This window comes from Mycolicibacterium sphagni, assembly GCF_002250655.1.
Taxonomy (GTDB): domain Bacteria; phylum Actinomycetota; class Actinomycetes; order Mycobacteriales; family Mycobacteriaceae; genus Mycobacterium; species Mycobacterium sphagni.
In genome coordinates this window covers 173,014-229,064 of record NZ_NOZR01000008.1, presented here as the reverse complement: position 1 = coordinate 229,064, position 56,051 = coordinate 173,014, and the positions used below count along the sequence as shown (strand labels likewise).

Below are 56,051 nucleotides of genomic sequence, written 5' to 3'. Positions count from 1 at the left end.
GCTGCTGGGCCAGCTGCCGCTGAGCGCGGGCAGCGCCACCATCGAGGGCAAGCCGATCGAAGCGGGCAGCGAGCGGATCGGCTATGTACCTCAGCATCGGTCAGTCGACCGCGGGCTTAGCCTGCGGGGCCGTGACCTCGTCCGCCTGGGCGTCGACGGCCACCACTGGGGTATCGGGCCGATGACCCGGAAAGAACGGCACCACCGGAGCGAGGTCGTCGAGCAGGCGCTGGCTCAAGTGCGGGCCAACAAACTGGCCAAGGTCCCGGTCGGGGTGATGTCGGGCGGCGAGCTGCAACGAGTGCGCATCGCCCAAGCACTCGCGAGCGATCCGGTGCTGCTGCTATGCGACGAACCACTGCTGAACCTCGATCCGGCCAGCGCCCGCCTGGTCGCCCAGCTCATCGACCGGCGCCGTCAATCCGGCACTGCGGTGATGTTCGTGACCCATGAGATCAACCCGGTGGTGCCCTACGTCGACCGGGTGCTCTACCTGGTCAACGGCCGATTCCGGATCGGCACCGTCGCCGAGGTGATGACCTCGGAAACCCTGTCCGAGCTCTACCAGGCCGATATTCAGGTGGTGCAGGTCGGCGACCGCTACGTGGTGGTCGGCGAGCACCTCGATCACTCGGGCCACACCCATGGGCACACCCATGAATGACCGATTCGCCGATCTGTTAAATCATCTGTTCTCGTTTCACATCACCGCAGACCTGTTGGGCCGCGGCTTCGTGCAGCAGGCGCTGGTCGCCGCAGCGCTACTGGCCCTGGTCGCCGGGCTGATCGGGCCGTTCATCGTGATGCGTCAGATGTCGTTCGCCGTGCACGGTTCCAGTGAGCTGTCGCTGACCGGCGCGGCGTTCGCACTGCTTGCCGGCTTCAACGTCGGTATGGGTGCGCTGGTCGGGAGTGCGCTGGCCGCCATCCTGTTCGGCATTCTCGGTCAGCGGGCCCGTGAACGAGACTCGGCGATCGGCGTCGTGCTCGCGTTCGGGCTGGGCCTGGCGGTGCTGTTCATCCACCTGTATCCGGGCCGTGCCGGCACCAGCTTCGCCCTGCTGACCGGTCAGATCGTCGGCGTCGGCTACTCCGGGCTGGCACTGCTGATCGCCGTGACGGTCTTGGTGGTGGGCGTGCTGACCGTCAGCTATCGGCCGCTGCTGTTCGCCACCGCCGACCCGGAAGTGGCTGCCGCACGGGGTGTTCCGGTGCGGGTGCTGGGCATCGTGTTCGCGGCGCTGGTCGGTGTGGTGGCCGCACAGGGTGTGCAGATCGTCGGCGCGCTGCTGGTCATGTCGCTGCTCATCACCCCTGCTGCCGCGGCCGCCAGGGTGTTCAGCTCACCAGCGGCGGTCATCGCGGCGTCGGTGGTGTTCGCCGAGCTGTCCGCGGTACTGGGCATCGTGTTCTCGCTGGCGCCCGGAGTGCCGGTCTCGGTTTTCGTCACGACAATCTCGTTCGTCATCTATCTGATGTGCTGGGCGATCAGCCGACGCCATGTGGACCCTGCCGCAGCCTAGGCATCGCTCGCTCCTCCCCCGCCTCGTCCCTCGCCGGCATCGTCGACTCGCTTAGGCTTGGCTCGTGGCCTCGGTGGACTTGAACGCGGATCTGGGCGAAGGCTTCGGTGTATGGGAACTCGGCGACGACGCCGCCATGCTCGACATCATCACCAGCGCCAACCTGGCCTGCGGTTTCCACGCCGGCGACCCGATCGGGCTGACGCGAAGCAGTCGCGCCGCCGCCGAACGGGGGGTGCGCATCGGCGCCCAGGTGAGCTACCGCGACCTCGCCGGGTTCGGGCGCCGCTTCATCGACGTCGCACCGGCCGAACTGACCGCCGAGGTGATCTATCAGATCGGCGCACTGCAGGCACTGGCCCGAGTCGCCGGATCCGACGTCAGCTACGTCAAACCCCATGGTGCGCTGTACAACACGATCGTCAGCCACCGAGAGCAGGCACGCGCGGTCGCCGAGGCGGTGCACGCCGTCGATCCCGGCCTGCCGGTGCTGAACCTGGCCGGTTCGGTGTTCTTCGAAGAGGCACAGCGGCTGGGATTGCGCACCGTCGCAGAGGCATTCGCCGACCGGGCCTACCATCCGGACGGCACATTGGTGTCCCGTCGCGAAGAAGGAGCGGTGTTGCACGACCCCGACCAGATCGCCGAACGGGTGGCCCTGATGGTGCAGACCGGCCAGGTATTGGCCGTGGGCGGAACGACCATCGACATTCAGTTGGAATCGGTTTGCGTACACGGTGATTCGCCGGGTGCGGTGCAGATAGCCACCGCAGTCAGGGAGCGCCTGCTGCGCGAAGGTGTGACGCTGGCGGCGTTCGTCTGATGCGACTCAAACTCGGCAGACCTGATATCGCCAACTACCGCGAACTTTTCGACGTGCCCGGCGCCGATCCGGATGCCGCCCTGTCGGTCACCTGGCTTGGGGTGTCGACACTGCTGGTCGACGACGGCGCGACCGCCCTGCTGACCGACGGGTTCTTCTCCCGGCCCGGACTGCTGGACGTGGCGCTGCGCCGGCTGACTCCGTCGGACTCCCGCATCGACTACTGCCTGACCCGCGCCAAGATCAACCGGCTGGCCGCGGTGCTGCCAGTACACACCCATTTCGACCACGCCATGGACTCCGGGATCGTCGCCGCGCGCACCGGTGCCCGGCTGATCGGCGGTGAGTCAGCCGCCAATATTGCTCGTGGACAAGGGCTCTCGGCCGACCAGATCGTTGTCACCACCTCGGGGCAAGATCTGGAACTGGGTCCGTTCACGTTGACGCTGATCGAGTCGCACCACTGTCCCCCGGACCGTTTTCCCGGACCGATCACCGCGCCGGTCGCGCCGCCCGCCAGAGCCTCGGCATTCCGTTGCGGTGAGGCCTGGTCCACGCTGATCCACCACGCACCGAGCGGCCGGCGGTTGCTGATCCAGGGTAGTGCGGGCTTCCTGCCCGGCGCCCTCGACGGCCGCCGGGCCGACGTCGCCTACCTGGGAGTCGGCCAGCTCGGCGTGCAGCCACAGGACTACATCGAGCACTACTGGGAGCAGACGGTGGCCGCGGTCGGTGCGCGCACGGTGGTGCTCATCCACTGGGACGACTTCTTCCGGCCGCTGACCGAGCCGATGATTGCGCTGCCGTATGCGGGTGACGACCTCCACGTGTCGATGCGTGTGCTGTCGAGGCTGGCGCAGCGCGACGGGGTCGGCTTGCACCTGCCGACGGTGTGGCAACGCGCCGATCCATGGATCTGATCGCCTCGTGCTGATCGTTGCCCTGGTCGCGCTCGCGGTCGTACTGGTCTTCGCCATCGTGCGTCCTGCGGGCTGGTCGGAGGCGGTGGTGGCGGTACCCGCTGCCGCCGTGGTCATCGCGGTCGGCGCGGTGTCGACGGCGGACGCGAGTGCCGAGGCCGGCCGGATGCTCCCGGTGGTCGGTTTCCTGGCCGCCGTCCTGGTCCTGGCCAAACTGTGCGATGACGAGGGGCTGTTCCAGGCCGCAGGAGCGTGGATGGCGCGCGGCAGTAGCGGCGAGCCGCGGCGGCTGCTGGGTCAGGTGTTCCTGATCGCGGCGGCGACGACGGCGATCCTGAGTCTGGACGCGACCGTCGTGTTGCTGACGCCGGTGGTGCTGGCCACGGTGCGGACGATGCGGGTGCCGGCACGTCCGCATCTTTATGCCACTGCGCACCTGTCGAACTCGGCGTCACTGCTGCTGCCGGTGTCCAACCTGACCAACCTGCTGGCGTTCAGTGCCGCCGGGCTGTCGTTCACCCGGTTCAGTGCACTGATGGCCGCCCCGTGGGTAGCGGCGGTGGCGGTCGAATATCTGCTGTTGCGACTGCTCTTCCGGCGCGACCTGGCTAACGTGCACGCCGAGAACCCGACGCCGACGGCGCAGCGCCCGGTGTTCGTGCTCGTCGTGCTGGGCTTGACCCTGGTCGGCTTCGCGGCGACCTCGTTCGCCGGCCTGTCCCCGGCTTGGGCGGCGCTGGCCGGCGCCGTGGTGCTCGGTGTGCGGTCGCTGGCCCAGCGGCGCAGCACAATCGGCGGGATCGTGCACGCGCTGCACATACCGTTTCTGGTGTTCGTGCTGGCGCTGGCCGTGGTGGTCAAGGCCGTGATGGTCAACGGTCTGAACCATGCCGCCGCGGACCTCCTGCCCGCCGGTGGCAGTCTGGTCGCACTGCTCGGGATCGCCGCGGTGGCCGCGGTGCTGTCCAACGTCGTCAACAACCTGCCCGCCGTTCTGGTACTGCTCCCCCTGGTCGCCGCCGGCGGCCCGGCCGCAGTGCTGGCCGTGCTGATCGGCGTGAACATCGGGCCGAACCTGACCTACGTCGGATCGCTGTCCAATCTTTTGTGGCGCAAGTTATTACACGATCACGATGAGCCGACCAGCGTGCGCGAGTTCACCGCGCTGGGCGCGCTGACGGTCCCGGCCTGCCTCGTGGTGGCTGTGGTGGCGTTGTGGGCCGGCGTGCGTCTGATCGGCGTCTAACAGCCCGATCAGCGGCGACGCTGGCGGGCGATCTCGGCCAACACCACACCCGCAGCCACCGACGCGTTCAGCGACTCGGTCGGCCCGGCCATCGGAATCGACAGCACCGCATCGCAATTCTGGCGCACCAGTCGCGAGAGTCCCTTGCCTTCCGAACCGACGACGACCACCAACGGGCCGGACGCGTCGAACTCGTCGATCGTCGTGTCGCCCTCGGCGTCGAGTCCGACCACCTGCAGGCCGGCATCGGCCCACTCCTTGAGCGTGCGGTTCAGGTTCGTCGCACGTGCCACGCGCACCCGGGCAGCCGCACCGGCGCTGGTGCGCCACGCGACAGCCGTCACCGACGCCGAACGACGCTGCGGGATCAGCACACCGTGGCCGGCGAACGCCGCCACGGACCGGATGATCGCACCCAGATTGCGCGGGTCGGAGATGTTGTCCAACGCGACCAGCAAAGCCGGCTCGATGTCGGACGTCGCCGACGCCAGCAGATCGTCGGGGTGGGCGTAGTCGTACGGCGGCACCTGCAGGGCGATACCCTGGTGTAAACCGTTGGCGCTCAACCGGTCCAGGTCGGTGCGCGGCACCTCGAGAATCGCAATGCCGCGGTCGGCGGCCAGCGTGACTGACTCTGCCATCCGCTCGTCGGCCTCGGCGCCCAGGGCGACGTACAACGCCGTGGCCGGGGCGTGCGCGCGCAGGCACTCCAGCACGGGGTTGCGGCCCAGGACCATTTCGGTCTCGTCGGTGGGTTTGGTGGGTTTACGCGTGTGCTTGGCCGCGGCGGCGGCACGTCTGGCCGCCGGATGGCCGGGGCGCATATACGCCGGCGGGGTGGCGCCGCGCCCTTCCACGCCTCGCCTGCGCTGACCACCTGAGCCGACAGTCGGCCCCTTCTTGGTGCCTTCTTTGCGAATCGCACCACGGCGCTTGGAATTTCCTGCCATCTACTTACTGCCTTCGTCGCGTAGCGCCCACTGCGGTCCGTCGGCGGTGTCGGTGACCTCGATGCCGGCTTCCTTGAGCCGGTCGCGGATTTCGTCGGCCAGGGCCCAGTCCCGGGTCTGGCGGGCCTGGTCGCGACGGTTCAGCTCGGCGCGTACCAACACGTCCACGGCACCCAGTGCCGCCGACGTCTCGTCGCGCGTCTCCCAGCGCTCGTCGAGCGGGTCGCAGCCAAGAATGCCCATCATGGAACGGATGTCGCGAGCCTTTGCCAGCGCGGTCTCGTGGTCACCGGAGTCAAGGGCCCGGTTTCCTTCCGCGCGCGCGGCGTGCACCTCGGCCAGCGCGGCGGGCACGGCCAGGTCGTCATCGAGCGCGGCGGCGAACTTCTCGGTCCAGGTGCCTGGCACGACGGCCCCGACCCGGGTGCGTACCCGGTGGAGGAACTCCTCGATTCCGGTGTAAGCCTTCACCGCGTCCTGCAGTGCGTTCTCGGAGAACTCCAGCATCGACCGGTAATGCGCGCTGCCCAGGTAGTAGCGCAGCTCGGCGGGCCGAACTCGTTGCAGCACAGCAGGTATCGACAGAACATTGCCCAGCGACTTGCTCATCTTCTCCCCGCCCATGGTGACCCAGCCGTTGTGCAGCCAGTACTGGGCGAAGCTGTCGCCGGCGGCGCGGGCCTGGGCGATCTCGTTCTCGTGATGGGGAAAGACCAAATCCATTCCACCGCAGTGGATATCGAATTCAGCGCCGAGGTACTCGTGGGCCATCGCCACACACTCGGAATGCCAGCCGGGCCTGCCGTGCCCCCACGGCGTCGGCCAGGACGGCTCGCCGGGTTTGGCGCCCTTCCACAGGGTGAAGTCACGCTGGTCGCGCTTGCCCGAGCCGGCTCCTTCGCCCTGATGGACATCGTCGATCTTGTGTCCGGAGAGCTTGCCGTAATCGGGGAAGCTCAGCACGTCGAAGTAGACGTCGCCGGCTCCGGTGTAGGCGTGGCCGTTGTCGACCAGACGCTCGATGAGCTCGACGATCTGGGTGATGTGCCCGGTAGCGCGTGGCTCCGCCGACGGCGGCAGCACGCCGAGTGCGTCATAGGCAGCACTGAACGCCCGCTCGTGGGTGGCCGCCCATTCCCACCACGGCCGGCCGGCGTCGGCGGCCTTGGTGAGGATCTTGTCGTCGATGTCAGTGACATTGCGGATGAACGCCACATCGAAACCCTTGGCCATCAGCCAGCGCCGCAGCACGTCGAAGGCCACGCCGCTGCGAACGTGGCCGATATGCGGCAGACCCTGCACGGTCGCCCCGCACAGGTAGATGGATGCGTGGCCGGGACGCAGCGGTACGAAATCCCGCACGGCACCGGCATAGGTGTCGTGGAGTCGCAGGCCGCTTGAGGTCACGACGCGCCAGCTTACCGGCCTATTCAGCGTTATTCGGCACCGAGGCTGATCCGGCCACTACCAACGCAGTGGCGATCGCCGCCATTCCCTCGCCCCGGCCGGTGAGCCCGAGACCGTCGGTAGTCGTCGCCGAGACCGACACCGGCGCGCCCAGCAGCTCCGAGAGCACCCGCTGGGCCTCCTCCCGGCGCGGGCCCACCTTCGGACGGTTGGCGATGACCTGGACGGTCGCGTTGCCCACGCGGTAATCCGCGGCGGCGAGCAGATCGCGGACGTGGGCCAACATCTGTGCACCGGTTGCGCCGCGCCACTGTGGCTGGTCCACCCCGAATACCGTGCCGAGGTCTCCCAGACCGGCCGCAGAGAGCAGTGCGTCGCACACGGCGTGCACGGCGACGTCACCGTCGGAGTGTCCGGAACAGCCGTCCGCGCCGTCGAACAACAGGCCCAGCAGCCAGCACGGCCGGCCGGCCTCGATCGGATGGACGTCGGTACCGAGCCCGACGCGGGGAATCGTCATGCGCCCAGCACGGCCCGCGCCAGCTGGAGATCCAGAGGGGTGGTGACCTTGAAGGCCATGGTGTCGCCGGCGACGGTGTAGACCGGGGTGCCAAGGTATTCCACCAAGGACGCGTCGTCGGTAACGGTTGCCCCAGCGGCACGTTCGTAGGCGCGGCGCAGCAGGGCTGTTTCGAATCCTTGCGGAGTCTGCACGGCACGCAGCCCGGATCGTTCCGGGGTGCCCAGCACGACGCCGTTGGCGTCGACGGCTTTGACCGTGTCGGTGACGGGCAGCACCGGGATCACCGCGCGCAGCCCGTCGCGCAGGGCGGCGACTACGCGCTGTATCTGGTCCACCGGGGTCAACGGCCGCGCGGCGTCGTGTACCAGGACGAATTCGGCTTCCCCGATCGCGGCCAACGCGCGGCGGACGGTTTCGGGACGTTCCGGGCCGCCCTCGACGACCGTGGCACGGCCGTCGAGCAGCAATGTGGTTTCGTCGACCCGATCAGCGGGTGCGGCGACGATCACCCGATCCACGACGCCGGAGGCTAGCAAGCCGTCGACGGCACGTTCGAGCATGGTGCAGCCACCGAGATCAACAAATGCTTTCGGGATACCCGCGCCCAGCCGTTCACCGGAACCAGCGGCCGTGACGACCGCGACCGTGTCCGACACCGAACCGCCTCAGGGCAGTCAGGAAGCGGCGGCCAGAGCCTCGTCGAGGATGATCGTGGCCTTCTCGTCGTCGGTGTTCTCAGCCAGAGCCAGCTCACCCACGAGGATCTGCCGAGCCTTGGCCAGCATGCGCTTCTCGCCCGCCGACAGACCGCGCTCCTGATCACGGCGCCACAGGTCACGAACGACCTCGGCGACCTTGTTGACGTCACCGGACGCCAGCTTCTCGAGGTTGGCCTTGTAGCGGCGCGACCAGTTGGTCGGCTCTTCGGTGTGCGGGGCGCGCAGCACCTGGAACACCTTGTCCAGGCCCTCCTGCCCGACAACGTCACGGACGCCGACATATTCGGCGTTTTCCGCTGGAACTCGAACGGTCAGGTCTCCCTGGGCGACCTTCAAGACGAGGTATTCCTTCTGTTCGCCTTTGATGGTCCGGGTTTCGATCGCTTCGATCAATGCAGCACCGTGGTGTGGATAGACAACGGTGTCTCCGACCTTGAAAATCATCAGTTTCGAGCCCCTTTCACAAACCAATGTTAGCACGGCGGCCAACAGCGTGCGGAACAACGATGCAGGTCAGGGGCACCGTGGGTGAAGAGAGGGGGTTGACAGGGTGACGAAACCGTGCAACACGGGCGCCCGGCACGACCCCCAGCACACCCCCGTCTGACCAGCGTCGCAGCGCTCGGCCACCACGCCGGGAACCCTCAGCTACCGCCGCGCCGCGCTACCTACTACTGTGCATAGTCGAACCGCGGCGGCGCGACAGTGCCGTCCACACAGGCCGAGCAGGAGGCTGTTGTGAACCGCTTGACGAATCGCCTCGTGGCCGCATCCGCTGGCCTGGCCGCCTGCAGTTTGATTCTGACGGGCTGCGGGGCGGGCCAGATCTCGCAGACCGCCGACCAGCAGTCGGCCGTCAACGGCGCCACTGCGAATGTCGCCAACATCGCCCTGCGCAACATTCACCTGCAGGCAGTGCAGACCGGCGACGCACTGAAGCCCGGCCGCACCATCGACCTGATCTTCGTGGCGGCAAACATCTCGCCGGACACCAATGACAAGCTGGTCAGCGTCAGCACCGATGTGGGCACGGTCGTGCTCACCGGCGACACCGCCATCCCGGCGGGCAGTTCGCTGATCGTCGGAAGTGCCGACGGCCAGGCCGAAGCCACCCCGATGGGCAGTGCTGAGCCGACGAAGGCCCAAGTCACGCTCAGCCAGCCGATCACCAACGGACTGACGTACAAGTTCACATTCGCCTTCGACAAGGCCGGCCAGGGCACCGTCGAGGTGCCGATCTCGGCCGGCGGCGCGCCGCGGCAGGACGGCGACCCCGTCGGCGGCCCGCACGAGTGAGCTGACACGAACCGCGTAATGCGGGGTTCTGTCATACCCACCGGATAGCGTCACGGCGTGGCCAAGGCGCGTTCGCAGTACCGATGCTCGGAATGTCGCCACACCATGGCCAAGTGGGTCGGTCGCTGCCCGGAATGCGGGACTTGGGGCACCCTCGACGAGGTGGCCGCGGCCGCCGGCGCCGCGAGCACATTGCACCGCGCAGTGGTGCCGTCCTCACCCGCGGTGCCGATCAGTTCCATCAATCCCGACCGCACGCGCCACTTCCCCACCGGGGTCGACGAGCTCGACCGGGTGCTTGGTGGCGGCGTGGTACCCGGCTCGGTCAGCCTGCTGGCCGGTGATCCCGGAGTCGGCAAGTCGACCCTGTTGCTCGAGGTCGTGCACCGGTGGGCGCAATCGGGGCGGCGCGCGCTGTATGTATCCGGCGAGGAGTCGGCCGGCCAGGTCCGGATGCGCGCGGAACGCACCGGCTGCACCCACGACGAGGTCTTTCTAGCTGCCGAGTCCGACGTGAACACCGTGCTCGGCCACATCGAGGCGGTGCAGCCCAGTCTCGTGGTGGTCGACTCCGTGCAGACGATGACGGCCGGCGACACCGACGGCGTGGTCGGCGGGGTCACCCAGGTGCGGGCGGTGACGACGGCGCTTACCGCGGCGGCCAAGTCCGGCAGCGTGGCGCTGGTGCTGGTCGGGCATGTCACCAAGGACGGCGCGATCGCCGGTCCGCGCTCGCTGGAACATCTGGTGGATGTGGTCTTGCACTTCGAGGGCGATCGCAACTCGGCCCTGCGCATGGTTCGCGGCGTCAAGAACCGATTCGGCGCCTCCGATGAGGTCGGTTGTTTCCTGTTGCACGACAACGGAATTGAAGGTGTTTCCGATCCGTCAGGGTTGTTCCTCGACGATCGTCCCAACCCAGTGCCCGGCACCGCGGTCACGGTGGCGCTCGACGGCAAGCGCCCGCTGATTGGCGAGGTTCAGGCACTGTTGGCCTACCGCCCGGAGAACGCACCGCAGCGGCGCGCTGTCAGCGGGGTGGACAGTTCACGCGCGGCGATGATCGCTGCAGTGCTCGAGCGCCGCGCGAGCCTGAAGGTGAGTGCCACCGATATCTACCTGTCCACGGTCGGCGGGATGCGGTTGATGGATCCCTCCTCTGACCTGGCGGTGGCAATGGCGATGGCCTCGGCGTATGCCGATCTGCCCCTGCCAAGCACCACCGTGGTGATCGGCGAGGTCGGCCTGGCCGGTGATCTGCGGCGGGTCACCGGCATGGACCGTCGGCTGGCCGAGGCGGCTCGGCTTGGCTTCACCGAGGCCCTGGTTCCGGTCGGCTGCGCCACCGTGCCGAAGGGCTTCCGGGCCATTGAATCGGCCACCATCGGGGACGCGCTGCGCTCGATGCTGTCGATCGCAAAACGGCCGCACGACAAGGTCGTTACGCCGCTTCGGCGGGAGGGGTCGAGTAACGACCTCGGCGACGTGGACAATAAGTGGCTGTGAGCACTGCCAACCGTTCGAACGGCTCGGCACAGCCGTCCGTTGCCACGCTGCGCGAGACCATCGGGCGGCTGGCGCCGGGGACTGCCCTGCGCGACGGCTTGGAGCGCATCCTGCGTGGTCGGACGGGTGCGCTGATACTGCTGGGTTACGACGAACGGGTCGAGTCGATCTGCGACGGCGGGTTTTCACTGGACGTGCGGTTCGCCCCGACTCGACTGCGCGAGCTCTCCAAGATGGACGGCGCTGTGGTGCTGTCCACCGACGGCAGCAGGATCGTACGGGCCAACGTGCAACTGGTGCCGGACCCGACGATTCCCACCGACGAGTCCGGTACCCGCCACCGGTCCGCCGAGCGCGCCGCCATCCAGACCGGCTATCCGGTGATCTCGGTCAGCCACTCGATGAACATCGTCACCGTCTACGTCTCCGGGGAACGCCACGTCGTCGCGGATTCGGCCACCATCCTGTCGCGCGCCAATCAGGCGATCGCGACGCTAGAGCGCTACAAAGCCCGACTCGACGAGGTGTCCCGCCAGCTTTCAACCGCCGAGATCGAGGACTTCGTCACCCTGCGTGATGTCATGACGGTGGTGCAGCGACTGGAGATGGTGCGCCGCATCGGGCTCGAAATCGACTACGACGCAGTCGAACTCGGCACCGACGGCCGGCAGTTGCGGCTACAGCTCGAGGAGCTGCTTGGTGGTAACGACACCGCCCGCGAGCTGATCATGCGCGACTATCACGCCAACCCCGACCCGCCGTCCAAAGCTCAGGTGGCTTCGACGCTGGCTGAATTGGATTCGCTGTCGGACACCGAGCTGCTCGACTTCACCGCGTTGTCGCGGGTCTTCGGATACCCCTCGACGTCCGAGGCGCAGGATTCCGCACTCAGCGCACGCGGCTATCGGGCCATGGCGGGTATCCCGCGCCTGCAGTTCGCCCACGTCGATCTGCTGGTTCGGCGGTTCGGCTCGCTGCAGGGTCTGCTGGCGGCCAGCGCCACCGACCTGCAGTCCGTGGAGGGGATCGGCGCCATGTGGGCGCGCCACGTCCGCGAGGGTTTGTCCCAGCTGGCCGAGTCGACGATCGCCGATCGGTTGGTCTAGAAACGTTGAAACCGCACTGAGAGCGGTCTCAACGTCAACGTCAGTGGTTTAGCCCGCGGGTGCTGGCGCCGGTGGCGGCGCCTCGCCTGGAGCGCCGGCCGGCGGCTGCTCACCGGCAGGCGGCGTGGCACCGGGTGGCGGCGCGTCAGCCAGGATGAACGGCACCGTGGCCGACCGGAGATTGCCGAGCTGGACAACCAGGTTGTACGTACCGGGGCCGATCGGCTGGCGCGGCAGCGGACACTGCGGTGCGGAGCCCATGCCGGTCCAGGTGACCTCGGTGGTCACCTGCTCGCCCGGGTTGAACGTCTTGACCAGCGTCTCGTTGGAGGGCGCGCAGTCCAGGTTCGACCACAGCCGGTTTCCGTCCAGCGAGTAGACGTAGGCGGCCAGCACGGCTGCGCCGACGTCACGCTTGCAGGCGACCAGGCCGATGTTGGTGACGACCATGGTGAACTTCGGCTGGTCACCGATTGCGTACTGCGGCTGGTTGGTGATGCCCTTGACCGCCAGATTGGAATCCGGGCAGTCGTCACCCTCCTTGAGCACCGGCGGCGGCACGACGGCCGCGGTGGGCGTCGGCGCCACCGAAACCGGGCCCGCGGCCGGCAGCGGCGGTGCAACGACAGGAGTCTTGTTGTCCGGCTGCGGTGTCTGCGGTTGAGCCGCAGTAGTGGTCTTGACGGTGCTCTTCGTGTCGGAGCCACCGCTGAAGATCACGAAGGCCACGCCGACGACGATCGCCGCAACTACCGCGACGATGCCGATCGCAAGGCCACGGCGTCGCCAATAGATTTGCGTGGGGAGAGGTCCACGCGGTTCGAGATCCAGCACGTTCTCACGGTAAGCCCAGGTCACCGCGAGTTGTTCGACCCCGCTCGGCGTGTCGCCTTGTTCGCTAGCTGTAAAAGTGGTTATTCGCCGATATCGCCGAGGTGTTCACGCAGCACAACCTTGCCGTCCGCGAGGTGATAGGTCAGCCCGACGATGGCCAGAGTGCCCGCTGTGATCCGCTCCGAAATAAGGGTCGACCGAGCCAACAGCTGCGTACCGGTCTCGATCACATGGCGGGCCTCGAACTCGTCGACGCGGGTCAGCCCGTCGCGACGGCCCAACAGGATCGACGGCGTGACGCGCTCCACAAGATCGCGGATGTAGCCGCCGGGCACCACGCCATCATCGAGGGCCGACAAGGTGGCCTTCACCGCGCCGCAACTGTCGTGGCCGAGTACTGCGATCAGCGGCACGTTGAGCACGCCGACCGCGTATTCGATGGAGCCGAGCACAGCGGAGTCGATGACGTGCCCCGCGGTGCGCACCACGAACATGTCACCGAGGCCCTGATCGAAGATGATCTCCGCGGCGACGCGGCTGTCGGCGCAACCGAAGACGACGGCGGTCGGGCGCTGTGCGTCGGCCAGCCTCGCGCGGTCTTCGATGCTCTGGCTGGGATGGTCAGGCTGGCCGGCGACGAATCGCTCGTTACCCTCTTTGAGTGCCTTCCAAGCGGTTACGGGGCTGGTGTTCGGCATGGCCCATATTCTGCACTGCCGCCCGCTGCAGGATGCAATGACCATCGATTCCGCTGAAGTCGTCGCCTGGTACTCCCACGCCCGGCGCGACCTTCCCTGGCGCGGACCCGACGTGACGGCGTGGCAGATCCTGGTCAGCGAGTTCATGCTGCAACAGACCCCGGTGGCCCGGGTGGCGCCGATCTGGCTCGAGTGGGTGGCCCGCTGGCCCACGCCGTCGGCTACGGCGGCCGCCAGTGCCGCCGATGTGCTTCGGGCCTGGGGCAAGCTCGGCTATCCGCGGCGGGCCAAGCGGTTGCACGAGTGCGCTATCGCGATCGCGGCCGAGCACGGCGACCGGGTGCCCGACGACGTCGAGGTGCTACTCACCCTGCCCGGGATCGGCGCGTACACCGCACGCGCGGTGGCCTGCTTCGCCTATCAGCAGAGCGTGCCCGTGGTGGACACCAACGTGCGCCGGGTGGTGGCGCGTGCGGTGCACGGGCTGGCCGACGCGGGCAATCCGTCGGCGACGCGTGACCTCGCCGATGTGGCCGCACTGCTGCCCAATGATGCGACAGCTCCGGTGTTTTCGGCCGGGCTGATGGAACTGGGCGCCACGGTGTGCACGGCGCGATCGCCCAAGTGCGGCATCTGCCCACTGAGGGTGTGCGCGTGGCGCGCGGCCGGCTACCCGCCCGGCACCGGTGCGCCGCGGCCGACGCAGCGCTACGCGGGCACCGACCGGCAGGTGCGCGGCCGGCTGCTCGACGTGCTGAGGGCCAGCTCGGCTCCGGTCGTGCGCGAGCATCTCGATGTGGTGTGGCTGACCGACACCGCACAGCGCGATCGCGCGCTGGACTCGCTGCTGGTGGACGGTCTGGTGGAGCAGACGGCGGACGGCCGGTTCGCGCTGGCAGGCGAAGGCGACGATGCGGCCCCCGCACCCCAAGGAGGAGCCAAGCAAAAAACAGACGAAGGCGGCTAGGCAGAGCGGGTAAAGCGGCGCCGGTAGTCAGACGGGGTGACACCGACGATGCGCCGAAAGTGATGGCGCAGGAGGGTAGCGGTGCCGAAACCGGCCCGCTCGGCGATGCGGTCGACGTCGAGATCGGTCTCCTCGAGCATGCGACGCGCGTAGAGCACCCGTTGATCGGTAACCCACTGCATCGGGGTGGTGCCGGCCTCTTCAACGAAACGCCGGGCGAAGGTGCGCGCCGACATGTTGGCGCGCCTGGCCATACTTGCCACCGAGTGCGGTTTGTCGAGATTGGACAGTATCCAATCTAGTTGCGGGGCAAAGCCTTCCGAACATCGAGTGGGTATGGGTTGCTCGATGTACTGGCGCTGGCCGCCGTCCCGCTGAGGCGGCACGACCATTCGTCGGGCGATGATGTTGGTGACCGCACTGCCCAGTTCACGACGGACCAGGTGCAGGCTGGCGTCGATGCCCGCGGCGGTGCCTGCACTGGTCACCAGATCACCGTCGTCGACGAACAGCACGTTGCGGTCGATGATGGCGGTCGGATAGCGCAGGGCGAGTTCGTCGGCGTGCATCCAATGAGTGGTGCAGCGCCGGCCGTCGAGCAGTCCCGCCTCCCCTGCGACGAACGCGCCCGAACACACGGTGAGGATCGTCGACCCGGCGGCGTGAGCGGCGCGCAGGGCTTCCAGCGCCTCAGGCGGGTACGCCTCGACCGGGCCGGTGACCGCGGAGACCGCCACCACGTCGGCCCCGGTCAAGGCGTCGAGACCGTGGTCGGGCACCAGCTGGGCGCCGACGCTGGTACGCAACGGCTTACCCGCGTGTGGACCGCACACCTTGAAGTCGAAGTTGGGCACACCGTCTCCGGACCGGTCGATGCCGAATACTTCGCAGATCACGCCGAACTCGAACACCGCGACGCCGTCGAGCACCAGCGCCGAGACACTCTTCAATGGCATGGCAGGATTTTATCTCACAAGGTCAGTGCTGCCACTGTTGGCTGGATCTTTTCTGACGAATCATTACTGCCATGAGTGCGTTGACCAACTTCTTCACCAAACTGCGACTGCACGCCGATCAATTCCGGGTGAGCGCACCGATGGTCGGTCCACTCTTCGACGACGCCGATCAACGCCGAATCAGCCACGACCTGGACGCCGTCCGCACGCGCTTCGAACAGCACCCGGCGTGGCCGTCGTCAGGCGCCCTCGGGGAGCGCCGCTAGGAACGACTCGACAGCGTCCCGGTATCGATCCGGGGCGTCATCGTGCACGAGATGGCCCGCTCCCGGCACATGCACGTACGTGGCGGCCGCACCGGCCATCTCCGCCATCCGGCGCATCTGCCCCGCCGGTGCCACGGAGTCACCCGCTTCGATCAACAACACGGGGGCGCGCACGGCCTGCCACTGCTGCCAATAGTCGCGAGTGCCCCACTGCCCGGCAATCTCGATCCATCGAGCCGGCTGGCCGTGCAGGCGCCAGCCGGTCGCGGTCCGGTCGAACGCCTCCAAAAAGTAGCGGCCTGCAACCGGCCCGAATTCTTCGTAAACCTCTTCTGCAGTGGAGTATTCGATCGGCAGCGCATGTACCCACGGCTCCCACGGTCCGGTGGTTCGGCCGACGAAGTCCGGTGCCATGTCCTCCACCACCAGCGCGCTCACCAGATCGGCCCGCTGCGCGGCCAGACACCACGAGTGCAACCCGCCCATCGAGTGCCCGACCAGCACTGCCGGGCGGCCGAGCTGCACGACGGCATCACCGAGGTCTGCGACGAACCGCTCGGTGCTCACGGGTGCGGGATCCACGACCTCGCGGCCGCGATGCCAGGGGGCGTCGTAGGTGTACACCGCGCCGAACCGGGTCAGCCATGGCACTTGCCGCGACCACGTGGTGCCACGGCCCATGAGGCCGTGAACCAACACCAGCGGCCGCCCGGCGCCGCCCCTGTGCGTCAGCGATTCGGTGCTCACCGCTTCATCTTGCGCGGTCGTCCACCGCCCTCGGTGGGCGCGGTAGCCTTGCGCCATGTCCGTGGTGAAGATCAACGCAATCGAGATTCCACCGGGTGCCGGCCCCGAATTGGAGAAGCGGTTCGCCAACCGCGCTCACGCCGTCGACAACCAGCCCGGATTCCTCGGGTTCCAACTACTACGGCCGGTCAAGGGCGAGGACCGCTACTTCGTGGTGACCACGTGGGAGTCCGAGGAGGCCTTCCAGGCATGGGCCAGCGGACCGGCCATCCACGCACACGCCGGTGAGCGTGCCAACCCGGTGGCCAAGGGTGCCGATCTGCTGGAGTTCGAGGTTGTGTTGGACGTTGCCGGGACCGGCGCGAAGGCGTAGCGCACGCCGGGTGCGTCGAAGCGTGGTGGCCCTGGCCACCGTGATCGCCTCCGCCGCTACCCTGGCAACCAGCTGCTCACCGGCACCCACGCCACCGGCCAACGCCGGCGCGGGTGTGCGTATCGACCTCAACACTCCCACGGGGGTGCGGGCCAAACAGGTCATGGACATGCTGAACTCGGACTGGCCCATCGGCCTGGACAACGTCAAGACCCTGGCCACCACCGAGATGGTGGACCCGGTGGCGCACAGCATGGACTCGCTGTGGTGGGACCGTCCCTACACGCTGGCCGGAGTGGACATCGGCGCCAACGTGGCCACCCTGCACCTGCTGACGTCCTACGGCGCACGCCAGGACATCGACCTGCGCATCGGGGATGACACGTTCGTCAGCCGGTTCGCCGTCACCACCGAGAAACCGAAGATCGACTCCTGGCAGGACGTCGACACCGCATTGAGCCGCACGGGTGCCCGATATTCGTGGCAGGTGTCCAAGGTCAATGACGGCCGCTGCGAGAAGGTCGCGGGCACCAACACATCCGAATCCCTGCCGCTGGCTTCGATTTTCAAGACCTATGTGCTGTACGCGGTCGAAAGTGCCATCACGGCAGGCACGTTGAACTGGGACGACAAACTCACCATCACCGCCGAGGGCAAGAAACTCGGTACCTCAGGCTTTGACAAGCTGCCACCCGGCTCGCAGATCACGGTGCGTCAGGCGGCGGGCAAGATGATCTCCACGAGCGACAATATGGCCACCGATCTGCTGATCGGGCGCCTCGGAACCCACGCCATCGAAGAGGCGCTGGTCGCCGCGGGCCATCACGACCCGGCGAGCATGACTCCGTTCCCCACTATGCGGGAACTGTTCGCCATCGGCTGGGGCAATCCCGATGTGCGTCAGGAGTGGAAGACCGCCGCAATGCCGCAGGACCGCGCAAACCTGTTGCAACAAGCTGATTCCCGGCCCTACGACCCGGACCCGTATCGCTCCCACGCGCCCGGTTCGGCCTACGGGGCCGAGTGGTATGGCAACGCCGAGGACATCTGCCGCGTGCATGCCGGCCTGCAGCACAACGCCGTTGGCCGAGCATCCCAGGTCAAGGATGTCATGTCCGAAACCGCGGGCATCGACCTCGACCCGGCTGAGTGGCCCTATATCGCCGCCAAGGCAGGCAACTTACCCGGAGATATGACGTTCAGCTGGTATGCCGTCGACCGCACCGGTCAGGCATGGGTGGTCAGCTTCCAGTTCAACTGGCCCCGCTTCCACAGCGCTAACGCCGGCGGCTGGGCCATGACGATCATCAAGCAGGTCTTCGGATTACTGCCCCGGTACCGCTGATCGGCTCGAATCGCGCTAGCGTCAAATCGCTTTCGTCCATTCGACACTGAGTTCGTCTCGCTCGCCGAATCTGACCAAGTGAGACCCGATCACATCTTGAAGTCGGGCCAGCTCATCAGCCGGTGCGCTGAGATGCAGATCCAGCACCCCGTCCCCTGCCGCGACGGTGGCTCGACCGGCCCCGAGATCGATCCAGCCGCTTTCTGCGTCGGCCGACCATTCCCCTCCATTACGCCGCCCGAGATGGGCGACCAGTTGCTTGCCATAACGCGCGGGCCGATCGGTGGCCACGGCGGCGTGTGCTTCAGAAGTCATATCGGATTGCCTTCCACCTAGTCAGTCACAACAATTGTGTTTTCACAATTATTATTCCATAACTATCGAATGGGCTGCTGCACTAATACCGATCGCAGCGTCCACACCATCCCCTGAAGTGCAGGCGGGTGTGGCCGGCAAGCGCAACATCGATGCGCCAGAACGACTTCGGCAGAGCATCCACCGCGTTGAGAATGACCGCGCGGATCGCCGAGCAGCTCGGCAGTCTGGCGGGCTCGAGACTCCGGCCGGGTCAGCACCGTATCGGCGGCACCGACGTCGAGCCCGTCGAGCTGCCGGCGACCCGGCGCGTTCGGATCCTCGTCGACCGGAAATCGCCCGGCTGCCATGGCATCGGTCATGGCATGCGACACCAGGGTCAGCCGGACGACCTCACTCACGCCGCCTATGGATCGCTCCGCAAGCGTCGCTCACGCAGGGATGGGCTCCCGCTCCTTGGCGTCGAGCAGCCGGGACAGCATGGCCGCGCCGAACAGACCGATCGTCGTCCAGACAATCACCTGGGTGCCCAACGCATACAACCGGAACTCGTACAGATCGACCGCGGGGAAGCCCGGGAACACGATCATCCCGGCATCGTTGACCATTGGGCCCGGGGTCTCGTTGATGGTCGGCAGGATGAGCATCACTATCATGACGGCGACGATGTATGCCCCGCCTGCGGCCAGCGTCGCATTCCAGGCACCCAGCTTCGGTGTGAGCTGGAACGCGAGATAGACCGAGGCGACCATCAACAACGCTGACAGCGCCACCATCAGCAGGTAGAGCAGAGCACGCTGCTTGATGGTTTCTTCCAGGCTGGTTGCCGGCGGGTTGGGCGGGTACTTGAGCGCGGGCACCACCCACAGCGAGATGAGCATGGCCCCCGCGGTCAGCACCGCCAGCTTGCGGGCGGACACGTTGGTGATTCGGCTGTATGCCACGCAGAACACCACGGCGAACAATGCACCAAGTGCCACGCTGAAGAGAAGCACGCCCAGTCCCATACCGATGTTGGACTGCACTGCGCGGGTGAACAGCTCCCCACCTTCGGCATGGGTGTGCCCATGACCGGACGCCGTCTCCATGGCCTCATGTGCGGCGGCGGTGCCGTCCTCGAAATCGATGGACCGGCCCACGATCGGTTCGATGAAGATCTTCGACCAGATGAATCCGAGCACACCTGCAAGGGCGCCGGCCAGAATGCCGCGCCAGATTATTGACTTTTCCATTTGCTTGAGTGAGTCGAGTCAGTGGCAGGGAAAGCCGAGCAGATGGCGGGCGTCATGTACGAATTCGTGGATGTACATGTTGTTGCCGAACACCGAAGTGGCGCCCTGGTCGACGCCGACGAAGTACAGGACCAAGAGCGCAAAAAACGCGGTCAACGAGAGCCAGACGACGGCCTTGGTGGCCGAAAGGTCGACGGCGCGAGAGCGATCCGACCGTGTTTGCGGAGTAGACATTGGAGTCCTTTCAGGGAGCTGCGCGTCCCACCAATGAACTTTTGACGGGCTTCGGGTCTGACTTTCAACAGTGGCGCGACCGTTCTGGAGTTTCACCAGATTCCTCGACTCGTCTCTTACACCGGAGATCCTATACGTAAGCCAATTAGCTGGCGCCGTAACCCAACTGTTGGGCGGTGTACTTGGCGGCGTCGGTGAGCGGGACCGCCTGCACCGCAGTGCCGTACGCGCAGATCTCAGTCCAGACGTCGCCGAGTTCGGTGGTGTCGAAACGCATTCCGACGATCGCGTTGCCGCCGCGATTACGGGCCTCGGCCATCAACCGGTTCATGGCCTCGTTGCGGCTCTCCGCGAGGTTCTTGGTCATGCCCTGCAGCTCGCCGCCGAACATGCTCTTGAAGCCCGCGCCCATTTGGGAGAACGCATTGCGCGATCGCACGGTGAGGCCGAACACCTCACCGCATACTCGCTGGATCTCCCAGCCCGGAATGTCGTTGGTGGTAACCACAAGCATGAGCAGAGATTAGCGGTCGCCACCGTGCGATTCGATGCAGTCACGCAGTATTCATCGCGCATACGAAAAGGCCCCCGACATTGTCGGGGGCCTTTTCGCTGCTTTGCTATTCGCTGGCGGTGCCTGCGTTGGCCAGGTCCGCCTCGATGGTGTCCGGCTTGGGCCCACCGACGAAGGTGAACTTCGCGTCCTCGCCGGCGCCTTCGCCGTCCCAGTTCTCGACGTCGACCGTGACCAGCTGACCAGGGCCGACCTCGTCGAAGAGGATCTTCTCGCTCAGGGCGTCCTCGATCTCGCGCTGGATGGTCCGGCGCAGCGGCCTGGCACCCAGCACCGGGTCGAAGCCGCGCTTGGCCAGCAGCGCCTTCGCCTGGTCCGTCAGCTCCATCTCCATGTCCTTGGTCTTGAGCTGCTTGGACACCCGGCCCACCATGAGATCGACCATCTGGATGATCTCGTCCCTGGTGAGCTGGTGGAAGACGATGATGTCGTCGATGCGGTTGAGGAACTCCGGACGGAAGTGCTTCTTCAGCTCGTCGTTGACCTTCTGCTTCATCCGCTCGTAGTTGTTGTCGCCGCCGCCCTGGGTGAAGCCAAGACCGACCGCCTTGGAAATGTCGGACGTACCCAGGTTCGAGGTGAAGATCAGCACGGTGTTCTTGAAGTCGACCGTGCGGCCCTGGCCGTCGGTGAGACGGCCGTCCTCGAGGACCTGCAACAGGGTGTTGTAGATCTCCTGGTGGGCCTTCTCGATCTCGTCGAACAGCACGACCGAGAACGGCTTGCGCCGCACCTTCTCGGTGAGCTGGCCGCCCTCCTCATAGCCGACATATCCGGGCGGAGCACCGAAGAGCCGCGACGCGGTGAACCGATCGTGGAACTCGCCCATGTCGATCTGGATCAGAGCGTCGTCGTCGCCGAACAGGAACTCCGCCAGCGCCTTGGACAGCTCGGTCTTACCGACACCGGACGGGCCGGCGAAGATGAACGAACCCGACGGGCGCTTGGGATCTTTCAGGCCCGCACGGGTACGGCGGATGGCCTTCGAGACAGCGCGGACGGCATCCTCTTGCCCGATGATCCGCTTGTGCAGCTCGTCCTCCATGCGCAGCAGCCGAGTGGTCTCCTCCTCGGTCAGCTTGAACACCGGAATGCCGGTCCAGTTGCCCAGGACCTCAGCGATCTGCTCATCATCGACCTCGGCCACGACATCGAGATCGCCTGAGCGCCACTGCTTTTCACGCTCAGCACGCTGAGCGACCAGCTGCTTCTCACGGTCCCGCAGATTGGCGGCCTTCTCGAAGTCCTGCGCGTCGATCGCGGACTCCTTCTCCCGGCGCGCGTCGGCGATCTTCTCGTCGAACTCACGCAGGTCTGGCGGAGCGGTCATCCGGCGGATCCGCATCCGGGCGCCCGCCTCGTCGATCAGGTCGATCGCCTTGTCCGGCAGGAACCGGTCGTTGATGTATCGGTCAGCCAGAGTGGCCGCCGCGACCATCGCCGCATCGGTGATCGACACCCGGTGGTGCGCCTCGTACCGGTCGCGCAGACCCTTGAGGATCTCGATGGTGTGCGCCACCGTCGGCTCACCGACCTGGACCGGCTGGAACCGGCGCTCCAGGGCGGCATCCTTCTCGATGTACTTGCGGTACTCGTCGAGGGTGGTCGCGCCGATGGTCTGCAGCTCGCCACGAGCCAGCTTGGGCTTGAGGATCGACGCCGCGTCGATGGCGCCCTCGGCGGCACCCGCACCGACGAGCGTGTGCAGCTCGTCGATGAACAGGATGATGTCGCCGCGGGTGTTGATCTCCTTGAGCACCTTCTTGAGGCGTTCCTCGAAATCACCGCGGTAGCGGCTGCCCGCCACCAGCGAACCGAGGTCCAAGGTGTAGAGCTGCTTGTCCTTCAGCGTCTCGGGGACCTCACCGTGCACGATGGCCTGGGCCAGGCCCTCGACCACGGCGGTCTTTCCGACGCCGGGCTCACCGATCAGCACCGGGTTGTTCTTGGTGCGCCGGCTCAGCACCTGCATGACCCGCTCGATTTCCTTCTCGCGGCCGATGACCGGATCGAGCTTGCCCTCCATGGCGGCCGCGGTCAGGTTGCGGCCGAACTGGTCGAGGACCAGCGACGTCGACGGATTGCCGGACTCGCCGCCGCGGCCGCCGGTACCGGCCTCCGCGGTCTCCTTGCCCTGATAGCCGGACAGCAACTGGATGACCTGCTGGCGCACCCGCGTCAGCTCGGCGCCGAGCTTCACCAGCACCTGGGCGGCCACGCCTTCGCCTTCACGGATCAGGCCGAGCAGAATGTGCTCGGTGCCGATGTAGTTGTGGCCGAGCTGCAGCGCTTCGCGCAGGCTCAGCTCAAGCACCTTCTTGGCGCGCGGGGTGAACGGGATGTGCCCGGACGGCGCCTGCTGACCCTGGCCGATGATCTCCTCGACCTGGCTGCGGACACCTTCGAGTGAGATGCCCAGCGACTCCAGCGACTTGGCGGCTACGCCTTCACCCTCATGAATAAGGCCTAGCAGGATGTGCTCGGTGCCGATGTAGTTGTGGTTGAGCATCCGGGCTTCTTCTTGGGCCAGGACGACGACCCTGCGGGCACGGTCGGTAAATCTCTCGAACATCGTCGGTTACCTGCTCTCCATCACGATTAGGTACAGCGGTAGTCACCACGTACCTGTCGTCCACTCTAATGGGGGTGCGGGGAAGCGTGCTCCCTTGCCACCCCATACCGCATCCCTAACAGTGCGGACCTAGCACAGCAACGCAGCAGCGTGGGGAATCGTTTCCGGTAATCACCGATAGCCACTTCGCCGCGAGCGAACGGGCCTGCCGCCGCGGTGACAGTTGGGTGCTTGGTGCACATGTGGGGGCGAATTGCGCCCCGAGGGATCTAGGTTGCGGCGTGGAAAGCGTCGATGATGTCGGCCGGGATGCGGCCGCGTGTCGACACCTTGTGACCGTTGCGGCGTGCCCAATCCCGAATCGCAGCGCTCTGCTCACGGTCGATGGCGGCACGACCACGGCCCGCGGGACCGGAACGGCCACGGCGGCGGCCACCGACGCGGCGGCTGGCCTCAACCCACTGCTTGAGATCGTTGCGCAGTTTCTGAGCATTTTTTGAGGAAAGATCGATCTCATAGCTCACACCGTCGAGCGCGAATTCGACCGTTTCATCCGCGGCGCCCGCCCCGTCGAAATCATCGACGAGAGTGACGGTAACTTTCTTGGCCATTGCCTCACTGAATCCTTCTGCCTGCGCGCAACAACCGAGAGTTGAGCGTCTATACCAGTGTGCACCAATCTGCCACAACGGCCCACGTCATTCAACAAGGATTGAATCGGCGCACTTCAGCCATGGCGTCGAACAATCGGGAACAAAACCGTTTCCCGAATTGACAAGCCGGTGAGAACCATCAACAGACGATCGATGCCCATTCCAGTTCCTGTGGTCGGCGGCATCGCATACTCCATCGCCGCCAGGAAATCCTCGTCGAGTGCCATCGCCTCGTCATCGCCTGCGGCCGCCGCCTTGGCCTGCTCCTCGAATCGCTCGCGCTGCACGATCGGGTCGACGAGCTCGGAGTATCCGGTGGCCAATTCCATTCCGCGGGCGTATAGGTCCCACTTCTCGGTCACGCCGGGAATGGTGCGGTGCTGGCGGGTCAGCGGGGTGGTCTCCACCGGGAAGTCCTTGACGAAGGTCGGGGACCACAATGTGTCGCCCACTGTGTGCTCCCACAACTCTTCGATGAGCTTGCCGTGCCCGTAGCCGCGATCACGCGGGATCTCCACGCCGAGCCGGTCGGCAATAGCGAGTAAGTATTCAAGTGACGTGTCCGGCGTGATCTCTTCACCGAGAGCTTCAGACAACGACGGGTACATTTGAATCGACGGCCATTCTCCGTCGATGTCATAGATAGTGCCGTCCGGCAATGACAGTTGCCGCGTCCCGATCGCCTCATCCGCCACTTCTTGAATAAGTTCGCGCGTGACGATCGCCGAATCGTCGTAGGTTCCCCAAGCCTGATAAGTCTCGAGCATCGAGAATTCCGGCGAATGCGACGAATCCGCGCCTTCGTTTCGGAAGTTCCGATTCAGCTCGAAAACCTTCTCCAGCCCGCCGACCACGCACCGCTTCAGGAACAACTCCGGGGCGATTCGCAGATACAGATCCGCGTCTAGGGCATTGGAATGGGTGACAAAGGGCCGGGCGGCGGCTCCGCCGGCCAGCGTTTGCAGCATCGGTGTCTCGACCTCGAGGAAGCCCCGACGCTCCAACGCGTTACGCACCGCCCGCACCACCGCGATGCGCTGCCGGGCCACCTCCCGGGCCTGGGGACGCACGATCAGGTCGACGTAGCGCTGACGGACCCGGGACTCCTCGCTCATTTCCTTGTGCGCGACGGGCAGCGGGCGCAAAGCCTTGCTGGCCATCAGCCAGGAATCGGCCAGTACCGACAGCTCGCCGCGGCGGGAGCTGATCACCTCGCCGTGCACGAACACGATGTCGCCGAGGTCGACCTCGGCCTTCCACGCCTCCAGCGCGGCCTCGCCCACCCCGGCGAGGCTGATCATCGCCTGCAGCTGGGTGCCGTCACCTTCCTGCAGGGTGGCGAAGCACAATTTGCCCGAGTTTCGGGCGAACACCACCCGGCCGGTGACGCCCACGATGTCACCGGTGGTGGTGTCGGCGGCCAGGTCGGGGTAGGCGGCGCGGATCTGCGCCAGCGAATGGGTACGCGGCACCGAAACCGGGTACGGGTCTTTTCCTTCGGCCAATAGGGCCTCGCGCTTGCCCTGGCGAATCCGGAACTGCTCGGGGACGTCGGTGCCCGTCTGGTCGGTGTCCGGAGTATCTGCAGAGCTCACGACGTGCCAGCTTAAATGAGGTGATGACCTCCCTCATAAACGCGGCGGCGGTGGCAGCACTGGCGCACGAGCGGGTGGACTGGCGATTCAAGGGGCTGCCCGCCGCGTGGTCGGGCCGCACGGCCGAGCAGATCTGCGCTGAGGCGCCCGTTTTATTCAACGCCGGGCCGCTGGGACCGGTGTGCGTGCTGTCCGCCGAGGCGCTGACCCACAACGTGTCCACGATGGCCGGCTGGTGCGCGCGGCACGGCGTCGAACTGGCCCCGCACGGCAAGACCCACATGTCCCCACAGCTCGTGGCCCGGCAGTTCGACGCGGGCGCCTGCGCGGTGACGGCCGCGACGATCAGCCAGGTGCGGACCTATCGGGCGTTCGGGGTGCGCGAGGTGATCCTGGCCAACGAACTGGTCGACGCCGCGGGGCTGGCGTGGCTGGCCGCCGAACTCGACAGCGACCCCGACTTCCGCCTGATCTGTTGGGTGGACTCTGTTCGCGGCGTGGAGTTGATGACCACGGCGCTGCAGGCGGCCGGCGCGCGGCGTCCGGTCGAGGTCTGCGTCGAGATCGGTGCGGGCGGCACCCGCACCGGCTGCCGCGATGACAGGGGTGCCGATGCGGTGGCTGCGGCCGCGGTCGCCAGCCCGCGACTTCGACTGGTCGGGGTGGCAGGCTACGAGGCCGCATTGGGCCATGACGTGTCGGCCGCCGGTGTCGAGTCCGTGCGGGACTATTTGACGTGGCTGCACAGGGTCGCCACCCGGCTCGCCCCGGTGTGCGAGATTCCCGACGTCGTCGTGACTGCGGGCGGCAGTACACATTTCGACCTGGCGGCGCAGATACTGACCGGCGACTGGCGCACGATCCTGCGCAGCGGTGCATATCTGACCAACGACGACGGGCTGTATCTGCGGACCTCGCCGCTGACCAGGCCCGGCGCCGCACCCGGCGGATTCGTGGCCGCGATGCAGCTGTGGGCGCAGGTGTGCTCGCGTCCCGAGTCGGGGCTCGCGCTGGTGACGATGGGCCGGCGCGACGTCTCGTTCGATCAGGATCTCCCTGTACCACAACAGCTTCGGTGCGGTTCGAACTGGGTGGGCGAGGTGTTGGCGGGATGCGAGGTCGTCAAGCTCAACGACCAGCACGCGTTTCTGAGGCTGTCACCGGCGGCTGAAGAAGCCGTCGAGGTCGGCAGCTGGATCGCGTTCGGGGTGTCGCACCCGTGCACGGTCTTCGACAAGTGGCAGCTGATCCCGGTGGTCGACGAGCGGGGCCGGGTGGTCGAGCTCGTGCGGACCTTCTTCTAGCGTGCGGATTTGATTCGGCCGCGCTGGTTGTCGCGGTTGCGTTCGTAAACCATCCGCAGCCCGTCGAGGGTGAGATACTGGTCGTAGTGCCGCACCGTGTGCAGATCGGGCAGCATCAGCGGAGCGGTGTGCCCGGTGGCCACCACAGCCACATCGGAGCCGGCGAAGCCGTCTACGTCCTCCCTGATCCGGTTCACCAGGCCGTCCACCAGACCGGCGAACCCGAACAGCGCACCGGACTGCATACATTCCACCGTGTTCTTGCCGACCACCGAGCGTGGCCTGGTCAGCTCGACCCGGCGCAGCGCCGCAGACCGTGCGGCCGCGGCGTCCGAGGACACCTGGACGCCGGGAGCGATTGCCCCGCCGAGGAATTCGCCCTTGGCCGAGACGACGTCGACACAGATCGACGAGCCGAAGTCCACCACGATGGCCGCGGAGGAGAACTTGGCGAAGGCCGCCAGGCAGTTGACGATCCGGTCGGCACCGACCTCTTTGGGATTGTCGACCAGCAGCGGGATTCCGGTACGCACACCGGGTTCGATGAGTACGTGCGGGACTCCTGCCCAGTACTGCTCGAGCATGACCCGGACCTCGTGCATGACCGACGGCACAGTCGACAGCCCGGTGGCGCCGGTGACCCGCTCGGAGTCGTCGCCGATCAGCCCCTCGATGGTTAGGGCGAGCTCGTCGGCCGTCACCTCCGGCTCGGTACGGATCCTCCAGTGCTGCATCACTTTTGCGTGATCCCCGGAACCGGAGATCAACCCCACTACGGTGTGGGTATTGCGGACGTCGATGGCCAACAGCACGGCTACCCCAACGTCCTCGGTGACATCAGGTCGATGACGTCGTCGGGCACATAAGCCGGGTCGTCACCGAGGTCGATCTGCCGGTTGTCGGCATCGACGAACACCACCCGCGGCAGGTAGGTCCGCGCCTCGGCGTCGTCCATCACGCCGTAGGCGATGAGGATGACGAGGTCACCGGGGTGCACCAGATGTGCTGCAGCCCCGTTGATTCCGATCACCCCGGTGCCACGCTTCCCGGTGATGACGTAGGTTTCCAACCGCGCGCCGTTGTCGATGTCGACGATCGTCACCTGCTCACCCTCGAGCAGGTCGGCGGCGTCCATCAGATCAGCGTCCACGGTCACCGATCCCACGTAATGCAGGTCGGCATGCGTGACCGTCGCCCGGTGAATCTTGGACTTCAGCATCGTCCGGAACATCAATTTCTCCAAGTTATTTCGTGGTGGTCGCCGTTGCCGACGCCAGGCGGGACGGTATCGGTCGACAAATCGACGGCTATGTTGTCCAGCAGCCGGGTGGTGCCCAGCCGCGCGGCGACCAGGATGCGGGCCGGGCCGTGCGCGGGCGCCGGCTCCAGTTGCGGCCCACGTACTTCCAGATAGTCGACCTCGAAGGCCGGCACTTCGTCGAGGACGGCACGGGCGGCGTCCAGGGCGGGACCTGCACCGGCCGAGGCGGCGTACATGCCTGCCAGCAGCGCCGCTGACAATGCGCCCGCCTGCTCGCGTTCCTCGGGATTGAGATAGCGGTTGCGCGAGGACATGGCCAGCCCGTCGGACTCCCGCACGATGGGCACGCCGACAATGCGGACATCGACGTTGAGGTCGTCGACCATCTGGCGGATGAGCGCCAGCTGCTGATAGTCCTTCTCCCCGAAGAACGCCCGGTCCGGGCGCACGATCTGCAGCAGCTTCAGCACGACGGTCAACATTCCGGCGAAATGTCCAGGCCGCGAGCCGCCTTCGAGCTGTGCGCCCAGCGGCCCGGGGTGCACGGTGGTGCGGGGACCGTCGGGGTACATTGCCGACACGTTGGGGGTGAACACCACCTCGACACCTTCTGCGCTTAGCAGCTCGAGGTCGGAGTCCAGGGTTCGCGGGTAGGCATCGAGATCTTCGCTGGGCCCAAATTGCAAGGGATTGACGAAGATCGAGACCACCACCACCGCGCCCGGCACCCGCTTGGCGGCACGCACCAGAGCCAAGTGGCCGTCGTGCAGGGCGCCCATGGTCGGCACCAGCATCACCCGTCGCCCGGTATGCCGCAGCGCACGGGTGACATCCGACACCGCCTTGGGTGCGGAGTACAAGTTGAGCTGTCCTGGCGTGAACTGCGGCCCCGCGCTCACCGTCGCCGTCCTTGTCCTGACCATTCGGCCAACACCTCAACAACCTCCTCGGGGGCATGCGCACGCTGAGCGGTACGCAGCGAATTCGCGCAATATGCTTGCGCCAGTTCGGAATCCACTTGATCGAGGGCAGCGAGATGGCCCGCGACGGCGGGAGCGTCGCCGCGCGCCACCGGTCCGGTCAGCGCGGCCTGCCCGCGTTGCAGGGTGTTCTCCAGCGCGGCGCGAGCCAACGGTCCGACGATGCGTTCCGCCAGCCCGCCGGGAGCGTCGATCACGAGCTCCTGGCCGAGCAGCTCCTGCCCGGCCAGCGCCGCGCGCAACGCATCCAGCGCGTCGGCGACCACCGTGACGACGTGGTTGCTGGCATGGGCCAGTGCCGCGTGATACAGCGTCCGCGCGTCTTCGCGGACCCCGAACGGCTCGCCGCCGATCTCGAGGACCAGCGACTGGGCGATGGCATAGCCGATTTCGTCTGCGGCAGTGACGCCGAAGCAGCTGTCGGACAGCCGGGCGATGTCCTCGTCGGCGCCGGTGAAGGTCATCGCGGGATGGATGGCCAGCGGAACGCAGCCCTGCTCGGTCAGGGGCGCCAGGATCGCCACCCCGTTGGCACCCGAGGTGTGCACGACGATGGTGCCGCGGCGCACCGCTCCGGTTGCGGCCAGCCCGTTGATCAACCCGGGAAGTTCGGAGTCCGGGACAGTCAGCAGCAGTAGCTCGGCGCGGTCGGCGACGTCGGGCACCGGCAGGATCTCGGTATCGGGGAGCCGCCGCTCGGCCAGCCGGCGTGACGCAGTCGAGATCGCACTGCACGCCACCACGACATGCTCGGCACGTTCGAGCGCCACACCGAGCGCTGAGCCGACGCGGCCGGCCGAGACGATGCCCACCTTGAGCCGGGCGGGGCGCAAGCCGCTTGGGGTCCCCACGTAGACGACCTCACTGACGTCAATGAATGTGTTCGTTCCGGTCCTGTGTCGGGTACCGGACGGTCACGACCACTTTAGCGTGGCTAGTCCTCACGCCGGCGCCGCCGGCCGCCACCTTCGACAGAGCCGTTGGCCTGCAGCCGGGCGAGCAGGTCAGCCACCGATTGGCCGCCGGTCTGGTCGCCCTCGCGGGCCCTTCTCCGTGGCGCCTCTTCCTCGGCCTCCCCGCGATGCCGGGAATTGGGCGAAGGTGCCGGCGGTGCGGACATGGCGGGCTGGCCGGAGCCATCGACCGAATGGCGGGCACGCGGCGCGACAGGGTCGGCCGGCGGCTGCATCGCCGGCTCGGGGCGGAGCTGTTCCTGCGGCTCGTCGACCGGCGCAGCGTCCTCTGGCGGAGTCCAGTGTCGCCCGCGCGGCGAGTCTGCGGCGGCGGCGGCCGGAGCTGCCGCGGCCGACGGGACGACGAAACCGTTGTCGGCGTTGGCCACCCAGTTGCTGCCCGGCGCACCCGGCGGCAGCCACTGCCCCTCGGTCTCCAGCGGGCGCCATTCCGGTGCCTCGGCACCGCGCGGCCCGCGCGGTGCCGGCGGATCCGCCAAGGCCGCGGCTGCGGCCGCAACGTCTGATTGCGGTTCGGAACGAGGCAGCGGGGGTGGTGCGAACGGCCGTTCGGCGGCCGTATCGCCGTTATCGGATGGCCGCCGGTGCGATCCGCCCAGCTGCGGCTCCGGCTCTGGCTCCGGCTGAGCACGACGCCGGCGCGGCGGCGGTGGCGCGTAGGGCTGCTGCGCTGGTGGCGGCACCAGCGGTTCCTCGGGAACGTCGATAATCGGGTTCTCGGCGGTGACGGGGCGGCTGCCGGTGTCCTCGGGGCGCACCGGCGTGATCCGGCTGCTCTCGACACGACCGGGCACCGGCGGCAGGGTCGTCGTGTCCCGAGTCCAGTCGCCGGCGCGATCGCCCTCGAGCGCGGGACGCTCACCCAGATCGGCGTCGAAGAGGATCTCCAGGTTGGCCCGCAGCGCCGCCAGCTCCGAGCGCAGAGCGGCAACCTCATCGGCGGCCTGCGCGCGCAGCTCGGACGCCAGCTCGCGGCGCAGGTGTGACTCGACGCTCAGCTCGTATTCGCGACGGGCCGAGATCTCACGGTCGAGCTGCAGGTCGTAGACCAGTTTCAGGTCACGTGCGCGGGCGGCGTCGACATCGCTCTGCCTGCGGTAGATCACCGAAACGAACGCCGCGATCACGGCCGCCCACAAAGACAGAATGACCGCCAGCTTGAGCAGCTCGGTGCGGTTGGTGAAGACCAATGCGGAACTGGCCGCAATGGCAAGGACTAGCAACACTGTCAACAGCAGCCACCCCGGCCTGCGGCCGCCGCGCCGATTCTTGGCGCCGCGGGACAGAACGGTCATGGGCTGACTGTACCCGCGCGATGTCCGTGCACGTGTCGTCGAGCTGCGGCGATTCGCCGCTGGAGATCCTTGCGCGCTAGTCCCGGGCGGCGTCCGGGTCGTCCGTCGGGTCTCCGGGCGAGCGGCAGCAATGCTGCAGCCACAGCGCCGCGACCACAAGAGCCAACGCACTGAGTGCGGCAATGACCGCGCCGGGCGTATCCGCTCCGGCAACCCGCAGCTCGGCTCGGCGGGGCAACAGGTAGACCAGCACGCCGATCCACCAGCCCAGCATCACCGCCCCGACCCACGTCGAGGCCTTCGCGATCACCACGCTGCGCGCCACCGTCAGGGGGTGCAACCGACCACCACCCACGCCGATCTGCCCGTCGCGGATCTTGGCCCGTACCGACACCGCCCAAGCACCCTCGATCGCGGCGACGGCCAGCAGCGAGAGCCCGGTCCACGCCGTGATCGGCGGAAAGTACCGGTACAGGACGTGCACCAGCAGGTAGGCCAGGATCGCGACCACGACGGCCACGGCCGTGAGGTCGCGTTTGCGTGTCGGTCCCATCAGGCCTCGGGCTCTGGGTCGTCGTTGGGCTGAACCTCATCGCCCAACCGGAGCACCAGCCCGGTCAGATGCACCCCGTCGCGGTCGACCGGCTCGAGTTCGGTCAGTAGCCGATCGACTCGGCGGGTCTCCCCGGCCACCGTCAGTTCGGCATCGGGGTCGACGGCCAGCCACGGGACCATCACGAACGCCCGCAGGTGGGCCAGCGGATGCGGCAGCGTCAGGCCTTCGTCGCGGGAGAACACCTCGGTGTCGCGGTCATAGCAGCAGACGAGGTCGACGTCGAGGGTGCGCGGTCCCCACTTCTGCTCGCGGACGCGCTCGTTGGCGTCCTCCAACTCCTGCGCGCGGCGCAGCCATTCGTGGCCGTCGGCACCGGGGTCGTCGGCCACCACGATGGCGTTGAGGAACGGTCCCTGCTCGACGCCGCCCCAGGCGGCGGTCTCATAAACCGGCGACAGCGCGCGCACCGACACCCCGAGTCCGTCGACTGCCGCCTGCAGCCGCGCCATCCGGTCACCGAGGTTGGAACCGATGGAGAGCACCACCCGCGTCATGCACTACCTCCGGCGGGAACGATCTGGCCCCGGCCGCCACGCCGGGAGCGACGCGCGACGACCGCAACATCGTTGAAGGTCAACGGGATTGGCGCGTGCGGCTTGTGCACCACCACCTCGACGGCGTGCACTCGCTGGTCGTTCATCACGTCCTCGGCGATCTCGGCGGCGACCGTCTCGATGAGATTGCGCGCCGGCCCGCCGACGATGGCGGCGGCCCGCTGCGCGAGCGTGCCGTAGTCATAAGTGTCATCGAGGTCGTCACTGGCAGCGGCCTCGGCGAGGTCGATCCAGACGGTGATGTCGATGACGAAGTCCTGCCCGTCGCGACGTTCGTGGTCGAAGACGCCGTGGTTGCCGCGGACGGTCAGGCCACGCAGCTCGATGCGATCAGCCACCGATCTCCTCCCACGCACGAAGAACTTTGAGCGCGTCCACGCTCGCCCGCACGTCGTGCACGCGGACACCCCATGCCCCGCCCTGCGCGGCCAGTGCCGAGATCACCGCAGTGGCAGTCTCGCGTCCGTCCGGTGGCCGGATGGTGCCGTCCGGTTCGGCGAGCAGCGCACCGAGAAACCGTTTGCGTGACGCCCCGACGAGCACCGGTATGCCGGTGGCGACGAACTCGGGCAGCGCGTGCAGCAGCGCCCAGTTGTGCCGAGCGGTCTTGGCGAACCCCAGGCCCGGATCGATGATCAGGTTCCGGTGATCGACGCCGGCGGCGACGGCGGCGTCGACGCCGGCCAGCAGTTCGTCGCGCACCTCGGCGACCACGTCGCCGTAGTCGGGGACTTCGTGGGGCTGCGCGGAACGCACCGAGCGCCAGTGCATCAGCACCCACGGCACCTTGGCCTCGGCCATCAGCGAAGCCATCGCCGGATCGGCCTTGCCACCCGAGACGTCGTTGACGATGGTCGCACCGTTGTCCAGGGCGGCGGCCGCCACCGCCGCATGCATGGTGTCGATACTTACCGTGATGCCTTGGGCGGCAAGCTCTTTGATGACGGGTACCACCCGGGCGGCTTCCACCGAGGAGTCGATGCGCACTGCGCCGGGGCGGGTGGATTCACCGCCGACGTCGATGATCGCGGCACCCTGGGCGGCCAGGGCCAGCCCCTGCTCGACAGCTCGGGCCGGGTCCACAAAGCGTCCACCGTCGGAGAAGGAATCGTCGGTGACGTTGACAACCCCCATCACCTGCGTGCGCGGCCCGTGTGATTGCGTCATTTACGCAAGATGAGTTCCAGCGCCTCGGCTCGCGATGCCTTGTCGGTCTTGAACTGTCCGCGCACCGCCGAAGTCGTGGTGATGGCCCCCGGCTTACGCACCCCGCGCATCGCCATGCACAGGTGCTCGGCCTCGATGACGACGATGACCCCGCGCGGCTTGAGCTTGCGCATGATCGCGTCCGCGACCTGACCGGTAAGCCGCTCCTGCACCTGCGGGCGCTTGGCGTACAGATCGACCACCCGGGCCAGCTTCGACAGGCCTGTGATGCGTCCGTCCACGCCGGGGATGTAGCCGACATGCGCCATTCCGTGGAACGCCACCAGATGGTGCTCGCAGGTGGAATACATCGGGATCTGCTTGACCAGGACCAGCTCGTCGTGCTGCTCGTCGAAGGTGGTCTCCAGTACCGCATCCGGGTCGGTGTACAGACCGGCGAACATCTCCTGGAAAGCCCGCGCGACGCGGGCCGGAGTGTCCACTAAACCGTGCCGGTCAGGGTCCTCCCCGACTGCCAACAGCAATTCACGAACGGCCGCCTCGGCCCGCGGCTGATCGAACACCGGTACATCCCGCGCGACCGAATTGGGCTGCGACATCGGAGCTCCGTTCGTCATTTAACCGTTGTCCGGCGCTTTCGACCGACCGCCGTCGTCACCCGAATCTTGTTGCGGGCCGCTACTCGGCCCGGCGTGACGCGGTGCAGGTTGCGGCTGATAGGGCGGATACGGCTGGCCGTGTTGCTGCCCAGGCGGCGGGCCCCACCCCTGCTGCGGCGGCGGGTACCAGTAGCCGCCCTGCGGCGGCGGACCTTGAGGCGGCCAGCCGGGAGCGTGCCAGCCGGCCGGCGCGCCATAGTCGGGCTGCGTCGAGCCGGGCTGGGCAGGCTGACCGCCGGTGTGCGCGCCGTTGCCGTTTCCGCCTCGGGGCTGCTGGGCCTGCGCCGCGGCACTGGCCTGTGCGATGGCCTTCTTGAAGGCCGGCTCCGGCATCGGCTTGGGCCACGGCTCACCGCGTTCGATGGCCAGCTCGCCCGGTGTCTTGATCGGCGGCTTGTCCGACGGAATACGCCCGCCGAAGTCGTCGAACACCGTCAGTCGGGGCCGCTTCTTCACGTCGGAGAAGATCGCTTCCAGCTCCTTGCGGTGCAGGGTCTCCTTCTCCAGGAGCTCACCGGCCAGCGTGTCGAGCACGTCGCGGTACTCGGTGAGGATCGCCCACGCCTCGGTGTGGGCCGCCTCGATGAGCTTGCGGACCTCGTCGTCGATGTCGCGAGCGACCTCGTGGGAGTAGTCCGACTGGGTGCCCATGGTGCGGCCCAGGAACGGGTCGCCGTGCTCGGTGCCGTACTTGACCGCGCCCAGCTTCGAGCTCATGCCGTACTCGGTGACCATCGCGCGGGCGATCTTGGTGGCCTGGTCGATATCGGACACCGCGCCAGTGGTGGGCTCGCGGAACACCAGTTCCTCGGCGGCACGCCCGCCCATCGCGAACACCAGCCGGGCGATCATCTCCGAGCGAGTCATCAGCCCCTTGTCGTCCTCGGGCACCGAGACGGCGTGACCGCCCGTGCGGCCGCGGGCCAGGATGGTCACCTTGTAGATCGGCTCGATGTCGGGCATCGCCCACGCCGCCAGGGTGTGGCCACCCTCGTGGTAGGCGGTGATCTTCTTCTCCAGCTCGCTGATCACGCGGCCCTTGCGTCGCGGACCACCGATCACCCGGTCGACGGCTTCCTCCAGCGCGGCAGCAGTGATGATGGTGCCGTTCTCGCGGGCAGTGAGCAGCGCGGCCTCGTTGATGACGTTGGCCAGGTCGGCGCCCGACATTCCGACGGTGCGCTTGGCCAGTCCGTCGAGGTCGGCGTCGGGGGCCATCGGCTTGCCCGCCGAGTGCACCCGCAGCACGGCCTTGCGGCCGGCGAGGTCGGGGCTGGTGACGGGGATCTGGCGGTCGAAACGGCCCGGGCGAAGAAGGGCGGGGTCGAGGATGTCGGGCCGGTTGGTGGCCGCGATCAGGATGACGCCCTGCCGGTCGCCGAAGCCGTCCATCTCGACGAGCAACTGGTTCAGCGTCTGCTCGCGTTCGTCGTGGCCACCGCCCATGCCGGCGCCGCGCTGGCGGCCGACGGCGTCGATCTCATCGACGAAAATGATGCACGGGCTGTTCTGCTTGGCCTGCTCGAACATGTCGCGCACCCGGGAGGCGCCGACGCCCACGAACATCTCGACGAAGTCCGAACCCGAAATCGTGAAGAACGGAACTCCGGCCTCGCCTGCCACGGCGCGGGCCAGCAGCGTCTTGCCGGTGCCGGGCGGGCCGTAGAGCAGCACGCCCCGGGGGATCTTGGCGCCCAACGCCTGGTACCGCGACGGGTTCTGCAGGAAGTCCTTGATCTCGTAGAGCTCTTCGACCGCCTCGTCGACACCTGCGACGTCGGCAAAGGTGGTCTTGGGCATGTCCTTGCCCAGCTGTTTGGCCTTGGACTTGCCGAACCCGAAGCCCATCCGCCCGCCGGTCTGCATGCGAGAGAACAGCACGAACAGGCCGACGAGCAGCAGCAGCGGCAGCATGTAGACCAGCAGCGAGCCCAGGATGCTGCCCTGGTTGACCACGGTGTTGGTCTTTACGCTCTTGGCGCTCAGCGCGTTGAACAGGTCGACGGCGTACCCGGTCGGGTACTTCGTGATGACCTTGTTGGAGTTCTCGGTGTCGCCGTTGCCGTTCTTGAGCTCCAGGCGAAGCTGCTGCTCCCGGTCGTCGATCTGCGCGCTCTTGACGTTGTCGCTGTTGATCTGCGCCATCGCCACCGAGGTGTCGACGGGTTTGAAGCCCCGGGTGTCGTCACTGAAATAGAAGAACGACCAGCCGAGCAGCAGCACGACGGCAATCACCGTGAGTGTGCGGATCACGTTTTTGCGGTTCATCAAGCATCGGCCTGTGCGGCCCGGTCCTTCCGATATGCGCAGCTGGGATAGTTCAGGCTACCGCTACCCCAACGTGGGCAAGTGCCCCCAGGGTTTCCATCACCCGTTCGCAGGTGTTCGCTGTGCGCCGAATCGGCTCTACCGGGCAGATCGAAGCTGTGCTTGGCTGGCACGGTGCTGGCTCCGACCGAACGGTTCGTTGACGGCGACGGCGTCCGGCTGCGGCTGCTGGAAGCGGGCGATCGCGGTGCGCCCGTGGTGATCCTGGCGCATGGCTTTCCCGAGCTCGCCTACTCGTGGCGCCATCAGATCCCGGTCCTGGCCGATGCCGGTTATCACGTGCTGGCCCCCGATCAGCGTGGCTACGGCGGATCGTCGCGGCCGGCCCCGGTCGAGGCGTATGACATTGCCGCGCTGACGGGCGATCTGGTCGGGCTGCTCGATGACGTCGGGGACCGTCAGGCCGTGTTCATCGGGCACGACTGGGGCGCCATGGTGGTCTGGCACACCGCGCTACTGCATCCAGACCGGGTCCGGGCGGTCGCGGGCCTGTCCGTCCCGCCGATCCCCCGGGCGCGGACGCGCCCCACGCAGCGGTGGCGGGAGAAGTTCGGCGACGACTTCTACATGCTGCGCTTCCAGGAGCCGGGGAAGGCCGACGCCGAGATGGCCGCGGATGTGGCCACCACCATGCGCGGGATGTTCGCGCAGGCGACGTCGCCCGCCGCCCCGCCCGGCTGGATCAGTGACGACGAGTTCGATCATTACGTGCGCGAGTTCAGCAGGACGGGCTTCACCGGTGCGCTGAACTGGTACCGGAACTACGACCGCAACTGGGAGACGCTGCCTCAGCTCGCCGATGCGCGCATCTCAGTGCCCGCATTGTTCGTCGGCGGTACGGCCGACCCGATCGGGTCGACGATGAACCCGGCACGGGCCCGCGAGGTGGTCGTCGGCCCGTACACGGAGAGATGGGTCGAGGGCGCCGGGCACTGGGTGCAACAGGAGCGTCCCGACGAGGTGAACCGGATCCTGCTGGAATTCCTACGCGAAGTGGAGTCGTCATGACCGACCGGCCGTTGCGGTTCGGGGTGTTCATCACCCCATTCCATCCGGTGGGCCAATCCCCCACTGTCGCACTGGAATACGACCTGGAGCGTACGGTCGCCCTGGATCGGCTCGGGTTCGACGAGGCGTGGTTCGGAGAGCACCACTCCGGCGGCTACGAGCTGATCGCCTGCCCGGAGGTGTTCATCGCGGCGGCCGCCGAACGCACCAAGCACATCCGGCTGGGGACCGGCGTGGTGTCGCTGCCATACCACCATCCGCTGATGGTGGCCGACCGCTGGGTGCTGCTCGACCACCTGACCCGCGGCCGGGTGATGTTCGGCACCGGCCCCGGCGCACTGCCGTCGGACGCCTACATGATGGGCATCGACCCGGTGGAACAGCGACGGATGATGCAGGAGTCGCTGGACGCCATCCTGGCGCTGTTCCGCGCGGGGCCCGACGAGCGCGTCGATCGGCACTCGGACTGGTTCACCCTGCGCGACGCTGCGCTCCACATCCGACCCTATACCTGGCCTTATCCCGAAATATCCACGGCCGCAATGGTTTCCCCGTCGGGTCCGCGTCTGGCCGGCCAGCTGGGCACCTCGCTACTGTCGTTGTCGATGTCGGTGCCCGGCGGCTTCGCGGCATTGGAAGACGCCTGGGGAATCGTCGAGCAACAGGCCGCCAAGTCCGGACGGCCCGAACCCGACCGCTCCGCCTGGCGGGTGCTGGGCATCATGCATCTGGCCGACACTCGCGACCAGGCCATCGACGACTGCACCTACGGCTTGCAGGATTTCGCGAACTACTTCGGCGCGGCCGGATTCGTCCCGCTGTCCAACGAGGTCGAGGCCGCCGAGCAGTCCCCACGGCAGTTCGTCGCCGACTACGCCGCCGGCGGCGGCTGCTGTATCGGCACCCCCGACGATGCGATCGCCTATATCAGCGACCTGCTGGAGCGTTCGGGCGGCTTCGGCACGTTCTTGATGCTCGGCCACGACTGGGCCGACCCGCAGGCCACCTACCGTTCCTATGAACTGTTTGCCCGAAAAGTCATGCCGCACTTCAAGGGACAGCTACACGCTCCGGAGTCGTCGCATACCTGGGCTCAGAACAAGCGCAATGATCTGTTCGGCCGTGCGGGCGAGGCGATCATGAAGGCGATCGGCGATCACGTGGGCGAGCAGTCCACTAGGTGACGTCCGGCGGCAGAATCGCCGCGCACAACTCTTCTGCGTAACTCAGGTGGCCAAGGTCGGCCAAGATGCGGCGTGCTATCGCCCCTTCAGCCCGGCTTACCGCCAGCCACAGGTGATCAAGGCCGGTCATCGGGGATCGGGTATTCCCGGCAATGTCCGCGGCACCGATGAGCACCGCCTTGGCATGTGAGCTGAAGGTCAGGTGAATGTAGCGAGGCGACTCCTGCCACCGAGCGCCGGTGATCTGCTCGAACTGCTGCCGAATCGTCTCGACAGTTACCCCGCGTTCGCGAAGCGCCGAGCTGACCGCATTCGAGGTGTCGGCCACCAAACCAATCAGTAGGTGTGCGGATCCAACGAAGTCGCTGGCATAGCCGTAGGCCTCGTTGTAGGCCCGATTTACCACAACCCGACCTTCAGAACTCAAACCGGCGAGGGCACCCGCAACCCGCGCCGCGACGAGATCCCCGCCCGGAAATGCCTCCCCAGCAACCATACTTACGTATTGTACAATATTCACATATGGTGCTGCGTCCGAGCCGGTCCCGGCGGGAGCCAAGCCTCGTGCGCCGCCGGTGCGGTGCGTTAGTTTCTGAATTGACCGTAACGAAGCAGCGTATTGACAGACTCTTGCCAGCGGTGCAGCTGCTCGGGAGTCCCTAATGATTCCGGCAGGTGGCGGTCGATATGCCGGCGCAAAATGATGGCGCCAAAGACCAGGATCGTCGGGTTCAACGCCGCCCAGACCACATCGAGGTCCTCCCGCGTAACGCCATTCTCGGCCAACTGCTGCCAATGGCCCACCACGATCGTCACCGTCGCGTCGAAGAAGGCTACACCGGACTCAGTGCCGTCTACCAGCAAACGAGCAAGATAGTCGACGACAGGCCGGTGGTCGGACAGCAGGGACCCCACTCTGCGGCCCAATTCCAACACAGCGTCGGTGGGTGATTCGGGCAGCGGCTGGGTCATCGCGGCACCGATCACCGCCATCGCATGCGCATCGACGGCCGCGATCAAGCCGTCCTTCGAGCCGAAATGGTGCTGTACCAAGCCCACCGACACACCGGCTGAGTCCGCGATCATCTGCAACGTTGCCTCGGCGGTGCTCTGCTGGGAAAACACCTCCATCGCAGCGTCGAGGATCCGGTCCTGTCTCGACTGCTCTGAGCGGCTACCCGAGTTCACAGATCTCCTTTCACGTTGGCGGACTACCGACTTGACCGCCAATAACGACCATAGGTGCGCGCGATTCGCGCCGCAGACACACACCAAGTGCAAGCAATGTGGTTGACAGGGGTTAGCCGCTCGGCCCGGCCGGCGATCGGTCCTAGACCCCGGTTGGCTCGCCCGGAATGAGCCAACGGAGACGATCGCCGACGTCCGAATTCGACAGTATCTGGCGCGCAGCGGTTTCCGGATCGCGGAAGTGCGTCCAGCCCTCGTAGTGCACGGGGACGACAACCCGGGGCTGCAGCCACCGGATGAACTCGACCCCGTCACGGGCAGTCATCGTGAAGCGCACCGGCCCGGTGAAGCCGAACCGCACGCCGCCCAGGTGAACCAGCGCGACGTCGACCGGTATCCGCCGCGCGATCTCACGCAGACCGTCGTAGAGCACGGTGTCTCCCGACATCCACAGCGCCGCCGCCTCCTCGCCGTCGCGGTGCAGCGCAAAACCGTTGACCTTGCCCGTGATCGGCCTGCTGAACCTAGGCCCGTGCCGTCCCGGAGTGGCGGTGACGGTCAGCGGCGCCCGGCCAGGTGCCTGCAGCGTGGTCGTCTCCCAGTCCGCCAGGCCGCGGGTGTTCGGCAGGCCCAGCCGGCGTGCGGCGGGCACCGTCGTGATCACCGTGCCTGCTAGTTCGAGAACCCGGCGGCCGATGTCGTCGAGATTGTCGGCGTGCTGGTCGTGGCTGAGCAAGACCACGTCGACCGGCGCCACGACCTCGGCGGGGCGCGCCGGGCCGGCGATCTTGCGCGAGGACGTGCCCCAGCCGAACGTGTAGCGCCGGCCGGGCGGGTCGAAAGTCGGGTCGGTCAGGATCCGCCACCCATCGATCTCCATAAGAGTGGTGGGCCCACCGAGGTGGGTGAGCTGCAACGTCGACATGTCAGCTTCAGCATGTCAAGAACGTAGTGCTGCGCGCTACGGTGTCAGGCATGCCGATCGCCGGACGTCGTGTCGTAGTTGCGCTGGCCGCGATGGGAACGGCGGCCGCAGTGCTCACCGGCTGCGACTCCAAGCCCGCGGGACCGGTCGGCTCGAATCCGCGGCAGGTCACCGTCGTTGGATCAGGCAACGTGCAGGGCGTGCCCGATACCCTCACCGCCGACGTCAGCGTCGAGGCCGCGGCGGCCGACGTCACCACGGCGATGAACCAGGCCAACGACCGGCAGAAGTCGGTGCTCAACGCGCTCAACGCCAGCGGGGTCGACCAGAAGGACATCAGCACCACCGGAGTCAGTCTCCAGCCGCAGTACACCGATAACTCGGTGATCAGCGGGTACCGGGCCAGCAACGCGATCCAGATCAAGATCCGCAAACTGGATACCGCCTCGCAGGTGCTGGCCAACGTGATCAGCGCCGGCGGCGACGCCACCAGGATCAACTCGGTGAGCTATTCGATCGAGGACGACTCCAAGCTGGTCACCGACGCCAGGGCGCGGGCGTTCAACGACGCCAAGCAACGCGCCCAGCAGTACGCCGACCTGTCCGGGTTGTCGCTGGGCAAGATCATCTCGATCTCGGAGGCTCCCGGCGGAGTCTCGCCGCCGTCGCCCCCGATGCCGATGCCGCGCGGGGCGATGGCCAGTGAGGTTCCGCTGCAGCCCGGCCAGCAGACGGTGAGCTTCTCGGTGACAGCGATCTGGGAGCTCGGCTAGTTGCCGGAGTTGTCCCGCATCGGCGCCTCCACTCCGTAGGCCGCTCCTCGGGTTACTGGATGAACTCGACGCCCTTGGCCTTCAGCTGTTCGCAGGTGGTGCGGCAGTCGCCGGACAGCGGCTTGCTCGGCGTCGTCAGGTGCACCCGCAACTCGAACTGGTTCGGGTGTACCACTGTGCACCAACGGAATTCGGGCCCTGACCCGCCCGACTTCTCCTCGATTACGCTGCCCGGCTCGGTAGGCAAGTGCCGCCATGACCGTCAGTTGCGCTTTAGGGCTCGTAGACCTTCGGATCCAGCGTGCCGATATAGGGCAGATCGCGGTAGCGCTCGGCGTAGTCCAGCCCGTAGCCCACCACGAACTCGTTGGGGATGTCGAAGCCGACGTAGGCGATGTCGACGTCGGCGCGCACGGCGTCAGGTTTGCGCAGCAGCGTGCACACCCGCAACGACTTGGGGTGGCGAGTGGCCAGGTTGCGCAGCAGCCACGACAGCGTCAGCCCCGAGTCCACGATGTCCTCGACGATGAGCACGTCACGGTCGTGGATGTCGCGGTCCAGATCCTTGAGGATGCGGACCACACCCGACGACGAGGTTGACGACCCGTACGAGCTGACCGCCATGAACTCCAGCTGGGTGGGCAGCGGGATCGCTCGCGCCAGGTCGGTGACAAACATCACCGCGCCCTTGAGCACGGTCACCAGAAGCAGATCCTGGCCACCGAGGTTGTCGCTGTAGTCATGGCCGACGGAATCCGCCAGCTCAGCGGTGCGCGCGCGAATTTGCTCTTGTGACAACAAGACCGATTTGATGTCCCCGGGATACAGCTCGTGCACCGACACGCCCACACTGTGCCACGAGCAGGCCCTAACAACCAATCACACGGGTTGCGTGTACATCGTCAGCCTGCCGTCGCGGCGCGCCGCGAACAGCCTTTGCTGCCGCAGATCCGAGCCGACCGCTACGCCGCCCTGGCCGTGCCAGGCGGTGACCAGCGCATCCACCGCGCGGATCTGCTTGTCGGTCAGGTTGGCCGCCCCACCGCCCAGGAGCCATCGCCGGATCACCCGACGCCGCACCGCGGTCGGCAGTTCGGCCAGAGCCGTGACCGCAACGGTCTCCGTGCTTTCGGTGTCTCCCAGCACCGTTTCGGCCACCCCGTCCAGGGCATCGGTGTCCTCGCGCAGCGCGGCGGCGGTGCGCGCCAGCGCCTCGGCGACGCCACCACCGAGCACATCCTCGAGCAGGGGCAACACCTCGGTGCGCAGCCGAACCCGGGTGAACCGCGCGTCGTGATTGTGCGGGTCGTCCCACGCGGTGAGCGCCAGCTCGGCGCACGCGTCGTGGGTGATGCCGCGGCGCACCCCCAGCAGCGGGCGATACCAGGGCGGATCGCACGCCCTCATCCCGGCGATCGAGCGCGCACCCGAGCCGCGGCCGAGCCCGAGCAGCACGGTCTCGGCCTGGTCGTCGAGGGTGTGCGCCAGCAGCACCGGGGCAACGCCGCGGGCTGCGCCCAGCGCCGCGTACCGGGCGGTGCGGGCGGCGGCCTCGGGGCCGCCGCTCGCGCCGACCGTCACGCGCAGCACCCGGGCGTCCACACAGCCGAGGTCGTGCGCCTGGCGGCGCGCAACCTCCGCGATCTCGTCGGAGCCGGCCTGCAATCCATGGTCGACGATCAGCGCGGTGGTCGGCAGGGCCGCGGCGGCCGCAGCAGTCAATGCCAGTGAATCCGGGCCGCCGGACAACGCCACACACCAGGACGTGACGCCGGGAAGGAAGTCCGTCGCGAAGCCGGCCACAGTGGCCCGCAGCGTGGCTACAGCACTCGGTCGATCCACTGCTGCGGATCCTCGATCTCCTCGGGCAGCGGCAGGGTCTGCGGGCTGGTCCACACCGTGTTGAACCGATCCATGCCGACCCGGTCCACCACGTGGTCGACGAACTTCTTGCCGCGGGTGTACTGGCTGAGCTTGGCGTCCACGCCGAGCAGCGCCCGCAGCAGCCGCTGAAGCGGCGGCTGCTTGCGCTGACGGCGCTGGTCGAACCGGTTGCGGATGGACTGCACCGACGGCACGACGGCCGGGCCGACCGCGTCCATGACGTGGTCGGCATGGCCTTCGAGCAGCGTGCCCAGCACCAGCAGCTGGTCGAGCGCGGCGCGCTGCGGCTCGGACTGCACCGCGCGCATGAACCCCAGGATGCCTGCGTCGTTGGGCCCGTCATCACCCGCGCGACGCTTCTTCACGAATTCGGCCAGCCGCGCGACCATCTGCGTCACGTCCTCGGCCGCATCGGAGGTCAGCACCCCCAACGCCTGCGACATGTGTTGCGCCAGCCAGGGATTGGCGGAGAACTGCACGCGGTGGGTCACCTCATGCAGGCATACCCACAGCCGGAAGTCGCTGGGCGAGACCCGCAGCTGACGCTCGACGGCTATCACGTTCGGATACACCAGCAACAGCAGGCCACCGTCGTCGCCTTCGGCGAAGGGGTCGTACTGGCCGAGGATGCCCGAGGAGATGAACGCGAGCACCGCGCCGGTCTGCGCGCCGGTGACCCGTCCGGTGATCGGATTGCTCGGTTGGTCGGTGCCACCCGTCATAACCCGCATCGAGTCCGAGGCCGCCCGGATCCAGCCCGCGCGGTCGACGATGCGCGCCTCGGGCACCGGGGCGTCGCCACCCATCCGGGTGACCTCGCGGACGGGCGCTTCGGCCTTACGCGCAGCGACGGCCAACTCGTCGATGGCCTGGTTACGGGTGTAGTCGGTGGCGGCCGGGCCGGGCCGGGCGAGCCAGGCACCGACGTTGCCGGCGAACGCCCAGTCCACTGCCTTGCCGACCGTCAACTCCGTCGAGCTCATGAGCCGCACCCGCAGGTCCGCAGCGCGCCGGCCAAGGTGTCGAGGGCGACGCGGCCCATCGGGCCGGCATCGTTGGAGATGAACGCGAAGGTGAGCACGCGGCCGCTGTCGTCGGTGACGACCCCGGCCAGCGAGTTGACCGCGGTCAGGGAGCCGGTCTTGGCTCGCAGCCAGCCCGCCGACGACGTCTTCTGGTCGCCGGCCAGGAACCGATCGGACAGGGTGCCGCTGCCGCCGGCGATCGGCAGCACGTCGAGCAGTGGACGCATGGCCGGCTGGTCGGGCCCGGCCGCGGCGTTGACCACCTCGTCGAGGGTCTTGGAGGTCAACCGGTCCAGCAGTGAGAGCCCACTGGAGTCCACCAGCGTTGCGCCGGACATGTCGACACCGGCGCCGGAGAGTTTGGCGGTCACCGCGTCGACGGCCCCGGCGAAGCTCACCGGATGGCCGGTGGCCTTGGCCACCTCCCGGGCGGTCGCCTCGGCCATCACGTTGTCGGAGGCGTTCATCATCTGCCGCAGCCGCTCGATCAGGGGCGCCGACTGCACCGCCGCCAGCTGCCGGCCGGTCGGCGGGGTCGCGGCCATGGTGACCTTCGCCGGGTCGAGGCCGAGCGCACTGGCCAGTGCGCGGCCGGCGTCCAGCGCCGGCGTCCTGGACCGCGCCGAGTCCACCGTCGTCGGCTGGATACGACCGGCGTCGATCATCACCGATTGCATCGGGGCGATGTCGCCGCCGTCGATGTCGGCGGGATCCCAGCCAGGCGCGAAATCCGGTCCGGTGTAAAGAGAATCGTCCACCTCCACCGCCGTCGCGGTGACACCGCTCTTGCGGACCTGATCGGCCAGGTCGCTGATCCGGGCGGCGCCGCGATACCAGGTTTCCTGGCCCGGCGGGGCAGCCGACAGGATGGGATCGCCGCCGCCGACGAGCACCACAACTCCCGGCTGGCTGGTCTGGTCGGCCGCGACGACGGTGGTGGTGACCCGTTCGTCGCGGTTGAGCGCAAGCAGCGCAGCCCCGGTGGTCAGCGTCTTATTGGTCGAGGCCGGCAGCAACGGCACGCCTGAGCGGTACTCCCAGATCTGATTGCCGGTCGCCGCATCGGTGACCCGGCCGCCTACATTGCCGAGGTTCGGGTCGGCGACGGGCGCGGCCAGCACCGCGGTCATGCCCGCCACGGTCGGCACCGGGGCGGAGTCCGCCACCGGCACAACACCCGGGTTCGCGGTGGCTGCCGGGTGCGCGGGCGGTGCCATGGCACTGCTGGTGTCGCCGCCGCGGGTCAGGACAGCGGCCACCGCCACAACAGCGGCGACCAGCACGATCACCGCCACGGCGAGCACCACATGAGTCGAGCGCCGCCATCGAGTCGGCCTCATCGCTCTCCTGACTTCCGTTTCGTCTCATTGTGCCCAACCACCCTGTAGGGCACGCTATCGCTGGCGTTAGGGTTAGGCCGCGTCGCCGGGCCCGGCGGGCAGGAGCGAAGCGACCCGGGTATCGACCCGGCGGGCAGGAGCGAAGCGACCCGGCGATCAGCCCGGGCCATCGCCATCAGCGAAGAAGGAGTCGCACGGTGCAGTTCGACGTCACCATCGAGATCCCGAAGGGCCAGCGCAACAAGTACGAGGTCGACCACGAGACCGGACGGGTCCGCCTCGATCGCTACCTGTACACCCCGATGGCCTACCCCGCTGATTACGGCTTCATCGAGGACACGCTGGGCGAGGACGGCGACCCGCTGGACGCGCTGGTGCTGCTGCCGCAGTCGGTGTTCCCCGGGGTGATCGTGGAAGCCCGCCCCGTCGGCATGTTCAAGATGGTTGACGAGGCCGGCGGCGACGACAAGGTGCTGTGTGTCCCCGCGGGCGACCCGCGCTGGGACCACATCAATGACATCGGCGACGTGTCGAGCTTCGAGCTCGAGTCGATCAAGCACTTCTTCGTGCACTACAAGGACCTCGAGCCGGGCAAGTATGTGAAGGCCGCGGACTTCGTCGGACGGGCCGAGGCCGAGGCCGAGGTGGAGCGCTCGCGCGAGCGATTCGGCACTGGAGAGCACTGAGGGCCACTCCGCCCTCAATCCCGGCCAGGAATTAGCCTGGCCGTAACAATCGGTAACGCGGTTGTGCTTTGGCTTCTCGATGATGAGCTGGTGTTGATGCACCAAGGCATCGGTCTCGAGGCCTTCAACGAGCTGCCGGACAGCAAGGCTGTCCACGCGCTCTACGAGTGCTGCAACAGCGTCACACTGGCTCGCGATCTTTCCCGCGGGCGTCCCTATGCCAACCACACCGCCCTGTTCCGCCGGGCTGACGCTCTCCTGTTCTCGCTGTCGGAGTGCTCCATCGACGCGATCCTGCAGGCCTACCCGCATGTCGGGCGCCGCCCCCGCAGCACCAAATCACAGGCCGAGCAGTGCTCGGTGTGGGACGAGTGCCCTGAGGTGATGGCCGAACTGTCCGCAGCAGTCAAGGACTACGCCGACCACTTCGGTTTCGACTTCGTCATGCACATCGGCGGTCTGTCCCGCGAGGCCTGTGTGGCAGCGGTCATCGCGGCGGTCCACGACCGGATGCACCACGACCCGGAGACCGAACGCAAGGTCGTGCGCAACGAGCTGGCGCGGATCAACCGCAGCCGTCTCGAGCGGATGCTCGGTCCTGAGGGCGGCTACGACAACTGGGGCTAGATTCGTCCCCTCGTCCGAAACCTGAGCGCCTAGGGTTGGCAGGCGTGGCCCTGCCGATGGATCCCGAACTCCTCGTCCTGTTGCAACCGTTGATGGATGCTGCCGCCCAAGTCGAGCGGCCCCCCGTCGGTGATGTGGCCACCCGCCGGGAACGCGCAATCCCGTTGTTCGAGCTCCTCGGTGACATGCGCGGCCCGGTCGAGGGCGTCGAGGCGACGCGGCACCGGCTGCCCACCGCCGACGGCGCGGAACTGGATCTGACGTGGTACTTCCCGACATCGGGGCCGCCCGGCAGCGCCGTGCTCTACCTGCACGGCGGGGGCATGATCTATAGCCTGGCCGAGACCGCACCGACCTACGACGCGGTCGTGCGCACCTATGTGGCGACCACGGGCGTGCCGATGCTGATGGTGGATTACCGTGTCGCACCGGAGTTTCCGGATCCGACACCGGTGCAGGACTGCTACGCCGCATTGTGCTGGCTGGCCGAGAACGCGGCCGCGCTCGGCGTCGACCCGACTCGGGTCGCGGTCGCCGGCGACAGCGCCGGCGGCGGCCTGGCCGCCGGGGTGAGCCTGCTGGCCCGCGACCGCGGCGGCCCGGCGCTGGCCGCACAGCTGCTGATCTACCCGATGCTCGATGACCGCACGATCACCCCGGACCCGCAATTGCCCGCCGAGCTGCTGACGTGGACATACGCGGACAACATCACCGGCTGGGACGCACTGCTCGGCGAGCGCGCCGGTGGTGACGACGTGTCGATCTACGCCGCGCCCGCGCGCGCCCAGGATCTGGCCGGGCTGCCGCCCGCCTACATCGACGTCGGCGATCTGGACATCTTCCGCGCCGAGGATGTTGCTTATGCGGCAAGGCTTTCCGCTGCCGGCGTGCCGACCGAGCTGCACGTGCATCCCGGCTGTCCGCACGCCTTCGAGGGCCTGGGGCCGACGGCGGCGGTGTCGGTCCGGGTGATCGCGGACCGGATCCGGCGGCTGCGCGCGATCTAGCAGCGGTCGGCGTCGCGGCTGACAGTGCTTGTTGCCGTGGCGAACTCGGCCACAAGGCCGGCCAGTACATCGGGTTGGTCGAGCATCGAGAAGGTCCGCGAGTTGTCGATGACTTCCAGGCGCGAATGGGGCAGCGCCTCGGCAAGGCGGCGTCCGTCCTCCTGCGGGAAGAACGCGTCGTCGGCCGACCACGCGATCAGCGCGGGTTTGGTGAATCTCGGCAGTCGCGCGGCTGCGTCGAGGGTGGTCTGCCGGGTCAGCGATCCGGTGAAGCGGCGCAAATCCTCGGCAATCGCGGGATCACGGACGGCGCGGTGAGTCCATTCGGCGGTCAGCGCGTCGAGGTCAGCGTGAGCCAGCGCGCCGTAGGCGCGGCGGCGCACCAGTTTCGAGCGCATCGCCTGGACGGCGGCGCGGAACAGCACGGGCACCCTGGACGCGGTGATGAGCGGCGCCAGAATCGGTGGCGGAAAGTGTTCGAACGCATCGCAACTGGTGAGGACCAAGGCCCCGAGCCGGTCGGGGAATTCGGTGGCGACCACTTGGGCGATCGCCCCGCCGGTGTCGTTGCCGACGAGCACGACGTCGTCGAGGCCCAGCACGTCGAGGAATTCGGCGACCATCGCCGCGACGCCATGCATGGTCATGTCCGCCGACGGCGCCATCGCCTGCTGATGGGCGCCGAGCGGCCAGGTCGGCGCGATGCAGCGCACGCCGTGCTGGGCCAGCCGAGCGCTCAGCGGCCGCCACAGCGATCCGCCCATCGCATAGCCGTGGATGAACACGATCGGCCTGCCGGTCGACGGTCCCGCCGTTTCGTAATGGATGGTTCCGCCGCCGAGATCTACGGTGTCCATGACAAGCTCCCTTGATAGCAATTGAGAAACAAACAGACAGTCTGCACGTAAGATACCAACAGGATGTACGGAAATACAAGATATGACCACCAGACGCACCCAGGCGCAGCGCTCCGCCACCACTCGGGACGCATTGCGGATGGCCGCGCGCGAGCTCTGGGGTGAACGCGGCTACGCCGAGGTCGGCACCCCGGAGATCACCCAGAAGGCGGGCGTCACCAGGGGTGCGATGTATCACCAGTACGCCGACAAGGCGGCACTGTTCCTCGATGTCGTCGAGGCGGTGGAAGCCGATGTGATGGCCCGGCTGGCAGCGGCCACCCTCGACCGCCAGCCAGCGACCCCGGCAGCCGCACTACATGCCGCGGTGGATGCCTGGCTGGATATCAGCGCCGAGCAGGAGATCCGTCAGCTGATTCTGCTCGACGCCCCGAATGTCTTGGGCTGGGACGGTTTTCGTGACATCGCCGAGCGCTACAGCCTGGGCATGACCGAACAGCTGCTCCAGGCCGCCATCGACGCCGGTGAACTCGCGCCTCAGCCGGTGCGCCCGCTGGCCCACATCCTCATCGGAGCACTCGACGCCGCGTCCATGGCCATCGCCAACGCCGCCGACCCCGTCACGATGGGCACCGAGGTCCGCAACGCACTGCACGGCATCGTCAACGGCATGCTCGCCGGCCGGCCATAGCGCTCTGGCCACCTCGACCGAAATCTGTCCGGTCCCTTAGGCTCGAACGGTGATCGGCGGCGCGCAGAACCCAACGCAGGCACACTTTCTGTCACTCCCCGATCTAGCGGCCCGCCCGGCCGGTGGCTCGGTGCTGTGGGCTAACGACGACCTGTTCGCCGAGCGGGAGAACCTGATCAAGCCGCAGGCGGCGGAGTTCCGGCCGGCCACGTTCGGACACAAGGGCCAGATCTACGACGGCTGGGAGACCCGGCGCCGCCGCGATATCGGCCCTGACGATTGCGACAGCGCCATCGTGCGGCTGGCGGTGCCGGCGATCGTCGGTGGCGTGGTCGTCGACACCGCGTGGTTCACCGGCAACTATCCACCCCGCATCTCGGTGGAGGCGGCGCGCGTCGACGGCTATCCGAACGTCGAAGACCTGGTCCACAAGACCGACTGGACCACCATCGTCGAGCGCACCAAGGTGAACGGCGATACCCGGAACCCGTTCAAGGTCAACTCATCTGCGCGGTGGACCCACGTCCGGCTGTCGATCTACCCAGACGGCGGTGTGGCACGCTTCCGGGTCCACGGTGAAGGCCTGCTCGACCCGCGCCTAGCCGACGGCATACCCCTGGACCTTGCCGCCCTGGAGAACGGCGCCCGAGTCAGCGCCTGCTCCAACATGTTCTACTCCTCCCCCAACAACCTGCTGCTGCCCGGCACAGCCCGCACTATGGGCGAAGGGTGGGAGACCTCCCGCCGGCGCGACACCGGTAACGACTGGGTGCAGGTTCGGCTGGCCAGCCAGGGGGTGCTGACCGCGGCCGAGCTGGACACGTCGTATTTCCTCGGCAACGCACCCGGTGCCGCCCGGCTGATGGGCCGCGACGGCGCAGGCGACTGGTTCGAGCTGCTGCCGACCACCACACTGCAACCCGACACCCGGCACCGCTTTCTGCTCTCCGCGCAGCAGCCGGTGACCGAGGCCCGCCTGGACATCTATCCCGACGGCGGCATGGCACGGCTTCGATTGTTCGGCCGCCTCACCGACGAGGGGCTGCAGGCGGTGCGCGACAAGTGGGCGGCCAGCGACCAGCCATGAGCTACCCGAGAGACATGGTCGGATACGGCCGCATCCCCCCGCATCCGCACTGGCCCGGCGACGCCGCGATCGCCGTGCAGTTCGTACTGAATTACGAAGAGGGCGCGGAGAATTCCGTTCTCGACGGCGACCCCACCTCCGAGACGTTCTTGTCCGAGATGACGCCTGCCGACGCGTTTCCCAACCGGCACAAAAGCATGGAGTCGCTCTACGAGTACGGCTCACGGGCCGGCCTGTGGCGGCTGCTTCGAGTATTCGAGCGGCGCGGCATCCCGCTGACCATTTTCGCCGTGGCCGTCGCCCTGCAACGAAACCCTGAGGCGGTGGCCGCATTCGGCGAACTCGGCCACGAGATCGCCTGCCATGGCCTGCGCTGGAAGTCATACCAACTGATCGACCGGGAGACCGAGCGCGCCCACATAGCCCAAGCCGTGCAGATCCTGCGAGACCTCACCGGGGCGGCACCGCTGGGCTGGTACACCGGCCGCGACTCACCGAACACCCGCGAGCTTGTTGTCGAACACGGCGGTTTCGCCTATGACTCCGACTCCTATGCCGACGACCTGCCGTACTGGGTGCGGGTGCACGAGCACAACCACCTCGTCGTGCCCTATACGCTGGATACTAACGACATGCGATTCGCCTCTGCCGCAGGCTTTTCCAACGGCGACGAATTCTTCGCCCACCTTCGCGACGCGTTCGACGTGCTCTACGCCGAAGGCCGCGCGGGCGCCCCCAAGATGCTCTCGATCGGCCTGCACTGCCGGCTGGTCGGGCGGCCGGCCCGCACGGCGGCACTGGAGCGGTTCTGCGACCACGTCCAGTCCCACGACGGAGTCTGGATCGCCCGCCGTATCGAGATCGCCGAACACTGGCGCACCGTTCACCCCGCCGTTGGGGATCCCGGTGTGTAGCGCTTCACCCGTGGGGTTGCGTACTCCCCTCGTTTCGACGTACGCAAACCCATTCTGACCAGTGAGTGCACCGTCAGCGTCGCGGCGGTGACCCCGTCTACCACCGGCACACCCAGCTCAGCCGAGATCGCCGCGCACATGTCGGCCATCCCGGCGCAGCCCAGCACCACAGCATCGGAGTGATCGACCTCGATGGCCTCGCGGCATGCCTCGGTGATCACCTTGCGCGCGTTGGGGTCAGTGTCCAGCTCGAGCACCGGGATCTCGCAGGCGTGAATGCCACGGCAGAACCGTTGCATACCATAGCGTTCCGCGAGGTGAGCTGACTGCCCGATGGTTCGGGCCAAGGTCGTGACGATGCTGAAACCGGTGCCCAGATGACTGGCGGCCTGCATCGCGGCCTCGGCGATACCGATGACCGGACCGGCCGCAACTTCGCGGGCGGCGTCCAGGCCTGGATCGCCGAAGCAGGCGATTACATAGCCGTCGACACCTTCACGTTCACCCCGGTGCACCGCCTGCAACACACCCGGCACCGACAGCGCTTCGTCGTAGTAGCTCTCGATCGACTCCGGCCCGATCTCGGAGGTGACGCCGGTGACGACCACGTCGGCGCCCACCACTGCCCTGGCGCATTCGGCGATCGCGTCGGTCATGGCCTGGGTGGTATTGGGATTGATCAACCAGATCCGGGTCACGGGATCGGTGCGACGGCCAGCTTGCTGCGGGTCGCCAGGACGTAGTAGATCGCCAGCCCCAGCCCGCATCCGATGAACCAGCTGTACTGTGCGGCGGTGTGCATGCCCGGCACGCCGACCGCCAGCACCGGGATGACCGCGACCACCGCCGAGACCGCCGTGGCGATCACGGCCGCCGGGTTGTAACCCTTCTTGTACCAGTAGGTTCCGTCCTCGGCCAGGGTGAACAGATCGTCGATGATCACCTTCTGCTTGTGGATCAGGTAGTAGTGACCGATCAGCACCCCGAACAGCGGGCCGATGAACGCGCCGAGAGTCTCCAGGGTGTAATGGATGACCTCCGGGTTGTTGTACAGGTTCCACGGGGTGATGAGCACCGAGCCGACCGCGGCGATCATGCCGCCGGCGCGCCAACTGATCCGCTGCGGGCTGACGTTGGAAAAATCGAATGCGGGCGATATGAAGTTCGCGACGATGTTGATGCCGATCGTGGCGATGGTGAATGTCAACGCGCCCAGGACAATCGCGAACGTCGAGTCGATCTTCGCTACGGTCGTGACCGGATCGGTGATCAGCTCACCGAACACCGGCACCGTCAGCGACGCGGTGACGACCACCAGGATCGAGAACACTAGGAAGTTCACCGGCAGGCCGAGGAAGTTACCGCGCTTCACCGCGGCGAACGACTTGCCGTAGCGGGCGAAGTCGCCGAAGTTCAGCATCGGCCCGGAGAAGTAGGACACGACCAGCGCGATCGCCCCAAGCATCACCGGAATCGATTCCACACCGGTGTATTTCACATCGCCGAGGTTGAGATCGATTGCCCCCCAGCCAGCTTTGTAGATGAGGTAGCCGCACAGCAGGAACATCACCACGTAGACTGCGGGACCGCAGAAGTCGATGAACTTCCGGATGGACTCCATGCCACGCCAGAAGACGCAGGCCTGCAGCACCCACAGCAGAAGGAAACTGCCCCAGCCGAGGAACGGCAGCCCCATGAAGCCGTGCTGGTTGACATCGGCGTACGGCGCCAGCCCGGGAAACAGCTTGAGCAGCACGACATCCAGTGCCGCTGACGCCAGGTAGGTCTGGATGCCGTACCACGCCACCGCGATCAGCCCGCGGATGATGGCGGGGATATTCGCGCCGAAGACTCCGAAGACGCTGCGGCAGATCACCGGATACGGCACCCCGGTGGCCTGGCTCGGCTTGGCCACCAGGTTGCAGAAGAAGTTGACGATCACGATGCCGATGAGCAACGCGACCAAAACCTGCCAGCTCGCGAGCCCGAGCGCGAACAGACTGCCCGCGGTGACGTACCCGCCGACGCTGTGCACGTCGGACATCCAGAACGCGAAGATGTTGTAGGAGCTCCAGCTCTGCTTGCGCAGCGGAGCCAGGTCTTCGTTGGTCAGTCGGGGGTCGTAGCCCGGCTTGATCAGTCCGCCGCCGACTGGGTGACCGGCAGCTTCCACGAGATCACCCGCGCCGACGACAGCGCCAGGAGGCAGTTCTTTCGCACTCTGGGTGGTGACGATGTCGGTCATGGCCGGACGCTATCGGCGGCGCGTTTCCTTGGTGTTTCCGCCGAAATTCCCGGCTATTGCGTCGAAGATATATCCGCCGAAAGCAGCCCGGTGTCGGTGGGCAAGGTGGCGATCACCGAGTTGAGCCGCTGGGCGTGCAATTCGGCAACCGTGAGCAATTGCTCGACATCGTCGGCGAGAAACGCCTCGACCATGTGGCGGTGGTCGGCATGCAGCGCGGCCCGATGCGCCGGCGCGACGTGCACCATCGATTGCACGGGTTCGGTCACGTTCCATGCCGATTCGAGCATGTGCAGCAGACGGAACATCCGCGACGGGCGGGCGAGCGCGAGGTGGAAGTGTCTGCTCTGGCGGTGATACGTCAGCGGATCGTCGTTGTCGATCGCCTGCTGCAGAAGGTCATTGGCCGCCACGATGGCCGCCCGGTCGGCATCGGTTGCGTTGGCCACCGCCGAAGCCAGCGACGCCGCCTCCAGAGTCTCACGCACGATGTACATTTCGCGCAGTTCCTGGACGGTGAGCTGGGCGACGGTGTATCCCGAGTTGGACCGGTGCGCGACCAAGCCCTCCCCGATCAGGGTCTTCAACGATTCCCGCACCGGAATCTGGCTGACGCCGAAGAGGTCCGCCACCTCTGCCAAGGGAATCGGCGTGCCGGGCGGGGTTGCGCCGTCGAGGATTACCCGGCGAAGTTCGTCGAGGATGGCCTGCTGCGGGCTGCCCGGTTGCTGGACGACCAGCCGGTCAACCAGCACCGAACGTCGTCGCAGCATCCGGTCACGCTATTCGCGGTTTGTTTCAACGGTATTGCCGCTTTGACTAGCCCGCGTATCCGTCGCGGAATCCCTCTACCAGAACGTATTCCGACTGGTCGTCAGGGTTTAACTCAGCCCAGGTGCGTGGGCTGGGGTTTGGTCGGCACGACGATCACGGTGGGGCCGTCGACGTCGAGAGCTGCGGTGAACTCGCGTGCAAGTTCTTCGGCACTGTCCACGTTGGCCGTTCGGCAGCCGAAGCCCTTGGCGAGGGAACCGATGTCGAGGCCAGGTAGGTCAAGCCCCGGCACCCCGGGGGTCTTCTCCAAAACCGCGAAGGACTTGAGGATCGAGTATTCGCCGTTACGCATCACGACGAAGATGATCGGCAGTCGGTGCTGGGCGGCGGTCCAGATGGCCTGCACGGAGTATTGGAACGACCCGTCACCGATGGTGGCCACCACGGTGCGCTTGACCCCGCGGGCGCGGTCCCCCAGGGCGATGCCAACCGCGCCAGGCACTCCCCAGCCGATGCCGCCGCTGGCTGTGGCGAAGAACGACGCGGGGCGGGTGGTGGGCAGGAACCGCGTCTGTTGGGCTTGAGTAGACGTGGATTCGGTGACTAGCGGCGATTCGGCAGGTTTGACGGTGCGCAACGTCGCCCACACCGCGTCCGCCGACAGCGGCGCCGACCCGGTCAGGTCGACGTCACCGGTGAGCTTTTGCGCGGCCGGGACGTTCCGGCCACTGTGATCGTCGACCAGGTCCACCAGCTCCTCGAGGGTGAGCAACGCGTCCCCGATCAGACTGTCACCGACCGGCGCCGTCGCGGCCAGTCTCGGATCGGCGGTGATCTGCAGCAACTCGGTGCCCTCGGGCAGATACTCTCCTGCGACCCAGGGGTAGTAGCGGAAGACCTGAGCACCGAGCACCACCACCAAGTCGTAACCGCGCAGTGTCTCGCTGACACCGCCGACGGTCATCGGCAACTGCCCCTGGAACAGTCGATGATCCTCGGGGAACGACGCCCGATCCGGTAGCCCGGTGCTGTAGACCGCAGCCCCGACCTTCTCGGCGAACGTCACCCCAGCATCCCAGGCGCCGCTGCGATCCACCTCGGGGCCGAACACCAGCACCGGCCGCTGCGCGGCGTTGATGCGTTGGGCGAACCCCCGCAGCCGCGAGGGGTCCGGGCTGACCCGCTGACTGAACGTGCGGATCACCGCGGGACCCAAAGCCGGCTTCTCCCAATCGTCCAGTGGGATCGACAGGTACACCGGGCCGGCTGGGGGCTGCAGAGCGACGGTGTAGGCGCGCATGAACGCTGCGGGCACATC

Annotated in this window: 63 protein-coding genes (2 of these 63 only partly in view); 22 read left to right on the top strand and 41 right to left on the bottom strand. The window is 67.2% G+C overall.

What is annotated here, in order from left to right; translation table 11 throughout:
- The 5 genes from CG716_RS12295 to CG716_RS12275 form a co-directional block, all read left to right on the top strand.
- Positions 1-664: the 3' portion of a metal ABC transporter ATP-binding protein gene (locus CG716_RS12295; protein WP_094479809.1), read on the top strand. It extends 149 nt beyond the left edge of the window; the window shows 664 of its 813 coding nt (coding positions 150-813); the start codon falls outside the window, past its left edge; its stop codon occupies positions 662-664.
- On the top strand, positions 657-1,523 hold the full coding sequence (locus tag CG716_RS12290; protein ID WP_094479807.1) for a metal ABC transporter permease: 867 nt from the start codon (positions 657-659) through the stop codon (positions 1,521-1,523). The genes CG716_RS12295 and CG716_RS12290 overlap by 8 nt, the downstream gene beginning before the upstream one ends.
- A gap of 64 nt (positions 1,524-1,587) precedes the next feature.
- Complete coding sequence (locus tag CG716_RS12285; RefSeq protein WP_094479805.1) at positions 1,588-2,346, top strand: LamB/YcsF family protein; 759 nt, start codon at positions 1,588-1,590, stop codon at positions 2,344-2,346.
- Positions 2,346-3,266 (top strand): MBL fold metallo-hydrolase, encoded by a 921-nt coding sequence (locus CG716_RS12280; RefSeq protein WP_094479803.1) that lies wholly within the window; start codon positions 2,346-2,348, stop codon positions 3,264-3,266. Before CG716_RS12285 ends, CG716_RS12280 begins: the two co-directional genes overlap by 1 nt.
- Before the next feature lie 10 nt (positions 3,267-3,276).
- Positions 3,277-4,512 (top strand): SLC13 family permease, encoded by a 1,236-nt coding sequence (locus CG716_RS12275; RefSeq protein WP_165774129.1) that lies wholly within the window; start codon positions 3,277-3,279, stop codon positions 4,510-4,512.
- Between the two features lie 8 nt (positions 4,513-4,520).
- On the opposite strand, the gene rlmB is transcribed toward CG716_RS12275, so the two are convergent.
- The 5 genes from rlmB to carD are packed head-to-tail and all read right to left on the bottom strand — an operon-like array spanning position 4,521 to position 8,555.
- Positions 4,521-5,462, bottom strand: a complete 942-nt coding sequence (gene rlmB / locus CG716_RS12270) for a 23S rRNA (guanosine(2251)-2'-O)-methyltransferase RlmB (protein ID WP_094479799.1) — start codon at positions 5,460-5,462, stop codon at positions 4,521-4,523.
- Entirely contained in the window at positions 5,463-6,869 is a 1,407-nt protein-coding gene (gene cysS, locus CG716_RS12265; protein WP_094479797.1) for a cysteine--tRNA ligase, read from the bottom strand.
- 19 nt (positions 6,870-6,888) lie between these two features.
- Positions 6,889-7,389 (bottom strand): 2-C-methyl-D-erythritol 2,4-cyclodiphosphate synthase, encoded by a 501-nt coding sequence (ispF, locus tag CG716_RS12260; protein WP_094479795.1) that lies wholly within the window; start codon positions 7,387-7,389, stop codon positions 6,889-6,891.
- Entirely contained in the window at positions 7,386-8,048 is a 663-nt protein-coding gene (gene ispD / locus CG716_RS12255) for a 2-C-methyl-D-erythritol 4-phosphate cytidylyltransferase (RefSeq protein ID WP_094479793.1), read from the bottom strand. Before ispD ends, ispF begins: the two co-directional genes overlap by 4 nt.
- Before the next feature lie 18 nt (positions 8,049-8,066).
- Positions 8,067-8,555, bottom strand: coding sequence for an RNA polymerase-binding transcription factor CarD (carD, locus tag CG716_RS12250; protein WP_005138865.1), 489 nt, complete (start codon positions 8,553-8,555; stop codon positions 8,067-8,069).
- Positions 8,556-8,873: 318 nt separating this feature from the next.
- Between carD and CG716_RS12245 the strand changes: the two genes are divergently transcribed.
- Genes CG716_RS12245 through disA form a run of 3 tightly spaced genes read left to right on the top strand, consistent with a single transcriptional unit; the run spans position 8,874 to position 12,019 of the window.
- Positions 8,874-9,407 carry a copper chaperone PCu(A)C domain-containing protein gene (locus CG716_RS12245; protein WP_234817819.1) on the top strand — a complete coding sequence of 178 codons (534 nt, stop codon included), beginning with the start codon at positions 8,874-8,876 and terminating at the stop codon, positions 9,405-9,407.
- A gap of 57 nt (positions 9,408-9,464) precedes the next feature.
- The gene (gene radA, locus CG716_RS12240; RefSeq protein WP_094479791.1) at positions 9,465-10,913 is read left to right on the top strand and encodes a DNA repair protein RadA; all 1,449 of its coding nucleotides are present in this window, start codon (positions 9,465-9,467) and stop codon (positions 10,911-10,913) included.
- A complete protein-coding gene (gene disA / locus CG716_RS12235) occupies positions 10,904-12,019 on the top strand; it encodes a DNA integrity scanning diadenylate cyclase DisA (RefSeq protein WP_094479789.1) in 1,116 nt (371 codons plus the stop codon). Before radA ends, disA begins: the two co-directional genes overlap by 10 nt.
- A 48-nt stretch (positions 12,020-12,067) precedes the next feature.
- Here disA and CG716_RS12230 read toward each other — a convergent pair whose 3' ends face one another.
- Positions 12,068-12,853 carry a hypothetical protein gene (locus tag CG716_RS12230; protein WP_207760652.1) on the bottom strand — a complete coding sequence of 262 codons (786 nt, stop codon included), beginning with the start codon at positions 12,851-12,853 and terminating at the stop codon, positions 12,068-12,070.
- A gap of 80 nt (positions 12,854-12,933) precedes the next feature.
- Positions 12,934-13,551: a carbonic anhydrase gene (locus tag CG716_RS12225; RefSeq protein WP_094479785.1), complete on the bottom strand. Its 618-nt coding sequence runs from the start codon at positions 13,549-13,551 to the stop codon at positions 12,934-12,936.
- A gap of 37 nt (positions 13,552-13,588) precedes the next feature.
- Between CG716_RS12225 and CG716_RS12220 the strand changes: the two genes are divergently transcribed.
- Entirely contained in the window at positions 13,589-14,518 is a 930-nt protein-coding gene (locus tag CG716_RS12220) for an iron-sulfur binding domain-containing protein (RefSeq protein ID WP_094479882.1), read from the top strand.
- Here the strand turns inward: CG716_RS12220 and CG716_RS12215 are convergent.
- Positions 14,515-15,474 carry a GlxA family transcriptional regulator gene (locus CG716_RS12215; protein WP_094479783.1) on the bottom strand — a complete coding sequence of 320 codons (960 nt, stop codon included), beginning with the start codon at positions 15,472-15,474 and terminating at the stop codon, positions 14,515-14,517. The two genes, CG716_RS12220 and CG716_RS12215, sit on opposite strands and share 4 nt — an antisense overlap.
- A gap of 71 nt (positions 15,475-15,545) precedes the next feature.
- On the opposite strand from CG716_RS12215, the gene CG716_RS12210 reads away from it, so the two are divergent.
- The gene (locus CG716_RS12210) at positions 15,546-15,740 is read left to right on the top strand and encodes a hypothetical protein (protein ID WP_094479781.1); all 195 of its coding nucleotides are present in this window, start codon (positions 15,546-15,548) and stop codon (positions 15,738-15,740) included.
- Here CG716_RS12210 and CG716_RS12205 read toward each other — a convergent pair.
- Positions 15,714-16,544, bottom strand: coding sequence for an alpha/beta fold hydrolase (locus CG716_RS12205; RefSeq protein WP_165774128.1), 831 nt, complete (start codon positions 16,542-16,544; stop codon positions 15,714-15,716). The two genes, CG716_RS12210 and CG716_RS12205, sit on opposite strands and share 27 nt — an antisense overlap.
- On the opposite strand from CG716_RS12205, the gene mhuD reads away from it, so the two are divergent.
- Positions 16,543-16,860: a mycobilin-forming heme oxygenase MhuD gene (gene mhuD / locus CG716_RS12200; protein WP_094479779.1), complete on the top strand. Its 318-nt coding sequence runs from the start codon at positions 16,543-16,545 to the stop codon at positions 16,858-16,860. The two genes, CG716_RS12205 and mhuD, sit on opposite strands and share 2 nt — an antisense overlap.
- Positions 16,835-18,205, top strand: coding sequence for a serine hydrolase (locus CG716_RS12195; protein ID WP_165774121.1), 1,371 nt, complete (start codon positions 16,835-16,837; stop codon positions 18,203-18,205). Before mhuD ends, CG716_RS12195 begins: the two co-directional genes overlap by 26 nt.
- Before the next feature lie 21 nt (positions 18,206-18,226).
- Here the strand turns inward: CG716_RS12195 and CG716_RS12190 are convergent, their stop codons facing one another.
- The 8 genes from CG716_RS12190 to lysS form a co-directional block, all read right to left on the bottom strand.
- Entirely contained in the window at positions 18,227-18,496 is a 270-nt protein-coding gene (locus tag CG716_RS12190; protein WP_234817817.1) for a DUF2218 domain-containing protein, read from the bottom strand.
- Positions 18,497-18,582: 86 nt separating this feature from the next.
- Positions 18,583-18,921 (bottom strand): phosphoglycerate mutase family protein, encoded by a 339-nt coding sequence (locus CG716_RS12185; protein ID WP_420093189.1) that lies wholly within the window; start codon positions 18,919-18,921, stop codon positions 18,583-18,585.
- Between the two features lie 30 nt (positions 18,922-18,951).
- Complete coding sequence (locus tag CG716_RS12180; protein ID WP_094479775.1) at positions 18,952-19,752, bottom strand: CbtA family protein; 801 nt, start codon at positions 19,750-19,752, stop codon at positions 18,952-18,954.
- Positions 19,753-19,770: 18 nt separating this feature from the next.
- On the bottom strand, positions 19,771-19,986 hold the full coding sequence (locus tag CG716_RS12175; RefSeq protein WP_094479773.1) for a CbtB domain-containing protein: 216 nt from the start codon (positions 19,984-19,986) through the stop codon (positions 19,771-19,773).
- A gap of 145 nt (positions 19,987-20,131) precedes the next feature.
- Positions 20,132-20,500, bottom strand: a complete 369-nt coding sequence (locus CG716_RS12170; protein ID WP_094479771.1) for a YbjQ family protein — start codon at positions 20,498-20,500, stop codon at positions 20,132-20,134.
- Positions 20,501-20,606: 106 nt separating this feature from the next.
- Positions 20,607-23,132: an ATP-dependent protease ATP-binding subunit ClpC gene (gene clpC1 / locus CG716_RS12165; protein ID WP_094479769.1), complete on the bottom strand. Its 2,526-nt coding sequence runs from the start codon at positions 23,130-23,132 to the stop codon at positions 20,607-20,609.
- Between the two features lie 269 nt (positions 23,133-23,401).
- Positions 23,402-23,743, bottom strand: coding sequence for a histone-like nucleoid-structuring protein Lsr2 (lsr2, locus tag CG716_RS12160; RefSeq protein WP_005138822.1), 342 nt, complete (start codon positions 23,741-23,743; stop codon positions 23,402-23,404).
- A 116-nt stretch (positions 23,744-23,859) separates the two neighbouring features.
- Positions 23,860-25,380, bottom strand: coding sequence for a lysine--tRNA ligase (gene lysS / locus CG716_RS12155; protein ID WP_094479767.1), 1,521 nt, complete (start codon positions 25,378-25,380; stop codon positions 23,860-23,862).
- A gap of 23 nt (positions 25,381-25,403) precedes the next feature.
- On the opposite strand from lysS, the gene CG716_RS12150 reads away from it, so the two are divergent.
- Positions 25,404-26,684, top strand: a complete 1,281-nt coding sequence (locus CG716_RS12150) for an alanine racemase (protein WP_094479765.1) — start codon at positions 25,404-25,406, stop codon at positions 26,682-26,684.
- Here CG716_RS12150 and CG716_RS12145 read toward each other — a convergent pair.
- The 11 genes from CG716_RS12145 to ftsH all read right to left on the bottom strand — a co-directional run bounded on the left by CG716_RS12145 (position 26,681) and on the right by ftsH (position 36,458).
- Positions 26,681-27,496 carry a type III pantothenate kinase gene (locus CG716_RS12145; protein ID WP_094479763.1) on the bottom strand — a complete coding sequence of 272 codons (816 nt, stop codon included), beginning with the start codon at positions 27,494-27,496 and terminating at the stop codon, positions 26,681-26,683. The two genes, CG716_RS12150 and CG716_RS12145, sit on opposite strands and share 4 nt — an antisense overlap.
- A gap of 2 nt (positions 27,497-27,498) precedes the next feature.
- Positions 27,499-27,915: an aspartate 1-decarboxylase gene (panD, locus tag CG716_RS12140; protein ID WP_094479761.1), complete on the bottom strand. Its 417-nt coding sequence runs from the start codon at positions 27,913-27,915 to the stop codon at positions 27,499-27,501.
- A complete protein-coding gene (panC, locus tag CG716_RS12135) occupies positions 27,915-28,868 on the bottom strand; it encodes a pantoate--beta-alanine ligase (RefSeq protein WP_094479759.1) in 954 nt (317 codons plus the stop codon). Before panC ends, panD begins: the two co-directional genes overlap by 1 nt.
- The gene (locus CG716_RS12130) at positions 28,841-29,776 is read right to left on the bottom strand and encodes a Rossmann-like and DUF2520 domain-containing protein (RefSeq protein WP_094479757.1); all 936 of its coding nucleotides are present in this window, start codon (positions 29,774-29,776) and stop codon (positions 28,841-28,843) included. Before CG716_RS12130 ends, panC begins: the two co-directional genes overlap by 28 nt.
- Positions 29,777-29,859: 83 nt before the next feature.
- The gene (locus tag CG716_RS12125) at positions 29,860-31,194 is read right to left on the bottom strand and encodes a DUF6779 domain-containing protein (RefSeq protein WP_094479755.1); all 1,335 of its coding nucleotides are present in this window, start codon (positions 31,192-31,194) and stop codon (positions 29,860-29,862) included.
- 76 nt (positions 31,195-31,270) lie between these two features.
- A complete protein-coding gene (locus CG716_RS12120) occupies positions 31,271-31,747 on the bottom strand; it encodes a DUF3180 domain-containing protein (RefSeq protein WP_094479753.1) in 477 nt (158 codons plus the stop codon).
- Positions 31,747-32,304, bottom strand: a complete 558-nt coding sequence (gene folK, locus CG716_RS12115; protein ID WP_094479751.1) for a 2-amino-4-hydroxy-6-hydroxymethyldihydropteridine diphosphokinase — start codon at positions 32,302-32,304, stop codon at positions 31,747-31,749. The genes CG716_RS12120 and folK overlap by 1 nt, the downstream gene beginning before the upstream one ends.
- Positions 32,301-32,702, bottom strand: a complete 402-nt coding sequence (folB, locus tag CG716_RS12110) for a dihydroneopterin aldolase (protein ID WP_094479749.1) — start codon at positions 32,700-32,702, stop codon at positions 32,301-32,303. Before folB ends, folK begins: the two co-directional genes overlap by 4 nt.
- Complete coding sequence (folP, locus tag CG716_RS12105; protein WP_207760651.1) at positions 32,695-33,531, bottom strand: dihydropteroate synthase; 837 nt, start codon at positions 33,529-33,531, stop codon at positions 32,695-32,697. The genes folB and folP overlap by 8 nt, the downstream gene beginning before the upstream one ends.
- Positions 33,528-34,130: a GTP cyclohydrolase I FolE gene (gene folE / locus CG716_RS12100; RefSeq protein ID WP_094479876.1), complete on the bottom strand. Its 603-nt coding sequence runs from the start codon at positions 34,128-34,130 to the stop codon at positions 33,528-33,530. The genes folP and folE overlap by 4 nt, the downstream gene beginning before the upstream one ends.
- A gap of 18 nt (positions 34,131-34,148) precedes the next feature.
- The gene (ftsH, locus tag CG716_RS12095; RefSeq protein WP_094479745.1) at positions 34,149-36,458 is read right to left on the bottom strand and encodes an ATP-dependent zinc metalloprotease FtsH; all 2,310 of its coding nucleotides are present in this window, start codon (positions 36,456-36,458) and stop codon (positions 34,149-34,151) included.
- A 174-nt stretch (positions 36,459-36,632) separates the two neighbouring features.
- Between ftsH and CG716_RS12090 the strand changes: the two genes are divergently transcribed.
- Positions 36,633-37,526 carry an alpha/beta fold hydrolase gene (locus CG716_RS12090; protein ID WP_094479743.1) on the top strand — a complete coding sequence of 298 codons (894 nt, stop codon included), beginning with the start codon at positions 36,633-36,635 and terminating at the stop codon, positions 37,524-37,526.
- On the top strand, positions 37,523-38,710 hold the full coding sequence (locus CG716_RS12085; protein WP_094479741.1) for an LLM class flavin-dependent oxidoreductase: 1,188 nt from the start codon (positions 37,523-37,525) through the stop codon (positions 38,708-38,710). The genes CG716_RS12090 and CG716_RS12085 overlap by 4 nt, the downstream gene beginning before the upstream one ends.
- Here CG716_RS12085 and CG716_RS12080 read toward each other — a convergent pair.
- From CG716_RS12080 to CG716_RS12070, 3 genes are all read right to left on the bottom strand, one after another.
- The gene (locus CG716_RS12080) at positions 38,703-39,206 is read right to left on the bottom strand and encodes a Clp protease N-terminal domain-containing protein (RefSeq protein WP_094479739.1); all 504 of its coding nucleotides are present in this window, start codon (positions 39,204-39,206) and stop codon (positions 38,703-38,705) included. The genes CG716_RS12085 and CG716_RS12080 overlap by 8 nt on opposite strands.
- Before the next feature lie 89 nt (positions 39,207-39,295).
- Positions 39,296-39,898: a TetR/AcrR family transcriptional regulator gene (locus CG716_RS12075; protein WP_094479737.1), complete on the bottom strand. Its 603-nt coding sequence runs from the start codon at positions 39,896-39,898 to the stop codon at positions 39,296-39,298.
- A gap of 142 nt (positions 39,899-40,040) precedes the next feature.
- The gene (locus CG716_RS12070) at positions 40,041-40,823 is read right to left on the bottom strand and encodes an MBL fold metallo-hydrolase (protein WP_094479735.1); all 783 of its coding nucleotides are present in this window, start codon (positions 40,821-40,823) and stop codon (positions 40,041-40,043) included.
- 50 nt (positions 40,824-40,873) lie between these two features.
- On the opposite strand from CG716_RS12070, the gene CG716_RS12065 reads away from it, so the two are divergent.
- The gene (locus tag CG716_RS12065; protein ID WP_094479874.1) at positions 40,874-41,596 is read left to right on the top strand and encodes an SIMPL domain-containing protein; all 723 of its coding nucleotides are present in this window, start codon (positions 40,874-40,876) and stop codon (positions 41,594-41,596) included.
- 52 nt (positions 41,597-41,648) lie between these two features.
- On the opposite strand, the gene CG716_RS12060 is transcribed toward CG716_RS12065, so the two are convergent.
- From CG716_RS12060 to dacB, 5 genes are read right to left on the bottom strand one after another with little or no spacing between them, the layout of a single operon-like run.
- A complete protein-coding gene (locus CG716_RS12060; RefSeq protein ID WP_420093188.1) occupies positions 41,649-41,843 on the bottom strand; it encodes a VOC family protein in 195 nt (64 codons plus the stop codon).
- A gap of 26 nt (positions 41,844-41,869) precedes the next feature.
- Positions 41,870-42,445, bottom strand: a complete 576-nt coding sequence (hpt, locus tag CG716_RS12055; RefSeq protein WP_094479733.1) for a hypoxanthine phosphoribosyltransferase — start codon at positions 42,443-42,445, stop codon at positions 41,870-41,872.
- Between the two features lie 30 nt (positions 42,446-42,475).
- Complete coding sequence (gene tilS, locus CG716_RS12050; RefSeq protein WP_094479731.1) at positions 42,476-43,438, bottom strand: tRNA lysidine(34) synthetase TilS; 963 nt, start codon at positions 43,436-43,438, stop codon at positions 42,476-42,478.
- Positions 43,417-44,463 (bottom strand): Rv3626c family coenzyme F420 biosynthesis-associated protein, encoded by a 1,047-nt coding sequence (locus tag CG716_RS12045; RefSeq protein WP_094479872.1) that lies wholly within the window; start codon positions 44,461-44,463, stop codon positions 43,417-43,419. Before CG716_RS12045 ends, tilS begins: the two co-directional genes overlap by 22 nt.
- Positions 44,460-45,845, bottom strand: coding sequence for a D-alanyl-D-alanine carboxypeptidase/D-alanyl-D-alanine endopeptidase (gene dacB, locus CG716_RS12040; RefSeq protein WP_094479729.1), 1,386 nt, complete (start codon positions 45,843-45,845; stop codon positions 44,460-44,462). The genes CG716_RS12045 and dacB overlap by 4 nt, the downstream gene beginning before the upstream one ends.
- Before the next feature lie 197 nt (positions 45,846-46,042).
- Between dacB and CG716_RS12035 the strand changes: the two genes are divergently transcribed.
- From CG716_RS12035 to CG716_RS12025, 3 genes are all read left to right on the top strand, one after another.
- Positions 46,043-46,531 carry an inorganic diphosphatase gene (locus CG716_RS12035; protein WP_094479727.1) on the top strand — a complete coding sequence of 163 codons (489 nt, stop codon included), beginning with the start codon at positions 46,043-46,045 and terminating at the stop codon, positions 46,529-46,531.
- Positions 46,532-46,621: 90 nt separating this feature from the next.
- Positions 46,622-47,158: a 2-oxo-4-hydroxy-4-carboxy-5-ureidoimidazoline decarboxylase gene (locus CG716_RS12030; protein WP_094479870.1), complete on the top strand. Its 537-nt coding sequence runs from the start codon at positions 46,622-46,624 to the stop codon at positions 47,156-47,158.
- 44 nt (positions 47,159-47,202) lie between these two features.
- Entirely contained in the window at positions 47,203-48,165 is a 963-nt protein-coding gene (locus CG716_RS12025) for an alpha/beta hydrolase (RefSeq protein WP_165774119.1), read from the top strand.
- Here CG716_RS12025 and CG716_RS12020 read toward each other — a convergent pair.
- A complete protein-coding gene (locus CG716_RS12020) occupies positions 48,162-49,022 on the bottom strand; it encodes an alpha/beta fold hydrolase (protein ID WP_094479725.1) in 861 nt (286 codons plus the stop codon). The two genes, CG716_RS12025 and CG716_RS12020, sit on opposite strands and share 4 nt — an antisense overlap.
- A gap of 82 nt (positions 49,023-49,104) precedes the next feature.
- Between CG716_RS12020 and CG716_RS12015 the strand changes: the two genes are divergently transcribed.
- Genes CG716_RS12015 through puuE form a run of 3 tightly spaced genes read left to right on the top strand, consistent with a single transcriptional unit; the run spans position 49,105 to position 51,714 of the window.
- A complete protein-coding gene (locus tag CG716_RS12015; RefSeq protein WP_094479723.1) occupies positions 49,105-49,713 on the top strand; it encodes a TetR/AcrR family transcriptional regulator in 609 nt (202 codons plus the stop codon).
- A gap of 52 nt (positions 49,714-49,765) precedes the next feature.
- Positions 49,766-50,800: an allantoicase gene (alc, locus tag CG716_RS12010; RefSeq protein ID WP_165774127.1), complete on the top strand. Its 1,035-nt coding sequence runs from the start codon at positions 49,766-49,768 to the stop codon at positions 50,798-50,800.
- Positions 50,797-51,714, top strand: a complete 918-nt coding sequence (gene puuE / locus CG716_RS12005; protein WP_094479866.1) for an allantoinase PuuE — start codon at positions 50,797-50,799, stop codon at positions 51,712-51,714. The genes alc and puuE overlap by 4 nt, the downstream gene beginning before the upstream one ends.
- Here the strand turns inward: puuE and CG716_RS12000 are convergent.
- The 4 genes from CG716_RS12000 to mdlC all read right to left on the bottom strand — a co-directional run.
- Positions 51,684-52,412, bottom strand: coding sequence for an aspartate/glutamate racemase family protein (locus CG716_RS12000; RefSeq protein WP_272938274.1), 729 nt, complete (start codon positions 52,410-52,412; stop codon positions 51,684-51,686). The two genes, puuE and CG716_RS12000, sit on opposite strands and share 31 nt — an antisense overlap.
- Positions 52,409-53,959, bottom strand: a complete 1,551-nt coding sequence (locus CG716_RS11995) for an NCS1 family nucleobase:cation symporter-1 (protein ID WP_094479717.1) — start codon at positions 53,957-53,959, stop codon at positions 52,409-52,411. Before CG716_RS11995 ends, CG716_RS12000 begins: the two co-directional genes overlap by 4 nt.
- Positions 53,960-54,012: 53 nt before the next feature.
- Complete coding sequence (locus CG716_RS11990; RefSeq protein ID WP_094479715.1) at positions 54,013-54,732, bottom strand: GntR family transcriptional regulator; 720 nt, start codon at positions 54,730-54,732, stop codon at positions 54,013-54,015.
- Positions 54,733-54,845: 113 nt separating this feature from the next.
- Positions 54,846-56,051, bottom strand: the 3' portion of a protein-coding gene (gene mdlC, locus CG716_RS11985) for a benzoylformate decarboxylase (protein ID WP_094479713.1). It continues 408 nt past the right edge of the window; 1,206 of the gene's 1,614 nt are visible here — the last part of the coding sequence; its start codon lies beyond the right edge, outside the window; it ends in the stop codon at positions 54,846-54,848.

Bases quoted from the DNA above. Each gene is read 5' to 3' on its own strand.
- CG716_RS12290 (WP_094479807.1), top strand. From the start codon at position 657: ATGAATGACCGATTCGCCGATCTGTTAAATCATCTGTTCTCGTTTCAC.
- CG716_RS12280 (WP_094479803.1), top strand. From the start codon at position 2,346: ATGCGACTCAAACTCGGCAGACCTGATATCGCCAACTACCGCGAACTT.
- rlmB (WP_094479799.1), bottom strand. From the start codon at position 5,462: ATGGCAGGAAATTCCAAGCGCCGTGGTGCGATTCGCAAAGAAGGCACC.
- ispF (WP_094479795.1), bottom strand. From the start codon at position 7,389: ATGACGATTCCCCGCGTCGGGCTCGGTACCGACGTCCATCCGATCGAG.
- carD (WP_005138865.1), bottom strand. From the start codon at position 8,555: ATGATTTTCAAGGTCGGAGACACCGTTGTCTATCCACACCACGGTGCT.
- CG716_RS12225 (WP_094479785.1), bottom strand. From the start codon at position 13,551: ATGCCGAACACCAGCCCCGTAACCGCTTGGAAGGCACTCAAAGAGGGT.
- CG716_RS12220 (WP_094479882.1), top strand. From the start codon at position 13,589: ATGACCATCGATTCCGCTGAAGTCGTCGCCTGGTACTCCCACGCCCGG.
- CG716_RS12215 (WP_094479783.1), bottom strand. From the start codon at position 15,474: ATGCCATTGAAGAGTGTCTCGGCGCTGGTGCTCGACGGCGTCGCGGTG.
- CG716_RS12210 (WP_094479781.1), top strand. From the start codon at position 15,546: ATGAGTGCGTTGACCAACTTCTTCACCAAACTGCGACTGCACGCCGAT.
- mhuD (WP_094479779.1), top strand. From the start codon at position 16,543: ATGTCCGTGGTGAAGATCAACGCAATCGAGATTCCACCGGGTGCCGGC.
- CG716_RS12205 (WP_165774128.1), bottom strand. From the start codon at position 16,544: ATGGCGCAAGGCTACCGCGCCCACCGAGGGCGGTGGACGACCGCGCAA.
- CG716_RS12180 (WP_094479775.1), bottom strand. From the start codon at position 19,752: ATGGAAAAGTCAATAATCTGGCGCGGCATTCTGGCCGGCGCCCTTGCA.
- CG716_RS12175 (WP_094479773.1), bottom strand. From the start codon at position 19,986: ATGTCTACTCCGCAAACACGGTCGGATCGCTCTCGCGCCGTCGACCTT.
- CG716_RS12170 (WP_094479771.1), bottom strand. From the start codon at position 20,500: ATGCTTGTGGTTACCACCAACGACATTCCGGGCTGGGAGATCCAGCGA.
- clpC1 (WP_094479769.1), bottom strand. From the start codon at position 23,132: ATGTTCGAGAGATTTACCGACCGTGCCCGCAGGGTCGTCGTCCTGGCC.
- lsr2 (WP_005138822.1), bottom strand. From the start codon at position 23,743: ATGGCCAAGAAAGTTACCGTCACTCTCGTCGATGATTTCGACGGGGCG.
- CG716_RS12150 (WP_094479765.1), top strand. From the start codon at position 25,404: ATGACCTCCCTCATAAACGCGGCGGCGGTGGCAGCACTGGCGCACGAG.
- panD (WP_094479761.1), bottom strand. From the start codon at position 27,915: ATGTTCCGGACGATGCTGAAGTCCAAGATTCACCGGGCGACGGTCACG.
- panC (WP_094479759.1), bottom strand. From the start codon at position 28,868: ATGGTCAGGACAAGGACGGCGACGGTGAGCGCGGGGCCGCAGTTCACG.
- CG716_RS12125 (WP_094479755.1), bottom strand. From the start codon at position 31,194: ATGACCGTTCTGTCCCGCGGCGCCAAGAATCGGCGCGGCGGCCGCAGG.
- CG716_RS12120 (WP_094479753.1), bottom strand. From the start codon at position 31,747: ATGGGACCGACACGCAAACGCGACCTCACGGCCGTGGCCGTCGTGGTC.
- folK (WP_094479751.1), bottom strand. From the start codon at position 32,304: ATGACGCGGGTGGTGCTCTCCATCGGTTCCAACCTCGGTGACCGGATG.
- folP (WP_207760651.1), bottom strand. From the start codon at position 33,531: ATGACGCAATCACACGGGCCGCGCACGCAGGTGATGGGGGTTGTCAAC.
- folE (WP_094479876.1), bottom strand. From the start codon at position 34,130: ATGTCGCAGCCCAATTCGGTCGCGCGGGATGTACCGGTGTTCGATCAG.
- ftsH (WP_094479745.1), bottom strand. From the start codon at position 36,458: ATGAACCGCAAAAACGTGATCCGCACACTCACGGTGATTGCCGTCGTG.
- CG716_RS12085 (WP_094479741.1), top strand. From the start codon at position 37,523: ATGACCGACCGGCCGTTGCGGTTCGGGGTGTTCATCACCCCATTCCAT.
- CG716_RS12080 (WP_094479739.1), bottom strand. From the start codon at position 39,206: ATGGTTGCTGGGGAGGCATTTCCGGGCGGGGATCTCGTCGCGGCGCGG.
- CG716_RS12070 (WP_094479735.1), bottom strand. From the start codon at position 40,823: ATGTCGACGTTGCAGCTCACCCACCTCGGTGGGCCCACCACTCTTATG.
- CG716_RS12065 (WP_094479874.1), top strand. From the start codon at position 40,874: ATGCCGATCGCCGGACGTCGTGTCGTAGTTGCGCTGGCCGCGATGGGA.
- CG716_RS12045 (WP_094479872.1), bottom strand. From the start codon at position 44,463: ATGAGCTCGACGGAGTTGACGGTCGGCAAGGCAGTGGACTGGGCGTTC.
- dacB (WP_094479729.1), bottom strand. From the start codon at position 45,845: ATGAGGCCGACTCGATGGCGGCGCTCGACTCATGTGGTGCTCGCCGTG.
- CG716_RS12020 (WP_094479725.1), bottom strand. From the start codon at position 49,022: ATGGACACCGTAGATCTCGGCGGCGGAACCATCCATTACGAAACGGCG.
- CG716_RS12015 (WP_094479723.1), top strand. From the start codon at position 49,105: ATGACCACCAGACGCACCCAGGCGCAGCGCTCCGCCACCACTCGGGAC.
- puuE (WP_094479866.1), top strand. From the start codon at position 50,797: ATGAGCTACCCGAGAGACATGGTCGGATACGGCCGCATCCCCCCGCAT.
- CG716_RS11995 (WP_094479717.1), bottom strand. From the start codon at position 53,959: ATGACCGACATCGTCACCACCCAGAGTGCGAAAGAACTGCCTCCTGGC.
- CG716_RS11990 (WP_094479715.1), bottom strand. From the start codon at position 54,732: ATGCTGCGACGACGTTCGGTGCTGGTTGACCGGCTGGTCGTCCAGCAA.